General features: G+C 72.6%; 55 protein-coding genes and 1 riboswitch (2 of these 56 running past the window's edge). Of the genes, 35 read left to right on the top strand and 20 right to left on the bottom strand.

Features of this window, described 5'->3' with window-relative positions:
- Positions 1 to 258, top strand: partial view of a protein phosphatase 2C domain-containing protein gene (locus QQY24_RS10095; RefSeq protein WP_301972333.1) — the 3' portion only. The gene continues 531 nt to the left of window position 1, outside the view; 258 of the gene's 789 nt are visible here — the last part of the coding sequence; its start codon lies off the left edge, out of view; it ends in the stop codon at positions 256 to 258.
- A 22-nt stretch (positions 259 to 280) separates the two neighbouring features.
- Here the strand turns inward: QQY24_RS10095 and QQY24_RS10100 are convergent, their stop codons facing one another.
- Positions 281 to 772, bottom strand: coding sequence for a MarR family winged helix-turn-helix transcriptional regulator (locus QQY24_RS10100; protein ID WP_301976197.1), 492 nt, complete (start codon positions 770 to 772; stop codon positions 281 to 283).
- Between the two features lie 228 nt (positions 773 to 1,000).
- On the opposite strand from QQY24_RS10100, the gene QQY24_RS10105 reads away from it, so the two are divergent.
- On the top strand, positions 1,001 to 1,822 hold the full coding sequence (locus QQY24_RS10105; protein ID WP_301972334.1) for a lysozyme: 822 nt from the start codon (positions 1,001 to 1,003) through the stop codon (positions 1,820 to 1,822).
- 122 nt (positions 1,823 to 1,944) lie between these two features.
- Positions 1,945 to 2,244 (top strand): hypothetical protein, encoded by a 300-nt coding sequence (locus QQY24_RS10110; RefSeq protein WP_301972335.1) that lies wholly within the window; start codon positions 1,945 to 1,947, stop codon positions 2,242 to 2,244.
- 185 nt (positions 2,245 to 2,429) lie between these two features.
- Here QQY24_RS10110 and lon read toward each other — a convergent pair whose 3' ends face one another.
- Positions 2,430 to 4,850, bottom strand: a complete 2,421-nt coding sequence (lon, locus tag QQY24_RS10115; protein ID WP_301972336.1) for an endopeptidase La — start codon at positions 4,848 to 4,850, stop codon at positions 2,430 to 2,432.
- A 206-nt stretch (positions 4,851 to 5,056) separates the two neighbouring features.
- Here lon and QQY24_RS10120 point away from each other — a divergent pair, with 206 nt between their 5' ends.
- The 4 genes from QQY24_RS10120 (at position 5,057) to QQY24_RS10135 (ending at position 11,803) form a co-directional block, all read left to right on the top strand.
- Positions 5,057 to 5,758, top strand: coding sequence for a spermidine synthase (locus QQY24_RS10120; protein WP_301972337.1), 702 nt, complete (start codon positions 5,057 to 5,059; stop codon positions 5,756 to 5,758).
- Between the two features lie 85 nt (positions 5,759 to 5,843).
- Complete coding sequence (locus QQY24_RS10125) at positions 5,844 to 6,584, top strand: response regulator transcription factor (protein ID WP_301972338.1); 741 nt, start codon at positions 5,844 to 5,846, stop codon at positions 6,582 to 6,584.
- Positions 6,581 to 7,696 (top strand): ATP-binding protein, encoded by a 1,116-nt coding sequence (locus tag QQY24_RS10130; protein ID WP_301972339.1) that lies wholly within the window; start codon positions 6,581 to 6,583, stop codon positions 7,694 to 7,696. The genes QQY24_RS10125 and QQY24_RS10130 overlap by 4 nt, the downstream gene beginning before the upstream one ends.
- Before the next feature lie 303 nt (positions 7,697 to 7,999).
- Positions 8,000 to 11,803: a multifunctional oxoglutarate decarboxylase/oxoglutarate dehydrogenase thiamine pyrophosphate-binding subunit/dihydrolipoyllysine-residue succinyltransferase subunit gene (locus QQY24_RS10135; protein WP_301972340.1), complete on the top strand. Its 3,804-nt coding sequence runs from the start codon at positions 8,000 to 8,002 to the stop codon at positions 11,801 to 11,803.
- Between the two features lie 156 nt (positions 11,804 to 11,959).
- Here the strand turns inward: QQY24_RS10135 and QQY24_RS10140 are convergent, their stop codons facing one another.
- Positions 11,960 to 12,139 (bottom strand): DUF6104 family protein, encoded by a 180-nt coding sequence (locus QQY24_RS10140; RefSeq protein WP_153482227.1) that lies wholly within the window; start codon positions 12,137 to 12,139, stop codon positions 11,960 to 11,962.
- Between the two features lie 173 nt (positions 12,140 to 12,312).
- On the opposite strand from QQY24_RS10140, the gene QQY24_RS10145 reads away from it, so the two are divergent.
- Together QQY24_RS10145 and QQY24_RS10150 are read left to right on the top strand one after the other, a co-directional pair.
- A complete protein-coding gene (locus QQY24_RS10145; protein WP_301972341.1) occupies positions 12,313 to 13,260 on the top strand; it encodes a hypothetical protein in 948 nt (315 codons plus the stop codon).
- A 1-nt stretch (position 13,261) separates the two neighbouring features.
- Positions 13,262 to 14,332, top strand: coding sequence for a PadR family transcriptional regulator (locus QQY24_RS10150; protein WP_301972342.1), 1,071 nt, complete (start codon positions 13,262 to 13,264; stop codon positions 14,330 to 14,332).
- A 126-nt stretch (positions 14,333 to 14,458) separates the two neighbouring features.
- Here the strand turns inward: QQY24_RS10150 and QQY24_RS10155 are convergent, their stop codons facing one another.
- Positions 14,459 to 15,424, bottom strand: a complete 966-nt coding sequence (locus QQY24_RS10155; protein ID WP_301972343.1) for a zinc-binding dehydrogenase — start codon at positions 15,422 to 15,424, stop codon at positions 14,459 to 14,461.
- A 188-nt stretch (positions 15,425 to 15,612) separates the two neighbouring features.
- Positions 15,613 to 16,836, bottom strand: coding sequence for an NADP-dependent malic enzyme (locus tag QQY24_RS10160; protein ID WP_301972344.1), 1,224 nt, complete (start codon positions 16,834 to 16,836; stop codon positions 15,613 to 15,615).
- Between the two features lie 569 nt (positions 16,837 to 17,405).
- Here QQY24_RS10160 and QQY24_RS10165 point away from each other — a divergent pair.
- The 4 genes from QQY24_RS10165 to QQY24_RS10180 all read left to right on the top strand — a co-directional run bounded on the left by QQY24_RS10165 (position 17,406) and on the right by QQY24_RS10180 (position 20,980).
- Positions 17,406 to 18,365 carry an ABC transporter substrate-binding protein gene (locus QQY24_RS10165; protein ID WP_301972345.1) on the top strand — a complete coding sequence of 320 codons (960 nt, stop codon included), beginning with the start codon at positions 17,406 to 17,408 and terminating at the stop codon, positions 18,363 to 18,365.
- A 35-nt stretch (positions 18,366 to 18,400) separates the two neighbouring features.
- Positions 18,401 to 19,336, top strand: coding sequence for an amino acid ABC transporter permease (locus tag QQY24_RS10170; protein WP_301972346.1), 936 nt, complete (start codon positions 18,401 to 18,403; stop codon positions 19,334 to 19,336).
- Between the two features lie 47 nt (positions 19,337 to 19,383).
- On the top strand, positions 19,384 to 20,136 hold the full coding sequence (locus QQY24_RS10175) for an amino acid ABC transporter ATP-binding protein (RefSeq protein ID WP_301976198.1): 753 nt from the start codon (positions 19,384 to 19,386) through the stop codon (positions 20,134 to 20,136).
- Positions 20,137 to 20,350: 214 nt separating this feature from the next.
- Complete coding sequence (locus QQY24_RS10180; protein WP_301972347.1) at positions 20,351 to 20,980, top strand: CGNR zinc finger domain-containing protein; 630 nt, start codon at positions 20,351 to 20,353, stop codon at positions 20,978 to 20,980.
- Here the strand turns inward: QQY24_RS10180 and sodX are convergent.
- Complete coding sequence (gene sodX / locus QQY24_RS10185) at positions 20,884 to 21,318, bottom strand: nickel-type superoxide dismutase maturation protease (protein ID WP_301976199.1); 435 nt, start codon at positions 21,316 to 21,318, stop codon at positions 20,884 to 20,886. The genes QQY24_RS10180 and sodX overlap by 97 nt on opposite strands.
- 145 nt (positions 21,319 to 21,463) lie before the next feature.
- Between sodX and sodN the strand changes: the two genes are divergently transcribed.
- The 3 genes from sodN (at position 21,464) to QQY24_RS10200 (ending at position 22,854) form a co-directional block, all read left to right on the top strand.
- Positions 21,464 to 21,859, top strand: a complete 396-nt coding sequence (gene sodN / locus QQY24_RS10190; protein ID WP_171152914.1) for a superoxide dismutase, Ni — start codon at positions 21,464 to 21,466, stop codon at positions 21,857 to 21,859.
- A 134-nt stretch (positions 21,860 to 21,993) separates the two neighbouring features.
- Positions 21,994 to 22,392, top strand: a complete 399-nt coding sequence (locus QQY24_RS10195) for a helix-turn-helix transcriptional regulator (protein ID WP_301972348.1) — start codon at positions 21,994 to 21,996, stop codon at positions 22,390 to 22,392.
- A gap of 45 nt (positions 22,393 to 22,437) precedes the next feature.
- On the top strand, positions 22,438 to 22,854 hold the full coding sequence (locus QQY24_RS10200) for a VOC family protein (protein ID WP_301972349.1): 417 nt from the start codon (positions 22,438 to 22,440) through the stop codon (positions 22,852 to 22,854).
- Positions 22,855 to 23,025: 171 nt separating this feature from the next.
- Here the strand turns inward: QQY24_RS10200 and QQY24_RS10205 are convergent, their stop codons facing one another.
- From QQY24_RS10205 to QQY24_RS10215, 4 genes are all read right to left on the bottom strand, one after another.
- Positions 23,026 to 23,358, bottom strand: coding sequence for a DUF952 domain-containing protein (locus QQY24_RS10205; RefSeq protein WP_301972350.1), 333 nt, complete (start codon positions 23,356 to 23,358; stop codon positions 23,026 to 23,028).
- A 28-nt stretch (positions 23,359 to 23,386) separates the two neighbouring features.
- Positions 23,387 to 23,569 carry a hypothetical protein gene (locus QQY24_RS34735; protein ID WP_367658045.1) on the bottom strand — a complete coding sequence of 61 codons (183 nt, stop codon included), beginning with the start codon at positions 23,567 to 23,569 and terminating at the stop codon, positions 23,387 to 23,389.
- Positions 23,570 to 23,834: 265 nt separating this feature from the next.
- On the bottom strand, positions 23,835 to 25,001 hold the full coding sequence (locus tag QQY24_RS10210; protein ID WP_301972351.1) for a family 2 encapsulin nanocompartment cargo protein polyprenyl transferase: 1,167 nt from the start codon (positions 24,999 to 25,001) through the stop codon (positions 23,835 to 23,837).
- A 73-nt stretch (positions 25,002 to 25,074) separates the two neighbouring features.
- Positions 25,075 to 26,481 carry a family 2B encapsulin nanocompartment shell protein gene (locus QQY24_RS10215; RefSeq protein WP_301972352.1) on the bottom strand — a complete coding sequence of 469 codons (1,407 nt, stop codon included), beginning with the start codon at positions 26,479 to 26,481 and terminating at the stop codon, positions 25,075 to 25,077.
- Positions 26,482 to 26,776: 295 nt separating this feature from the next.
- On the opposite strand from QQY24_RS10215, the gene QQY24_RS10220 reads away from it, so the two are divergent.
- Positions 26,777 to 27,370, top strand: a complete 594-nt coding sequence (locus QQY24_RS10220) for an N-acetylmuramoyl-L-alanine amidase (protein ID WP_301972353.1) — start codon at positions 26,777 to 26,779, stop codon at positions 27,368 to 27,370.
- 31 nt (positions 27,371 to 27,401) lie between these two features.
- Positions 27,402 to 28,337: a 1-aminocyclopropane-1-carboxylate deaminase/D-cysteine desulfhydrase gene (locus QQY24_RS10225; protein ID WP_301972355.1), complete on the top strand. Its 936-nt coding sequence runs from the start codon at positions 27,402 to 27,404 to the stop codon at positions 28,335 to 28,337.
- On the opposite strand, the gene QQY24_RS10230 is transcribed toward QQY24_RS10225, so the two are convergent.
- Positions 28,319 to 29,914 (bottom strand): Na+/H+ antiporter, encoded by a 1,596-nt coding sequence (locus QQY24_RS10230; protein ID WP_301972356.1) that lies wholly within the window; start codon positions 29,912 to 29,914, stop codon positions 28,319 to 28,321. The genes QQY24_RS10225 and QQY24_RS10230 overlap by 19 nt on opposite strands.
- A 61-nt stretch (positions 29,915 to 29,975) precedes the next feature.
- Here QQY24_RS10230 and QQY24_RS10235 point away from each other — a divergent pair, with 61 nt between their 5' ends.
- From QQY24_RS10235 to QQY24_RS10245, 3 genes are all read left to right on the top strand, one after another.
- Positions 29,976 to 30,236: a UBP-type zinc finger domain-containing protein gene (locus tag QQY24_RS10235; RefSeq protein WP_301972357.1), complete on the top strand. Its 261-nt coding sequence runs from the start codon at positions 29,976 to 29,978 to the stop codon at positions 30,234 to 30,236.
- A 283-nt stretch (positions 30,237 to 30,519) separates the two neighbouring features.
- Positions 30,520 to 30,933: an anti-sigma factor gene (locus tag QQY24_RS10240; RefSeq protein ID WP_006136266.1), complete on the top strand. Its 414-nt coding sequence runs from the start codon at positions 30,520 to 30,522 to the stop codon at positions 30,931 to 30,933.
- Positions 30,930 to 32,024, top strand: coding sequence for an RNA polymerase sigma factor SigF (locus QQY24_RS10245; protein WP_301972359.1), 1,095 nt, complete (start codon positions 30,930 to 30,932; stop codon positions 32,022 to 32,024). Before QQY24_RS10240 ends, QQY24_RS10245 begins: the two co-directional genes overlap by 4 nt.
- A 1-nt stretch (position 32,025) precedes the next feature.
- On the opposite strand, the gene QQY24_RS10250 is transcribed toward QQY24_RS10245, so the two are convergent.
- Complete coding sequence (locus tag QQY24_RS10250; RefSeq protein ID WP_301972360.1) at positions 32,026 to 32,478, bottom strand: hypothetical protein; 453 nt, start codon at positions 32,476 to 32,478, stop codon at positions 32,026 to 32,028.
- 136 nt (positions 32,479 to 32,614) lie between these two features.
- Between QQY24_RS10250 and QQY24_RS10255 the strand changes: the two genes are divergently transcribed.
- Together QQY24_RS10255 and QQY24_RS10260 are read left to right on the top strand one after the other, a co-directional pair.
- Entirely contained in the window at positions 32,615 to 33,583 is a 969-nt protein-coding gene (locus tag QQY24_RS10255; protein ID WP_301972361.1) for a diacylglycerol kinase family protein, read from the top strand.
- Between the two features lie 321 nt (positions 33,584 to 33,904).
- Positions 33,905 to 34,162, top strand: coding sequence for a WhiB family transcriptional regulator (locus QQY24_RS10260; protein WP_003992873.1), 258 nt, complete (start codon positions 33,905 to 33,907; stop codon positions 34,160 to 34,162).
- 215 nt (positions 34,163 to 34,377) lie between these two features.
- On the opposite strand, the gene QQY24_RS10265 is transcribed toward QQY24_RS10260, so the two are convergent.
- Positions 34,378 to 35,853, bottom strand: a complete 1,476-nt coding sequence (locus QQY24_RS10265; RefSeq protein ID WP_301972362.1) for a sensor histidine kinase — start codon at positions 35,851 to 35,853, stop codon at positions 34,378 to 34,380.
- Positions 35,854 to 36,350: 497 nt separating this feature from the next.
- Between QQY24_RS10265 and nagB the strand changes: the two genes are divergently transcribed.
- The 7 genes from nagB to QQY24_RS10300 all read left to right on the top strand — a co-directional run bounded on the left by nagB (position 36,351) and on the right by QQY24_RS10300 (position 45,252).
- Entirely contained in the window at positions 36,351 to 37,136 is a 786-nt protein-coding gene (nagB, locus tag QQY24_RS10270; protein ID WP_301972363.1) for a glucosamine-6-phosphate deaminase, read from the top strand.
- A 177-nt stretch (positions 37,137 to 37,313) separates the two neighbouring features.
- Positions 37,314 to 38,078, top strand: coding sequence for a GntR family transcriptional regulator (locus tag QQY24_RS10275; RefSeq protein ID WP_301972364.1), 765 nt, complete (start codon positions 37,314 to 37,316; stop codon positions 38,076 to 38,078).
- Between the two features lie 136 nt (positions 38,079 to 38,214).
- The gene (locus tag QQY24_RS10280) at positions 38,215 to 38,478 is read left to right on the top strand and encodes a DUF3311 domain-containing protein (protein WP_301972365.1); all 264 of its coding nucleotides are present in this window, start codon (positions 38,215 to 38,217) and stop codon (positions 38,476 to 38,478) included.
- The gene (mctP, locus tag QQY24_RS10285) at positions 38,475 to 40,085 is read left to right on the top strand and encodes a monocarboxylate uptake permease MctP (protein ID WP_301972366.1); all 1,611 of its coding nucleotides are present in this window, start codon (positions 38,475 to 38,477) and stop codon (positions 40,083 to 40,085) included. The genes QQY24_RS10280 and mctP overlap by 4 nt, the downstream gene beginning before the upstream one ends.
- 302 nt (positions 40,086 to 40,387) lie before the next feature.
- A riboswitch (cobalamin riboswitch) is annotated at positions 40,388 to 40,519 on the top strand.
- A 124-nt stretch (positions 40,520 to 40,643) separates the two neighbouring features.
- On the top strand, positions 40,644 to 43,016 hold the full coding sequence (locus QQY24_RS10290; RefSeq protein ID WP_301972367.1) for a ribonucleoside-diphosphate reductase subunit alpha: 2,373 nt from the start codon (positions 40,644 to 40,646) through the stop codon (positions 43,014 to 43,016).
- 56 nt (positions 43,017 to 43,072) lie between these two features.
- Complete coding sequence (locus QQY24_RS10295) at positions 43,073 to 44,029, top strand: ribonucleotide-diphosphate reductase subunit beta (RefSeq protein WP_301976200.1); 957 nt, start codon at positions 43,073 to 43,075, stop codon at positions 44,027 to 44,029.
- 260 nt (positions 44,030 to 44,289) lie between these two features.
- On the top strand, positions 44,290 to 45,252 hold the full coding sequence (locus QQY24_RS10300) for a GlxA family transcriptional regulator (protein WP_301972368.1): 963 nt from the start codon (positions 44,290 to 44,292) through the stop codon (positions 45,250 to 45,252).
- Between the two features lie 275 nt (positions 45,253 to 45,527).
- On the opposite strand, the gene def is transcribed toward QQY24_RS10300, so the two are convergent.
- The 6 genes from def to QQY24_RS10330 form a co-directional block, all read right to left on the bottom strand.
- Positions 45,528 to 46,178, bottom strand: a complete 651-nt coding sequence (def, locus tag QQY24_RS10305) for a peptide deformylase (protein ID WP_301972369.1) — start codon at positions 46,176 to 46,178, stop codon at positions 45,528 to 45,530.
- A 124-nt stretch (positions 46,179 to 46,302) separates the two neighbouring features.
- Complete coding sequence (locus QQY24_RS10310; protein WP_301976201.1) at positions 46,303 to 47,307, bottom strand: hypothetical protein; 1,005 nt, start codon at positions 47,305 to 47,307, stop codon at positions 46,303 to 46,305.
- Between the two features lie 529 nt (positions 47,308 to 47,836).
- A complete protein-coding gene (rsrA, locus tag QQY24_RS10315; RefSeq protein WP_301972370.1) occupies positions 47,837 to 48,139 on the bottom strand; it encodes a mycothiol system anti-sigma-R factor in 303 nt (100 codons plus the stop codon).
- Complete coding sequence (locus tag QQY24_RS10320) at positions 48,136 to 48,843, bottom strand: sigma-70 family RNA polymerase sigma factor (RefSeq protein ID WP_301972371.1); 708 nt, start codon at positions 48,841 to 48,843, stop codon at positions 48,136 to 48,138. Before QQY24_RS10320 ends, rsrA begins: the two co-directional genes overlap by 4 nt.
- A gap of 257 nt (positions 48,844 to 49,100) precedes the next feature.
- Positions 49,101 to 49,730: an alpha/beta family hydrolase gene (locus tag QQY24_RS10325; RefSeq protein ID WP_301972372.1), complete on the bottom strand. Its 630-nt coding sequence runs from the start codon at positions 49,728 to 49,730 to the stop codon at positions 49,101 to 49,103.
- A 1-nt stretch (position 49,731) separates the two neighbouring features.
- Positions 49,732 to 50,547: an SOS response-associated peptidase gene (locus QQY24_RS10330; protein ID WP_301972373.1), complete on the bottom strand. Its 816-nt coding sequence runs from the start codon at positions 50,545 to 50,547 to the stop codon at positions 49,732 to 49,734.
- Positions 50,548 to 50,629: 82 nt separating this feature from the next.
- Between QQY24_RS10330 and QQY24_RS10335 the strand changes: the two genes are divergently transcribed.
- The 4 genes from QQY24_RS10335 (at position 50,630) to QQY24_RS10350 (ending at position 54,131) form a co-directional block, all read left to right on the top strand.
- Complete coding sequence (locus QQY24_RS10335; RefSeq protein ID WP_301972374.1) at positions 50,630 to 51,352, top strand: M50 family metallopeptidase; 723 nt, start codon at positions 50,630 to 50,632, stop codon at positions 51,350 to 51,352.
- Positions 51,353 to 51,380: 28 nt separating this feature from the next.
- Complete coding sequence (gene aroA / locus QQY24_RS10340) at positions 51,381 to 52,697, top strand: 3-phosphoshikimate 1-carboxyvinyltransferase (protein WP_301972375.1); 1,317 nt, start codon at positions 51,381 to 51,383, stop codon at positions 52,695 to 52,697.
- A 16-nt stretch (positions 52,698 to 52,713) separates the two neighbouring features.
- Positions 52,714 to 53,724 carry a ribosome small subunit-dependent GTPase A gene (gene rsgA, locus QQY24_RS10345; protein ID WP_301972376.1) on the top strand — a complete coding sequence of 337 codons (1,011 nt, stop codon included), beginning with the start codon at positions 52,714 to 52,716 and terminating at the stop codon, positions 53,722 to 53,724.
- A gap of 83 nt (positions 53,725 to 53,807) precedes the next feature.
- On the top strand, positions 53,808 to 54,131 hold the full coding sequence (locus QQY24_RS10350; RefSeq protein ID WP_301972377.1) for a multidrug efflux SMR transporter: 324 nt from the start codon (positions 53,808 to 53,810) through the stop codon (positions 54,129 to 54,131).
- Between the two features lie 108 nt (positions 54,132 to 54,239).
- On the opposite strand, the gene QQY24_RS10355 is transcribed toward QQY24_RS10350, so the two are convergent.
- Positions 54,240 to 54,932 carry a TetR/AcrR family transcriptional regulator gene (locus QQY24_RS10355; protein WP_301972378.1) on the bottom strand — a complete coding sequence of 231 codons (693 nt, stop codon included), beginning with the start codon at positions 54,930 to 54,932 and terminating at the stop codon, positions 54,240 to 54,242.
- A gap of 207 nt (positions 54,933 to 55,139) precedes the next feature.
- Between QQY24_RS10355 and hisN the strand changes: the two genes are divergently transcribed.
- Positions 55,140 to 55,594 carry the 5' portion of a histidinol-phosphatase gene (hisN, locus tag QQY24_RS10360; RefSeq protein WP_301972379.1) on the top strand. The gene runs 346 nt beyond the window's last position, so 455 of the gene's 801 nt are visible here — the first part of the coding sequence; the start codon lies at positions 55,140 to 55,142; the stop codon falls past the right edge of the window.

The raw sequence follows: 55,594 nt of genomic DNA on the forward strand, positions 1-55,594 counted from the left end.
GCGGCCCGCGCGGTCACCGGCACCCTCGCGCGGCACGAGGTGGGCGCGCTGGTCGCGCTGACGGACGGCGCGGCCCGCTGGACGCAGACGTTCCGCGAGGGCGACTGGACGGCCCTGTTCGACGTGGTCGCCAAGGAGGGCGCCCGCTCCCTGGTCGAGCGGGTGCGCGAACGGGAGGCGGCGGACCGGCGGGAGCGGGTGTTCCTGGGCCGCGGCAAGACGCACGACGACGCGACGGTGGTGTACGTGGAGCTGTAGGGCCGCCTGCCGGCGGACGGGCTCACTTCGCCATGACAGCGTTCAGCTGGTGCAGCAGGCGTGCCAGTTCGGCGACCTCCCGGCGGTCCCAGTGGGCGAGCTGGCTGACGTAGCGGGCGCGGCGGGCCTCGCGGACCTTGCCGACCCGGCCGCGGCCCTCGTCGGTCAGGGTCACCAGCCAGGCGCGGCCGTCGGCCGGGTCGGGCTGGCGGGTGACCAGGCCCAGCTCCTCCAGGGCGCGCAGCTGACGGGACATGGTGGCCTTGCCGACGCCGACGTAGGCGGCGAGTTCGGTGGCGCGCTGGCCGCCCAGTTCGTCGAGGCGGACGAGCAGGCCGTAGGCGGAGGACTCCAGGTCGGGGTGGACCTCGCGGGCCATCTCGCCCTGGTTGGCCCGGGCCCGTCTGAGCAGTACGGTCAACTCGCGTTCCAGCGCCAGGAATTCCTGGTCCGCACCATGCGGCGCCAGCGGGCCGGTGCCGCCCCGCCCGTCGCCGTTCCCGTCCTCGCGCACGTCGGTACCCCTGATCGGTTTCGCGGTCCTGAAAGTTTTCGTCACACGCCCACGTTGCCGCAGCTCGCCCAGTATTTCGCAGGCGTAGACCAACGGCGGGCTCCGGACCCCCTTCCCAGGCCCGGGTCTACGTGCGTAGCGTCTTCGGCGGACCATGAATGGCATGCCCACGCCATTAGGTCAGCGGTCACCTCGCGGTCCCCCCACTCCCCCCCCGGAGGACACGTCATGCGCGTGCACAGACCCGGTTCCCCCCACCCCCGCACCCTCGCCGTCCTCGCCACGGCCCTGCTCACCGCGCTCTGTCTCGCCCTGCCCCTCACCCGCGCCGAGGCCGCCGCCCCCGCCCGCGGCTCGGCGTCCATGGGCGCGGGCGTCCTCGCCCACGACGGCCGGAGCGGCACCCCCAAGAGCGCCGACGCCACCCAGACCGAGGGCGTCGACGTCTCCGGCCACCAGGGCGACGTCGCCTGGTCCACGCTGTGGAACAGCGGGGTGCGCTGGGCGTACACGAAGGCCACGGAAGGCACGTACTACACCAACCCGTACTTCGCCCAGCAGTACAACGGCTCCTACAACGTCGGCATGATCCGCGGCGCCTACCACTTCGCCACCCCGGACACCACCAGCGGCGCCACCCAGGCCAACTACTTCGCCGACCACGGCGGCGGCTGGTCCCGCGACGGCAGGACGCTGCCCGGCGTGCTCGACATCGAGTGGAACCCGTACGGCGCCGCCTGCTACGGCAAGACGGCCGCCGGGATGGTCAGCTGGATCGCCGACTTCCTGAACACCTACAAGGCGCGCACCGGCCGCGACGCCGTGATCTACACGGCCACCAGCTGGTGGACCCAGTGCACCGGCAACTACGGCGGCTTCGCCGCGACCAACCCGCTGTGGATCGCCCGCTACGCCTCCGACCCGGGGACGCTGCCGGCGGGATGGGGTTACTACACGATCTGGCAGTACACCTCCTCCGGCCCCACCGTCGGCGACCACGACAAGTTCAACGGGGCCCTGGACCGCGTCCAGGCCCTGGCCAACGGCTGATCCCCCGCTGCGTGCGCGGCGGCCGTCCCCCGGGCGGCCGCCGTCCCGCGCTGCGTTGGTGCCCCACGCCGCCCCGGGCGGTGCCGGTCGGGGCCTGCCGGGCAAGGGCGGGATGAGCGGCGGTGGAGCGACAGTCGACGTACGTGGCCGTGGCCACGGCCACCATCGACGAGCGGGACGTCGTGACCGGCTGGAGCGAAGGTGTCCGGCGGCTGCTCGGCCACGAACGCCCCCGGTGGTCGTCGGCCGGCCCGCCCGCGCGCTGCTCGCCGGCGACGCGGCGGCCCGGCGGGCCCCGACCGGGCGGAACCGGTGGAACGGCACCGTCCCGCCGCGCCACCTGGACGGCACACGGCTGGAAGCGGGCCCGCTCGTCCACCGCCGGACCCCGGACACCGGCGGCGCCGAACGGCTGGTGGTGAGCGCCGCCCGGCCCGGCCCCGGCCGCCCGGGGCGTCCCGCCGGAGGAGCGGGCGTCCCCGCGGTGCCCTTTCCCGCCGGCGGTCCTCCCGCGGCCCTGCCCCGGCCGGCCGGTCCCCGTGCGCGAAGACGGCGACGGCCCGGGCCTCCCTCACGGGGCCCGGGCCACGCCTCCCCGCGGCGTCCGTCACGCCGCCACGGGAACCTCCGGCGCCGCACCGCTCGTGGCGGGCGCGAGCGCCAGCTCCAGGACCTGGCGGACGTCGGTCACGGCGTGGACGTCGAGCCCGTCCAGCACCTCGGCCGGGACGTCGTCCAGGTCGGGCTCGTTGCGCTTGGGGATGATCACGGTGGTCACCCCGGCGCGGTGCGCGGCGAGCAGCTTCTGCTTCACGCCGCCGATGGGCAGCACCCGGCCGGTCAGCGAGACCTCTCCGGTCATCGCCACGTCCGTGCGCACCAGGCGGCCGGAGAGCAGGGACGCCAGGGCCGTGGTCATCGTGATGCCCGCGCTCGGGCCGTCCTTGGGCACGGCGCCCGCCGGGAAGTGGATGTGCACGCCCCGGTCCTTCAGGTCGGCCACCGGCAGCTCCAGCTCGGCGCCGTGGCTGCGCAGGAAGCTCAGCGCGATCTGCGCGGACTCCTTCATCACGTCGCCCAGCTGGCCGGTCAGGGTCAGGCCCGCCGCGCCCGTCTCCGGGTCGGCGAGGGACGCCTCGACGAAGAGCACGTCGCCGCCGGCCCCGGTGACCGCGAGGCCGGTCGCCACGCCGGGGACGGCCGTACGGCGCTCGGCCGGGTCCTGGGCGGACTCGGGCACGTGGTGCGGACGTCCGATCAGATCGCGCAGGTCCTCGTCACGGACGGTGGACGGCAGTTCCCGCTCGCCCAGTTCGTGCTGGGCCGCGACCTTGCGCAGCAGCCGGGCGATGGACCGCTCCAGGGTGCGCACGCCCGCCTCGCGGGTGTACTCGCCGGCGAGCCTGCGCAGCGCGCCCTCGTCGATCGTGACCTCGTCCGCGGTCAGGCCGGCCCGCTCCAGCTGGCGCGGGAGCAGGTGGTCACGGGCGATGACGATCTTCTCGTCCTCGGTGTAGCCGTCCAGGCGGACGATCTCCATGCGGTCCGCGAGCGCCTCCGGGACGGCCTCCAGGACGTTGGCCGTGGCCAGGAAGACGACGTCGGACAGGTCCAGCTCGACCTCCAGGTAGTGGTCCCGGAAGGTGTGGTTCTGGGCCGGGTCCAGGACCTCCAGCAGGGCCGCCGCGGGATCGCCGCGGAAGTCCGACCCCACCTTGTCGATCTCGTCGAGCAGCACGACCGGGTTCATGGAGCCGGCCTCCTTGATGGCGCGCACGATCCGGCCGGGCAGCGCGCCGACGTAGGTGCGCCGGTGGCCGCGGATCTCGGCCTCGTCCCGCACGCCGCCGAGGGCGACCCGGACGAAGGCGCGCCCCATGGCGTGCGCGACGGACTCGCCGAGGCTGGTCTTGCCGACACCGGGCGGGCCGACGAGCGCGAGCACGGCACCGCCGCGCCGCCCGCCGATCACCCCTAGGCCGCGCTCGCCGCGCCGCTTGCGCACGGCCAGGTACTCGGTGATGCGCTCCTTCACGTCCTCCAGGCCGGCGTGCTCGGCGTCGAGCACGGCCTTGGCGCCCTGGATGTCGTAGGCGTCCTCGGTCCGCTCGTTCCACGGCATCTCCAGGACGGTGTCGAGCCAGGTGCGGATCCAGGAGCCCTCCGGGGACTGCTCGCTGGCCCGCTCCAGCTTGTCGACCTCCTTCAGCGCGGCCTCGCGGACCTTCTCCGGCAGGTCGGCGGCCTCCACGCGGGCGCGGTAGTCGTCGGACTCCTCGCCCTCCTTCTCGCCGTTCAGCTCGCGCAGCTCCTTGCGGACGGCTTCGAGCTGGCGGCGCAGCAGGAACTCCCGCTGCTGCTTGTCGACGCCCTCCTGGACGTCCTTGGCGATGGTCTCGGCCACGTCCTGCTCGGCGAGGTGGTCGCGGAGGTGCTGGGTGGCGAGCCGGAGGCGGGCCACCGGGTCGGCGGTCTCCAGCAGCTCGACCTTCTGCTCGGTGGTGAGGAAGGGCGAGTAGCCGGAGTTGTCGGCGAGCGCGGAGACGTCGTCGATGGCCTGGACGCGGTCCACGACCTGCCAGGCGCCGCGCTTCTTCAGCCAGCTGGTGGCCAGCGCCTTGTACTCCTTGACGAGCTCCGCCACCTGGCCCGGCAGCGGATCGGGCACGTCCTCCTCCAGGCGGACGCCCTCGACCCACAGCGCCGCGCCCGGCCCGGTGGTGCCCGCGCCGATCCGCACCCGGCTCCGGCCGCGGATCAGGGCCCCCGGGTCGCCGTCGGCCAGCCGGCCGACCTGCTCGACGGTGCCCAGCACACCGGTCCTGGCGTACGTGCCGTCGATGCGCGGCACCAGCAGGACCCTGGGCTTGCCGGGCTCCGACCGGGCGGCGGCCTGCGCGGCCTCCACCGCGGCGCGCACCTCGGCGTCGCTCAGGTCCAGCGGAACCACCATCCCGGGCAGCACGGCCTCGTCATCGAGCGGCAGCACGGGCAGGACGAGCGTGAACGCTGTGGACTCAGCAGCCATGATCTCCCCTTAGGCAGTCAACTTGAGCTATGCCGACTCAATGTTCACGAGCCCGGGAATGTTCCCCCAGCCCTGTTCGCTCTCAGCGATCACCCGCGGGCGGCCGTTCCGGTCCGGCCGACAGGCACCGGCCCGCCCCCTCCACAACCCCGTGCGCCCTCCGTAATTCCCGTGAACGCCGGACCCCGTTCGAGCAGGATGGGCACATGACTGCCACGCCCGACATCCCCGTGGTCCTGGACCGCCGAGAAGGCCCGTACGGCGAGGTGGTGCTGCGCAGGCACGGCACCCTGCTGCAGATCATCGCCAACGGCTGCTTCCTGATGGACACCTCCGACGGCCGCTCGGAGCGGCTGCTGGTCGACGCCGCGTACGGCGCCCTGGACGGGCGCCCGGCGCCGGACGTGCTGATCGGGGGACTCGGCGTGGGCTTCTCGCTCGCGCACGCGGCCGCCGGCCGCCGCTGGGGGCGGATCGTGGTCGTGGAGCGGGAGCCCGCCGTCATCGGCTGGCACCGGGACGGCCCCCTGTCCGGACTGTCCGCCGCCGCCCTCGCCGACCCGCGCACCGAGATCGTCGAAGCCGATCTCGTGAGGTACCTCGACGAGACGCCGGACACGTTCGACGCGCTGTGCCTCGACATCGACAACGGACCCGGCTGGACCGTCACCGAGGACAACGGCGGCCTCTACTCGCCCACCGGACTGGCCGCCTGCGCGCGGGTGTTGCGGCCCGGCGGCGTGCTCGCGGTGTGGTCGGCGCAGCCCTCACCGGAATTCGAAGGAACCTTGCGGAATGCCGGGTTCCGTCAGGTGCGTACCGAAGAGGTGCCCGTTGCCCGGGGCGTTCCGGACGCCGTGCACCTCGCCGTCCGACCTGGATGGCGACGGCGCGGCGTGTCCCCGTAATGTGCTGCCCTGACGCCGATCATTCAAGCGTCAATCGCAGTCATGGGATCACCCCACGGGTTCCGGAAAGCAACAGGGGCGGGCGATGGAGCAGACACACACCTCCCAGACCGGTGCGGCGGCGACCACCCAGGGCGCACAGCGCCGGGTACTGGTCGTCGAGGACGATCCCACGATCGTCGACGCCATCGCGGCCCGGTTGCGCGCCGAGGGGTTCCTGGTGCAGACCGCGGCCGACGGACCCGCCGCGGTCGACACGGCCGAGGCCTGGCAGCCCGACCTGCTGATCCTGGACGTCATGCTGCCCGGCTTCGACGGCCTGGAGGTCTGCCGGCGCGTGCAGGCCCAGCGCCCGGTGCCGGTGCTGATGCTCACCGCGCGCGACGACGAGACCGACATGCTGGTCGGGCTCGGGGTCGGCGCCGACGACTACATGACCAAGCCGTTCTCGATGCGCGAGCTGGCCGCGCGCGTGCACGTCCTGCTGCGCCGGGTCGAGCGCGCGGCGTTGGCCGCGGCCACGCCCCGCTCGGGCATCCTGCGCCTGGGCGAGCTGGAGATCGACCACGCGCAGCGCCGGGTGCGGGTGAGGGCGGAGGACGTCCACCTGACGCCCACCGAGTTCGACCTGCTGGTGTGCCTGGCGAACACCCCACGCGCGGTGCTCTCCCGGGAGCAGTTGCTGGCCGAGGTGTGGGACTGGGCGGACGCCTCCGGGACCCGCACGGTCGACAGCCACATCAAGGCGCTGCGCCGCAAGATCGGCGCGGAGCGCATCCGCACGGTGCACGGCGTCGGCTACGCGCTGGAGACGCCGACCCCATGAGGGACGGGCGGCAAGTCGCGCACAGGAGCCCCGGGGAGGAGGAGCCCTGGGGCGGCGTGCGCCCGTTCTCGATCAAGACCAAGCTGGGCGCGCTGGTCGTCATCTCGGTGCTGATCACCACCGGTCTGTCGATGATCGCGGTGCACACCAAGACGGAACTGCGCTTCATCACGGTCTTCTCGATGGTCGCCACGCTGCTGATCACGCAGTTCGTGGCGCACTCGCTCACCGCGCCGCTGGACGAGATGAACGCGGTGGCCCGCTCCATCTCGCGCGGCGACTACACGCGCCGGGTGAGCGAGAGCCGCCGTGACGAGCTGGGCGACCTGTCCGAGACGATCAACGTCATGGCCGACGAGCTGGAGGCCCAGGACCGGCAGCGCAAGGAACTGGTGGCGAACGTCTCGCACGAGCTGCGCACCCCGATCGCGGGTCTGCGCGCGGTGCTGGAGAACATCGTCGACGGGGTCACCGAGGCGGACCCCGAGACCATGCGCACGGCCCTGAAGCAGACCGAGCGGCTGGGCCGGCTGGTGGAGACGCTGCTGGACCTCTCCCGCCTGGACAACGGGGTCATACCGCTGAAACTGCGGCGCTTCGAGGTGTGGCCGTACCTGTCGGGGGTGCTGAAGGAGGCCAACATGGTCGCCTCGGTGCGCGCGGGCATCGCCTCCGGTTCCGGCAGCCACACCCGGACGGACGTCCACCTGCACCTCGACGTCTCGCCCCCGGAGCTGACCGCGCACGCGGACCCCGAGCGCATCCACCAGGTCGTCGCCAACCTGATCGACAACGCGGTCAAGCACAGTCCGCCGCACGGCCGGGTGACGGTGAAGGCGCGGCGCGGACCGCAGCCGGAGTCACTGGAGCTGGAGATACTGGACGAGGGGCCGGGCATCCCGAGGTCGGAGTGGCACCGGGTGTTCGAGCGGTTCAACCGGGGCGTGGTGTCCCGGCCGCACGGCCCGGGCAGCGACGGCGGCACGGGGCTCGGGCTGGCCATCGCCCGGTGGGCCGTCGACCTCCACGGCGGCCGGATCGGTGTGGCCGAATCCGACCGGGGCTGCAGGATCATCGTCACCCTTCCGGGGCTCTCCTCCGTGACGGGTTGACGTACAGTGCGAATCGGAAGCCCAAGATCCGCCAGACGTTCGCCCAGCCGGGCACGTGTGATCAGGGACGGGCCCGCGCCCCGCGGCGAGTGACGGCGGGGCGGGCCCCGGTCGGCGCGCCCTTCCGTTCGCTCCCGCCTGCGGAACTACGCTTGTTTCCCGCCATATCAAGCCCTGAAACACAGTTTCCGATGTGACTTACACGACGATGAACGGGCCCGACCTGACCTTCCCCCTCTTGGAGGCGTAGCCTTTATTTCCGCTGTCCATCACCTTGTGAAGCGGAAGAGGGCGGTTGCCGCCGTGTCGCCACAGTCCCCCAGTAACTCGAGCATCTCGACCGACGACCAAGCCGGGAAGAACCCCGCTGCCGCGTTCGGTCCCAACGAGTGGCTCGTCGACGAGATCTATCAGCAGTACCTCCAGGACCCGAATTCGGTAGACCGCGCCTGGTGGGACTTCTTCGCCGACTACAAGCCGGGAGCTCCCGCCGCGGTCGCGGGGGCCGCGGAGGCGGCCCCCGCCGCCCCGGCCCAGCCCGCGGCTCAAGCCGCCGCCCCGGCCCAGGCCGCTGCGCCGGCCCGGCCCGCGCAGGCTCCGGCGCCCGCGAAGCCCGCCGCCGCTCCCGCGGCCCCCGCCGCCCCCGCGGCGCAGGCCCCCGCCCCGGCCGGGCCGGCGCAGCCCGCGCAGGCGCCCGCCCGGCCCACGGCCGGGGCGGCCCCCGCCGCCGAGGCCCCCGAGGGGCCGGAGTACGTGACGCTGCGCGGTCCGTCGGCGGCCGTCGCGAAGAACATGAACGCCTCCCTGGAGCTGCCGACCGCCACCTCGGTCCGCGCCGTCCCGGTGAAGCTGCTGTTCGACAACCGGATCGTCATCAACAACCACCTGAAGCGCGCGCGGGGCGGGAAGATCTCCTTCACGCACCTCATCGGCTTCGCGATGGTCCAGGCCATCAAGGCCATGCCGTCGATGAACTGGTCGTACGGCGAGAAGGACGGCAAGCCGACCCTGGTCAGGCCGCCGCACGTGAACCTCGGCCTGGCCATCGACCTGGTCAAGCCCAACGGCGACCGCCAGCTCGTCGTGGCCGCCATCAAGAAGGCCGAGACGCTGAACTTCTTCGAGTTCTGGCAGGCCTACGAGGACATCGTCCGCCGCGCCCGCGACGGCAAGCTGACGATGGACGACTTCACCGGCGTCACCGTCTCCCTGACCAACCCCGGCGGCCTGGGCACCGTGCACTCCGTGCCGCGCCTGATGCCCGGCCAGTCGGTGATCATGGGCGTCGGCTCCATGGACTACCCGGCGGAGTTCCAGGGCACCAGCCAGGACACCCTGAACAAGCTCGGCGTCTCGAAGGTCATGACGCTCACGTCGACCTACGACCACCGGGTGATCCAGGGCGCCGCCTCCGGCGAGTTCCTGCGCCAGGTGGCGAACCTGCTGCTGGGCGAGAACGACTTCTACGACGACATCTTCGAGGCGCTGCGCATCCCCTACGAGCCGGTCCGCTGGCTCAAGGACATCGACGCCTCCCACGACGACGACGTCACGAAGGCCGCCCGCGTCTTCGAGCTGATCCACTCCTACCGGGTCCGCGGCCACGTCATGGCCGACACCGACCCGCTGGAGTACCAGCAGCGCAAGCACCCCGACCTGGACATCACCGAGCACGGCCTCACCCTGTGGGACCTGGAGCGCGAGTTCGCCGTCGGCGGCTTCGCCGGCAAGTCGATGATGAAGCTGCGCGACATCCTCGGCGTGCTGCGCGACTCGTACTGCCGCACCACCGGCATCGAGTTCATGCACATCCAGGACCCCAAGCAGCGCAAGTGGATCCAGGACCGGGTGGAGCGCCCGCACTCCAAGCCGGAGCGCGAGGAGCAGCTGCGCATCCTGCGCCGGCTGAACGCCGCGGAGGCCTTCGAGACCTTCCTGCAGACGAAGTACGTCGGCCAGAAGCGCTTCTCCCTGGAGGGCGGCGAGTCCGTCATCCCGCTGCTGGACGCGGTGCTGGACTCCGCCGCCGAGTCGCGCCTGGACGAGGTCGTCGTCGGCATGGCCCACCGCGGCCGGCTGAACGTCCTCGCCAACATCGTCGGCAAGTCGTACGCGCAGATCTTCCGCGAGTTCGAGGGCAACCTCGACCCGAAGTCGATGCACGGCTCCGGCGACGTGAAGTACCACCTGGGCGCCGAGGGCACCTTCACCGGCCTGGACGGCGAGCAGATCAAGGTCTCGCTCGTGGCCAACCCCTCGCACCTGGAGGCGGTCGACCCGGTCCTGGAGGGCGTCGCCCGCGCCAAGCAGGACATCATCAACAAGGGCGGCACGGACTTCACCGTCCTGCCGGTGGCGATCCACGGGGACGCGGCCTTCGCCGGCCAGGGCGTGGTGGCCGAGACCCTGAACATGTCGCAGCTGCGCGGCTACCGCACCGGTGGCACCGTCCACATCGTCATCAACAACCAGGTCGGCTTCACCGCGGCCCCCGAGTCCTCGCGTTCCTCCATGTACGCGACGGACGTGGCCCGCATGATCGAGGCCCCGATCTTCCACGTGAACGGCGACGACCCCGAGGCCGTCGTCCGCGTCGCGCGGCTCGCCTTCGAGTTCCGCCAGGCGTTCAACAAGGACGTGGTGATCGACCTCATCTGCTACCGCCGCCGCGGCCACAACGAGTCGGACAACCCGGCCTTCACCCAGCCGCTGATGTACGACCTGATCGACAAGAAGCGCTCGGTGCGCAAGCTGTACACCGAGTCCCTGATCGGTCGCGGCGACATCACCCTGGAAGAGGCCGAGCAGGCGCTGCAGGACTACCAGGGCCAGCTGGAGAAGGTCTTCACCGAGGTCCGCGAGGCCACCTCGCAGCCCGCCCCCGGTGACGCCCAGGCACCGCAGGACGGCTTCCCGGTCGCGGTCCCGACCGCGGTCTCCACGGAGGTCGTCAAGCGGATCGCCGAGTCCCAGGTCAACATCCCCGACCACATCACCGTGCACCCGCGCCTGCTGCCGCAGCTGCAGCGCCGCGCGGCGATGGTCGAGGACGGCACGATCGACTGGGGCATGGGCGAGACCCTGGCCGTCGGTTCGCTGCTGCTGGAGGGCGTCCCGGTCCGCCTGGCCGGCCAGGACTCCCAGCGCGGCACCTTCGGCCAGCGCCACGCGGTCCTCATCGACCGCAGCACCGGCGAGGAGTACACGCCGCTGCAGTACCTCTCCGAGGACCAGGCGCGCCTGAACGTCTACAACTCCCTGCTCTCCGAGTACGCGGCGATGGGCTTCGAGTACGGCTACTCGCTGGCCCGCCCCGACGCGCTGGTGATGTGGGAGGCCCAGTTCGGCGACTTCGTCAACGGTGCCCAGACGGTCGTGGACGAGTTCATCTCGTCGGCGGAGCAGAAGTGGAACCAGACCTCCGGCGTCACCCTGCTCCTCCCGCACGGTTACGAGGGCCAGGGCCCGGACCACTCCTCGGCCCGCCCGGAGCGCTTCCTGCAGCTGTGCGCGCAGAACAACATGACGGTCGCGATGCCCACGCTCCCGTCGAACTACTTCCACCTCCTGCGGTGGCAGGTGCACAACCCGCACCACAAGCCGCTGGTCGTCTTCACCCCGAAGTCGATGCTGCGCCTGAAGGCGGCGGCCTCGAAGGCGGAGGAGTTCACGAACGGGCAGTTCCGCCCGGTCATCGGCGACGCGTCGGCCGACCCGGCCGCGGTCCGCAGGGTCGTCTTCTGCGCGGGCAAGGTCTACTACGACCTGGAGGCCGAGCGGCAGAAGCGCGGCGCCACGGACACCGCGATCATCCGCATCGAGCGGCTGTACCCGCTGCCGGGCGCCGAGCTGCAGGCGGAGATCGCCAAGTACCCGAACGCCGAGAAGTACCTGTGGGCGCAGGAGGAGCCGGCGAACCAGGGTGCCTGGCCGTTCATCGCGCTCAACCTGATCGACCACCTGGACCTGGCGGTCGGCGCGGACATCCCGGCCGGCGAGCGGCTGCGGCGCATCTCGCGCCCGCACTCCTCGTCCCCGGCGGTGGGTTCGGCCAAGCGCCACCAGGCCGAGCAGGAGCAGCTGGTGCGTGAGGTGTTCGAGGTCTGAGGACCCGGGCCGGCACGGCACGGCACGCGCGAGGGCCCGGCCCCGAGTCCGCACGGACCCGGGGCCGGGCCCTCCTGCACGCGGTGGGCGGGTCCGCCCGTCCCGCTCCTCCCGGTCGTCCCCCTCGCCCTGGTCCTCCTGCCGGCCCGGCCGGCCCTACTCGTCGTCCTCGTCGTCGAGCCGGGCGAGCCAGGTGGCCAGCCGTTCGACGGGCACCTCGAAGTCCGGGTTGAGGTCCACGAACGCGCGCAGCTGCTCGGCAAGCCACTCGAAGGTGACCTCCTCCTCGCCGCGCCGCTTCTCCAGCTCCTCGATCCCGCGGTCGGTGAAGTACATGGGCTGCCTCTCGTGCGTCTGCGTCCGGGCCGGTACGGGGTTCGGGAACAGCCTATGCAGTGGGCGGCGGTGCCCACGAACGGGTGCCTTGACTTCCCGAGGGCACGATATATCGTGTTTCACAGGAGACGCGATATGGCGCGTCATGAGCGTGTCCGGCCGAGGAGGTCCCCATGTCCGAGTGGTCCGTCGCCGAACCCCGGAAGCTGGCGTTCGACACCCCCGTGCGGGACCTGCACGTCCGCATCGTCGACGGAACGGTGAACGTGGTGGGCACCGACGGGGGTTCCGCCCGCCTGGAGATCGCGGACGTCGAGGGCCCGCCCCTGAGCGTGACGCACCACGACGGCACGCTCACGGTGGCCTACGACGACCTGCCCTGGAAGGGCTTCCTGAACTGGCTCGACCGCAGGGGCCGGCGGCGCAGCGCCGTCGTCTCCCTCGCCGTCCCGGCCGGCACCCGCGTCGAGGTGGGCGTGGTCGGCGCCGGTGCGGTGGTCTCCGGCATCGGCGGCGGCTGCGTCGTCAAGGGCGTCACCGGTGACACCACGCTCGTCGGCCTCGCCGGACCGGTCCGTGCGGACACCGTGTCGGGCAGTCTGGAGGCCCAGGCCGTCACGGGCGACCTGCGGTTCCACTCGGTCTCGGGCGATCTGACCGTCGTGGCGGGCTCGGGTCCCGTCGTGCGCGCGGAGTCCGTCAGCGGCTCCATGATCCTCGACCTGGACCCGGACGGCCCGACCGACGTCCGGCTGACCAGCGTCACCGGTGAGATCGCCATCCGCCTGCCGCACCCGGCGGACGCCGAAGTGGAGGCCAACACCGCGAGCGGCACGATCTCCCACGCCTTCGACGGCCTGCGCGTGCACGGCCAGTGGGGCGCCCACAAGGTCACCGGCCGCCTCGGCGCCGGCAACGGCAGGCTCAGGGCCACCACGGTCTCCGGCTCCATCGCCCTGCTGCGCCGCCCACCGGCACCGGACGAGGAGGGCCCGGCCGGACGGTCACCCGGTCCGGCGGCCGGCCCGCGGACCGCCCCGGGGGATCAATCCGTCTCCGGCCGGGACTCCGGTGCCGCCCAGGCCCCGGCCGACGGCACGACCGACAAGAAGGTGCTCTGACATGCCTCCCGTCTTCGCCCACGGCCGCCTGCGGCTCTACCTGCTCAAGCTGCTCGACGAGGCCCCGCGCCACGGCTACGAGGTGATCCGGCTCCTGGAGGAGCGTTTCCAGGGGCTGTACGCCCCCTCGGCGGGCACGGTCTACCCGCGCCTGGCCAAGCTGGAGGCCGAGGGCCTGGTCACCCACACCACCGAGGGCGGCCGCAAGGTGTACGCCATCACCGACGCCGGCCGGGCCGAGCTGGCGGACCGCAGCGGTGAACTGGCCGACCTGGAGCTGGAGATCCGCGAGTCGGTCGCGGAACTCGCCGCCGAGATCAGGGCCGACGTGCGCGGCGCCGCCGGCGATCTGCGGCGCGAGGTCCGCGCGGCCGCCTCCGAGGCCCGGCGGGGCGGCCCGGCGGGCGGCGGGACGGGCTTGCCGGAGGACGGCGGCCCCGGTGACAAGGAGGCCTGGCGGGCCGCCAAGGAGGAGATGCGCCGGGTCAAGCAGGAGTGGAAGGAACAGGCCCGCCGCGCCAAGGACGAGAGCCGCCGGGCCCGCGAGGAGGCCCAGCGGGCCCGGCGCCAGGCCCAGGAGGCGCAGGCGCGGGCACGGGCCCAGGCGCAGGAGGAGATGCAGCGCATCGCCCACCGGGTCCAGGAGCGGGTGCAGGACCACTTCACCCGGGGCGACTGGCCGACGGGCATGCGCGAGGGTCTCAGCGAGCTGGCCAGGGAGCTGGGCGAGTTCGGCAAGGACCACGGGAAGGAGTTCGGCCGGGAGTGGGGCTTCGGCCGCACCGCCGAGGGCACCGGTACCCGCCCGCACACGTCCGCCCCCGCGGCCGGGCCCGAGTACTCCGCCACTGCGGAGGACTTCCCGGCCGGGTTCGCGCCGTCCTGGGCCCACGAGGAGAGCACCGGCGACCCGGCCCGCGACCTGGACCGCCTCCTCGACCGCTTCCGCGACGACATCCGCGACGCGGCACGCGACCACGGCGTCACCGCCGACCAGCTCCGCGACGCCCGCGGTCACCTGTCCACGGCGGCGGCCCGCATCGGCGCGATACTCCGCGGCCCGAAGGTCTGACGGACGGCGGGCCCGGCCGCCCCGCCCGCACGGCGCGCCCCCCGGACCGGCCCGGGGGGCGCGGTGCCGGGCGGGAGGCGGCCCCGCGCGCTTCCGGACGGGAGGCGGCCGCGTCGCCGCCCCGCCTCAGCCGTTCGTCAGCACGATCTTGCCGAAGTGCTCGCCGGACGCGAGGCGCTCGAAGCCCTCGCGGGCCCGGTCGAGGGGCAGCCCCTCGTCGATGACGGGGCGCACACCGGTCGCGGCGCAGAAGGCGAGCAGGTCCTCCAGCTCCTCCTTGGTGCCCATGGTGGAGCCGACGACCTTCAGCTCCAGGAAGAAGATCCGGGTCAGCTCGGCGTGCGAGGGCCGGTCACCGCTGGTGGCGCCGGAGATGACGACGGTGCCACCGGGCCGCAGGGACTTCACCGAGTGGGACCAGGTGGCGGCGCCCACGGTCTCGATGACGGCGTCCACCCGCTGGGGCAGCCGGGCCCCCGGCTCCACCGCCTCCACCGCTCCCAGCTCCAGGGCCCGCCTGCGCTTGGCCTCGTCCCGGCTGGTGGCGAAGACGCGCAGGCCGGCCGCCTTGCCGAGCACGATCGCGGCCGTGGCGACACCGCCGCCCGCGCCCTGGACGAGGACCGAGTCGCCGGGGCGCACCCCGGCGTTGGTGAACAGCATCCGGTACGCCGTCAGCCAGGCGGTCGGCAGGCAGGCGGCCTCGGCGAAGGACAGTTCCCGGGGCTTGGGCAGGATGTTCCAGGTGGGCACGGCGACCTGCTCGGCGAAGGTGCCCTGGTAGCGCTCGGTGAGGATGGAGCGGGGCTCGTCGGGGCCGACGCCGTGGCCGGTCTGCCCGATGACGGAGTGCAGGACGACCTCGTTGCCGTCCTGGTCGATTCCGGCGGCGTCGCAGCCGAGGATCATCGGCAGCCGTTCCTCCGGCAGTCCGACGCCCCGCAGGGACCAGAGATCGTGGTGGTTGAGGGAGGCGGCCCGCATGGTGACGGTGCTCCAGCCGGGTCGGGCCCCGGGAGCCGGACGTTCCCCCGACTCAAGGCCGGTGAGCGGCTGGTCGCGGTCGATTCGGGCGGCGTAGACAGCGAACATGCGCTTGACGATAGGTCCGCCGCACGGCCGACGGAACCAGGGGGGTCTGTGACACATGCCCTCTTGCGCGGGGGCGTCCGTGCGGCGCAGCCGGACACCGGAGGGCCTGGAGGACGTCATCGCCCGCGCGACGGCCGGCGGGGAGAAGAACGGCCCCGCCCGGACGGGCGGGGCCGTGCGGCGCGGCGTCAGCGCCGGGCGACGCCCTCGGCCCGGGCGGCGGCGGCGACCGCCGCGGTGACGGCCGGGGCGACCCGCTCGTCGAACGGCGACGGGATCACGTAGTCCGCGGCGAGGTCGTCACCGACCACCGCGGCCAGCGCCTCGGCGGCGGCGATCTTCATCCCCTCGGTGATCCGCGTGGCCCGCACCTGCAGCGCGCCCGCGAAGATGCCGGGGAAGGCCAGCACGTTGTTGATCTGGTTCGGGAAGTCCGAGCGCCCGGTGGCGACGACCGCCGCGTGCCTGTGGGCGACCTCCGGGTGCACCTCGGGGTTCGGGTTGGCCATCGCGAACACGAAGGCACCCTCCGCCATGGAGGCCACGGCCGCCTCGGCGACCGTACCGCCGGAGACCCCGATGAAGACGTCCGCGCCCGCGAGGGCGTCCTCCAGCGAGCCGGTGAGGCCCGCCTTGTTGGTGAAGGAGGCCAGCTGCCGCTTGACCGGGTTCAGGTCCTCCCGGCCGGCCGACACGACGCCCTTGCGGTCCGCCACCGCCACGTCCCCGATGCCGGCCTCGACCAGCATCTTGGCGATGGCGACACCGGCCGCGCCGGCGCCCGAGATGACGGCCCGCAGCTGCCCGATCTCACGCCGGCTCAGCCGGGCGGCGTTCCGGAGCGCCGCGAGCGTCACCACGGCCGTGCCGTGCTGGTCGTCGTGGAAGACCGGGATGTCGAGGCGCTCCTGCAGCCGGCGCTCGATCTCGAAGCACCGGGGCGCCGAGATGTCCTCCAGGTTCACTCCGCCGAAGGAGGGAGCGAGCCGGACCACGGTCTCCACGATGTCGTCGACGTCCGTGCAGTCGAGCGCGATCGGCACCGCGTCGACACCGCCGAACTGCTTGAAGAGGATCGCCTTGCCCTCCATCACGGGGAGGGAGGCCCGGGGACCGATGTCCCCGAGCCCGAGCACCGCCGTGCCGTCGGTGACGACGGCGACCACGGAGGACTTCCACGTGTAATCGTTGACCAGCTCGGGCTGCTCCGCGATCGCGGAGCACACGCGCGCGACGCCGGGCGTGTACGCGAGGGAAAGGTCGTCCTTGTCACGGACCGGCACGGTGGCCTGCACGGCCATCTTGCCGCCACGGTGCAGCGCGAACACCGGATCGAAGGAATCGAGGGGCTCGGCCCCGCCGTCCCGGTCCGCTTTGCTGTCGCTGCGAGGATTGACGATCTCCGCTGCCACTTTGTTTTACCCCTTAGGTGTGCATGGTTTGAGGGTCGACCACTCCTGGTGAGGGGTGGGCGGGCACCGCGCAAGACCCGATTGCTGATACGTACGGGCGCATACGCGACGGGCGCGCCGCACACGCGCCCTGAGCCCCGGATGAGGGGTGTAAAGAACCTTCTTACCGGACGGACGGTGCTCGCGACGAGTCCATTAGGTGCAAGGTCACATCTCGGTACCAGGAAGCCACAGACGGATGACGCGCGGCTGACGGGGACGGTCGCGGCCGTCCGCAAGAGGTTCGGGAGGTGGGAAAAACCACGTCGCCGCCCGCCCGCATCGTGAGACACGGCGAAGATTTTCCGGTCCGCGCCCCGACTTCCCGCAGATGATTCGGGGCGATGGACCGGGGATGTACCGACCTGATGCGGTTCAGGGGTCGCCCGTTATCCGATTTTGACATAAGCGCGCCCCTGAATGGCGTAGCCCGAATGGCAAGATGCCGTAAACCCACGAGGTCGCGACACCCGAAAGTGTGTGTTTCCGTCGACCCATCGGCAACTTTCGCATCCGCCGGAGGAACCACGATGACCGCAAGCTCCACCCGTCGTACGACCGCCGCGCACTCCCGGCTAGCAGCGGTCGGTGCGATCGCGGTCGCAGGCGCCCTGCTGCTCACCGGTTGCGGTGACCAGACCAAGGACAAGGACAGTGGCTCCGGCAGCGCCTCCAGCAGCAACGCCCCCCTGGCCGACAAGCTCCCCCGGGCGATCCGCGACAAGGGCGAGATCAGAGTCGGCTCGGACATCGCCTACGCCCCGGTGGAGTTCAAGGACTCCGCCGGCAAGGTGAGCGGCCTCGACCCCGACCTCGCGGCGGCCATGGGCAAGCAGCTCGGCGTGCGGCTCACGTTCGAGAACGGCACCTTCGACGCCCTGCTCACCGGTCTGCGCTCGGGCCGCTACGACATGGCGATGTCGGCGATGACGGACAACAAGAACCGCCAGCAGGGCATCGACCCGGACACCGGCAAGAAGGTCGGCGAGGGCGTCGACTTCGTCGACTACCTGACCGCCGGTGTCTCGATCTACACCCGCAAGGGTGACACCAAGGGCATCGCGTCCTGGGCGGACCTGTGCGGCCGGAAGCTCGCCGTCGAGCGCGGCACCGTCTCGGAGGACCTGGCCAAGCAGGAGGCCAAGAAGTGTCCGAGCGGCAAGAAGCTGGCCATCGAGGCGTTCGACGACGACCAGCAGTCCCAGACCCGGCTGCGTTCGGGCGGCGTGGACGCGGCCTCCTCCGACTTCCCGGTCGCCGCGTACGCGGTGAAGACCTCCGGCGGCGGCAAGGACTTCGAGATCGTCGGCGACCAGGTCGAGGCGGCGCCGTACGGCATCGCGGTGGCCAAGAAGGACACGCAGCTGCGCGACGCCCTGAAGGCCGCGATGGACGCCGTCATCAAGAACGGCGAGTACGAGAAGATCCTCGAGAAGTGGGGCGCCGAGGACGGCGCCGTCAAGGAGTCCACCGTCAACGGCGGCAAGTGACCCGCGCAGACAGCGGCCGCTGAGAGGCAACACCCGTGACTGACATACACAAGACGGCCGGGGAGCAGCACACTCCCCCGGCCGGCCCGGAGGCCATCAGAGCCGTCCCGGTCCGGCACTACGGACGCTACGTCTCCGCCGTCATCGCCATCGCCCTCCTCCTGGCGATCATCTACGCGTTCGGCCAGGGCAAGATCAACTGGCACGCGGTCCCGGACTACTTCTTCGACCACCGGATCATGCAGGGCGTCGGCAAGACGCTCCTGCTGACCGTGCTGTCGATGCTGATCGGCATCGTCGGCGGCGTCGTCCTCGCGGTGATGCGGCTGTCGAAGAACCCGGTGACCTCGTCGATCTCCTGGTTCTACATCTGGTTCTTCCGCGGCACCCCGGTGCTGGTGCAGCTGTTCCTGTGGTTCAACCTGGGCCTGGTCTTCGAGTACATCAACCTGGGCCCGATCTACAAGAACTACTGGTCGGACTTCATGACGCCGCTGCTGACGGCGCTGCTCGGCCTCGGGCTGAACGAGGCCGCGTACATGGCCGAGATCTGCCGGGCCGGCCTGCTCGCGGTGGACGAGGGCCAGACCGAGGCCGCGCACGCCCTGGGCATGAGCCACGGCAGGACGCTGCGCCGGGTGGTCATCCCGCAGGCGATGCGTGTGATCGTGCCGCCGACGGGCAACGAGGTGATCAACATGCTGAAGACGACCTCGCTCGTGGCGGCCGTCCAGTATCCCGAGCTGTTCCGCTACGCACAGGACATCGGCCAGAACTCCGGTGCCCCGGTGGAGATGTACTTCCTCGCCGCGGCCTGGTACCTGATCATGACCTCGGTGCTGAGCGTGGGCCAGTACTACATCGAGCGCTACTACGCACGGGGCTCCAGCCGACAGCTGCCGCCGACGCCGTGGCAGAAGGTGAAGACGAACATGCTCTCCCTGGGCCGGCCGAAGGGAGGCCTGGCATGACAGGCGGACTGGGCAAGGGCGGCACCGTCCCCGCGGGGACGGTGCCGATGGTCAAGGCCGAGGGCGTCCACAAGTCCTTCGGGCCCGTCGAGGTGCTCAGGGGCATCGACCTGGAGGTGAGGTCGGGCGAGGTGTTCTGCCTGATCGGCCCCTCCGGTTCCGGCAAGAGCACGTTCCTGCGGTGCATCAACCACCTGGAGAAGGTCAACGCCGGGCGGCTGTACGTCGACGGCGAGCTGGTCGGCTACCGCCAGAAGGGCGACAAGCTGTACGAGCTGAAGGACAGCGAGGTCGCGCTCAAGCGCCGGGACATCGGCATGGTCTTCCAGCGCTTCAACCTGTTCCCGCACATGACGGCCGTGGAGAACGTCATGGAGGCTCCCGTCCAGGTCAAGGGCGTCAGCAGGGCGGAGGCCCGGGAGCGGGCGCTGCAGCTGCTGGACCGGGTGGGCCTGGCCGACAAGTCGGGCAACTACCCCTCCCAGCTCTCCGGCGGCCAGCAGCAGCGGGTGGCCATCGCGCGGGCCCTGGCGATGGACCCGAAGCTGATGCTGTTCGACGAGCCGACCTCGGCCCTGGACCCGGAGCTGGTCGGCGACGTCCTGGACGTCATGCGCGACCTCGCCGAGTCCGGCATGACGATGGTCGTCGTCACCCATGAGATGGGCTTCGCCCGCGAGGTGGGCGACAGCCTGGTGTTCATGGACGGCGGTGTGGTGGTCGAGTCCGGCCACCCGCGGGACGTCCTGACGAACCCGCAGCACGAGCGGACGCAGTCGTTCCTGTCCAAGGTGCTCTGAGCGGTCCCCGAAGGGGCGGTACGGCCCGGCCGTACCGCCCCTTCGGGCTGCCGCACCCCGGCGGGCCCCCGCCCCGCACGCACCCGTAATACCCTGGAGGGACAACCGGCCGTTACCCGGATTCCCCCGGCCGTTGCCCGGTTCCCCTCCCCGTCCGCAGACCCGATCTCCCCGTCCGCAGACCCGACCCACGAGCGCCCCACAAGGACCCCCGGTGGAACTGGCCTATTACTCGGATTACGCCGTCCGGCTCGTCAACAGCGAGGAACCGGTCCGGGGCAGGGACCAGCTGACCTCGGTCGAGGCCGTCCGCGTCCTCTTCGGGGACAACGCGTCGGCGGCCCGCCGCGCCACCGACGCCGACGTCACCCGCTTCCGCTCGGTCCGGGCCCGGCTGCGCGCGGTCTTCGAGGCGGCCGACCAGGGCGACGAGACGCTGGCCGTGGACCTGCTGAACTCCCTGCTGCTGGAGTTCCCGGTGAGCCCGCAGATCTCCGGCCACGACTTCCGGGACGAGGACGGCCGGCCGCTGTGGCACATGCACCTGGCCGACCACCCCTCCAACGCCACCGCCGGCTACGCGGCCATCGCGACGATGGGCCTGGCCTTCCACCTCACCGAGTACGGTGTCGACCGCCTGGGCCTGTGCGAGGCGCCCCCCTGCCGCAACGCCTACCTGGACACCTCCACCAACCGCTCCCGACGCTACTGTTCCGACCGCTGCGCCACCCGCGCCAACGTGGCCGCCTACCGGGCCCGCAAGCGCCTGGCGGCCGACCGGTCGGCGAACAGGGGCCTGGCGGCCGACAGCGCCCAGCGGGCGAACGCCAGCGGCGAACGCTGACCGGCCCTGAGCGGCCGGTAGCGCAGCCGCGCCCGCCCGAGGATCAGCTCCTCGGGCACGACCCCGTAGTCCGTGCTGTCCCCGCCCGCGTACGGGTTGTCCCCGAGCACCCACCAGCCGCCCCCGCGCCGCTCCACGGCCCGCTTGACGACCAGCAGGTCCTGCTGGAACGGATGACGCAGGACGACCACGTCCCCGGGCCTGATCGCGGCCCCGTACTGCAGCAGCAGCCGGTCCCCGTGGCGCAGCGTGGGCACCATGGACGGCCCCGTCACCTCGGCCAGCCCGAAGGGCGCCCCGGCCCTGCCCCGCTCGGAGTCCTGCGACAGCTCCGGCATCCCCGCCACCTCCCCGGTCCGTTCCTCCACCAGTTTCAGTCTGACCCCGGAGTTTTGTCCCAAGCCCCAGGGGGCACCGACGAAAACACGTCCTCCAGGGAGTAATCTCGCACCTGAGAAGACGATCACGAGGAAGGAATGCTCCATGCTTTCCCGCCTGTTTGCCCCCAAGGTCAAGGTCAGCGCGCACTGCGACCTGCCCTGCGGCGTGTACGACCCGGCCCAGGCCCGCATCGAGGCGGAGTCGGTGAAGGCCGTCCAGGAGAAGATGGCCGGCAACGACGACCCGCACTTCCAGACGCGTGCCACGGTCATCAAGGAGCAGCGCGCGGAGCTGGCCAAGCACCACGTGTCCGTGCTCTGGAGCGACTACTTCAAGGCCCCGCACTTCGAGAAGTACCCGGAACTGCACCAGCTGGTCAACGACACCCTGAAGGCCCTCTCGGCCGCCAAGGCGTCCACCGACCCGGCCACGGGCCAGAAGGCCCTGGACTACATCGCCCAGATCGACAAGATCTTCTGGGAGACCAAGAAGGCCTGACGGTCTTCTCGTCGCCAGGGGCCCGCCGCGCTCGCCGGCCGGGCCCCTTCGTCGTGCCCGGGGGCCGCCACGGGGCGCCGGGGACCCTCCCGGACCACGGGGAGCGCGGGGCGGGCCCGTGCCAAGCTGGGGCGGTGACCCTGGAGGACCTGGTACGGCTGCGGCGGGTGCGCGACCGCATGGACCGCGAGTACGCCGAGCCGCTCGACATGACCGAGCTGGCCCGTGGCGCCCACATGTCGGTCGGCCACTTCCAGCGCAGCTTCCGCAAGGCGTTCGGGGAGACCCCGTACAGCTACCTGATGACCCGGCGCGTGGAGCGGGCCAAGGCGCTGCTGCGCCGCGGCGACCTCACCGTGACCGAGGTGTGCCTGGCCGTCGGCTGCACCTCCCTCGGCTCCTTCAGCTCCCGGTTCACCGAGCTGGTCGGGCAGACGCCGAGCGCCTACCGGACCGGCTCCCACGAGGCGAGCGCGGTGATCCCGTCCTGCGTGATCCGTGCCTTCACGCGCCCGCGCCGCCGGCCGTACTGAGCGGGTTCCCGCGCCGGGCGCCACGGGTGCGCCTAGCGTGCTCCCATGGACGTGAAACTAGCGCAGTGCTTCATCGCCGTGGACGACCACGACAAGGCGCTCGCCTTCTACCGTGACGTGCTCGGCCTCGAAGTCCGCAACGACGTGGGCTTCGAGGGGATGCGGTGGGTGACCGTCGGCTCGCCGCTGCAGCCGGACGTGGAGATCGTGCTGGAGCCGCCCGGCGCCAGTCCGGACGCCTCCCCGGCCGACCGGCAGGCGACGGCCGAGCTGCTCGCCAAGGGGATGCTGAGGGGGGTCATCTTCACCACCGCCGACTGCGACGCTCTGTTCGAGCGGGTGCGGGAGTCCGGCGGCGAGGTGCTCCAGGAGCCGACGGACCAGCCGTACGGGGTGCGCGACTGCGCGTTCCGGGACCCGGCCGGCAACATGCTGCGGTTCATCGAGCGGCCCGCGGTCTGACCCGCGCGGGGCGGACCCCGCCGGGTCCGCCGGTGGCCGCCCGCCTCGGTGGCCGTCCGCCGGGCGCACGCCTGCACCGACCCGGCGCCGCTGACCGCCCGGCCGGCCGGGCTGCGGGACCCGGCGGCCCCGGCGGACCGGCGGCGCGGGCGGCGCGGGCGGCCGGCCGCGTCATCCCCAGGGCTCCACGTCCACCACGGCCTCGACCGGCACGGGACCGTAGACGTGCGGGAACTCCTCGCCGTCCGGTGGCACCGCCTCGTACTTCACCGGCACACCGAGCCGGGCGGGGTCCACGACGAGCACCACCAGCTCGTCCGGACCCTCGTGGTCGCCGTACAGGAAGGCGGCCACGCGCGGGAGCTGCTCACGGGTGGAGAAGTGGACGAAGCCCACGTCCCGCAGGGTGCGGCCACGGGTCGACCTCTCGTAGGTGCCGCGCCGGCGGGCGGCTTCCCACAGGGAACGCTCGGTGATGTGGAGGATGTACGGGAGTTTCGGCATGCGGCCACGTTAGGGCTTCGCGGCGGAGTCACCGGGCCGCGGGGGCGCCTCCCGGCCGGCCGCGTCCGGTGGCTTCCGCGGGCGCGGTGGCTCCGGTGGGCCCGCCGGGCTCCGTGCCCTTGCGGTGGGCCGCGCAGTCGGGGTTGCGGCACGGACCGGGGCGCCGCACCGGCACCCGGGCGCCCAGTGTCCTGTGCCGCACGACGACCAGGTCGACGGACTGTCCGCAGACGGGACAGGCGTGTTTCTCGCTGCCCGTGTCCCCAGGGCAGGGCGGCCGGGGACGCGGCGCTCCCCGCGCCGGGACGTGCGCTCCGGGTGTCCGTGCGCACGGTGTGCGGGCCCCGCCCAGGGTGGGGTGCGCGGGGCCCGCCGGGCCGGAGCCACCGGTGGCCGTGCGGGGTCAGGAACCGCACGTCCCCGGTGGCTCCGGGGTCCTTCGCCGGCCGCCGGGCCCGGCAGCCCGCCCGGCCGCCTCAGCCGCTGCGCCGGGTCACGAACTCGGCCAGGGCCAGCAGCCCGCCCGCCGTCTCCGGGGCGGGCACGGCCCGGGCCAGCTCCTGCACCGCCCGGGCCATCCGGTCGGCCGCCTCGGCCTGAGCCCAGTCCCGGCCGCCCGCCCGCTCCACGGCCAGCGCCGTCCGTGCGATCTCCTCGCCGTCGCCGTCCTCCCCGGCCTCGTACGGCCTGCCGTACAGCGCGGCGAGTTCGGCCGCCGCCGGGGTGCCGGAGGTGAGGGCCGCCACCACCGGCAGGGACTTCTTGCGGACCGCCAGATCCGCCCCGACCGGTTTCCCGGTGAGTCGCGGATCGCCCCATATGCCGATCACGTCGTCGATCAGCTGGAAGGCGAGCCCGGCCTGGCGGCCGAAGCCGTCCAGTGCCGCCACGACCTCGTCACCTGCGCCCGCGTACATCCCCCCGACGGCGCAGGCGCAGCCCAGCAGCGCGCCCGTCTTCGCCTCGGCCATGGTGAGCACCTCGGCGAGGGCGACGTCCTCGGGAGCGCGCCGTTCCAGGGCCGTGTCGGTGTGCTGCCCGGCGCACAGCTCGATGACGCAGCCCGTGAGCCGGGCGGCGGCCGCCGCCGCGGCCGCGTGGGCGTCCTCGGCGAGCAGTCGCAGGGCCAGTGCCTGCAGGGCGTCCCCGGCGAGGATCGCGTCGGAGACGCCGAACACACTCCACGCCGTGGGCCGGTGGCGGCGGGTGGTGTCCCGGTCCATCACGTCGTCGTGCAGCAACGTGAAGTTGTGGACGAGTTCGACCGCCACCGCCGCGCGGACGGCCGCCGCCCTGGCGCGCGGGCCGCCGAGGGCACCGGCCGCGGCGAGGACGAGCGCGGGCCTGATCGCCTTGCCCGCGTTCCCCGTCGCCGGGGTGCCGTCGGCGTGCTCCCAGCCGAAGTGGTAGCGCGCGATCCGGCGCATCGGGCCGGGCAGCGACGCGACGGCCGCCCGCAGTTCCGGGTCGACCAGGGCCCGGGTCCGCTCCAGCAGGGCCGCCGCCTCCGACCCGTCGAGCGGGCCGGGCCCGGCGTCCCCCGCGAACTCGCGCGGTCCCCGCGGTGCGGGCCGCCGTCCCGGACCGGCGGACCGCGCGGCCACGGGTGGGCACCGGTCGGTCCCCGTCACGGAATCGGCCATGTCTCCCCCTCACCGGTCCCGGAGGATCTACCCGCCCCGGCGGGCGGGAACACGGCCGTCACGCGCGGAGAGGTCACTTCCACCGTCCGATCTCGACGTTCTCCAGCACACCGAGCGCGTCGGGCACCAGGACGGCCGCCGAGTAGTAGGCCGTGACCAGGTACTTGATGACGGCCTGTTCGTTGATGCCCATGAAGCGGACGGACAGGCTCGGTTCGATCTCGTCCGGGATGCCGGACTGCCGCAGGCCGATGACGCCCTGGTCCGCCTCGCCGGTACGCAGGGCGATGACGGAAGTCGTCCGGGCCTCGGTGACCGGGATCTTGTTGCACGGGTAGATCGGCACACCGCGCCAGGTGGGGATGCGGTTGCCGCCGATGTCGATGGTCTCCGGCACCAGTCCGCGCTTGTTCAGCTCGCGTCCGAACGCGGCGATCGCGCGGGGGTGGGCGAGGAAGAGCTTGGTGCCGCGCCGGCGGCTGAGCAGTTCGTCCATGTCGTCCGGGCCGGGCACGCCGTCGTGCGGCTGGATCCGCTGGTCGTACTCGCAGTTGTGCAGCAGACCGAAGTCGCGGTTGTTGACCAGCTCGTGCTCCTGGCGTTCCTTCAGCGCCTCCACGGTGAGCCGCAGTTGCTGCTCGGTCTGGTTCATCGGCTGGTTGTACAGGTCGGCCACGCGTGTGTGGATGCGCAGCACGGTCTGGGCGATGCTCAGTTCGTACTCGCGCGGCCGGGCCTCGTAGTCGACGAAGGTGTGCGGGATGTCCGGCTCGCCGGAGTGGCCGGCCGCCAGCTCGACCGCCTTCTCGCCGTACTTGTTGGTCCGCTGCTCCGGGATCGAGCGCAGCCGCTCCAGGTGTTCGCGCAGTGAGTCGGAGCGCTCGGCGACCTGCTGGAAGTCCTGGCGGCCGAGGACCAGTACCGTGCACGCGGTGTCGGCGCGGGCGGTGTACTCCCAGATGGCGTCCGGGTCCAGCAGCGCCTGGTCGCCGAAGTAGGCGCCGTCGGCGAGGACGCCGAGGACCGCGTCGTCGCCGTACGGGCCGGTGCCGACCTTCTCGACCCTGCCGTGCGCGAGGAGGTACACCTCGTCGGCCTGGCCCCCGAAGGAGGCGATCACCTCGCCGGGGGCGAAGTCCCGCTGACGGCAGCGCCGGGCCAGCTCGGCGAGCACCCCGTCGTCCTCGTACGACCGCAGCACGGGCAGTTCGCCCAGTTCGGCCGGGATGACCTCCACCTGGTCCCCGGTCTTCACGAAGGTGACCCGGCCGTCGCCGACGGCGTACGTCAGCCGCCGGTTCACCCGGTACGTGCCGCCGTGCACGTCCACCCAGGGCAGGGTGCGCAGCAGCCAGCGGGAGCTGATCTCCTGCATCTGCGGCGCCGACTTGGTCGTGGTGGCCAGGTTCCGCGCTGCCGCCGTGCCGAGGGACTGCTGCGGCTTGCCCTGATCCGTGCGGACCTCTTCGCCTAACGACATAAAAGAATGCCCTCCCATGTATGCCCGGCGCCGAAGCGCGCCGGGCACCGCTCTCGTGCACGAGCGTTCCATCACGGTGCATGTGTGCGCCATTACCCGAAAGAGGGGGGTTGGATCATCGCACGACTGGGCAGACAGAGGGACCCGCGTCCCCGGCGCCGCCGGGTGTGCGTCCTGGCCGGATCGGCTCGCACGGCGTGCGAACGAGGTAGTCCGTGACGTCCGGTTTCGGTAGAAGCAGGCCTACGGGAGGGCCGCGACCGGCGGCGCTCGGACACGGCACGAAGGAGGGGTCATGGCCCCACCCATGTCCGCGAGCGGGTTCCTGCAGGCGCTGCGTGCGGAGGGCGTCACGGTCGTCGAGGTGGGCGACTGGCGGAACCACAACCGCAACCACAAGGGGCCGTGGGGTCCCGTCCACGGCGTGATGATCCACCACACGGTGACCCGGGGCGGCGCGCGCACGGTGGAGCTGTGCCGCGACGGCCACGCGGACCTGCCGGGCCCGTTGTGCCACGGCGTGATCACCAAGGACGGCCGGGTGCACCTGGTCGGCTACGGCCGCACCAACCACGCCGGCTCCGGCGACGACGAGGTGCTGCGCGCGGTGATCGCCGAGCGGGGGCTGCCGCCGGACAACGAGGCGAACACCGACGGCAACCGGCACTTCTACGGCTTCGAGTGCGAGAACCTGGGCGACGGCGAGGACCCCTGGCCGCAGGTGCAGTTGCAGGCGGTCGAGCGGGCCGCCGCAGCCGTCTGCCGCCACCACGGCTGGACCCAGCGGTCGGTCGTCGGCCACCTCGAGTGGCAGCCGGGCAAGGTGGACCCGCGCGGGTTCTCGATGGCGTGGCTGCGCGAGCGGGTCGAGGAGCGGCTGAAGGGGTAGCCGTGCCCCGGCTCCGCGCGACAATGACCGGGTGACCAGCCCCGACCCGCTCGCCCCGCGCCTGCCGTCCCCCGTGGAGGAGGTGCGGGACGAGCGTTTCGCCCGGCACGGGCTGCGCCTGCTGCTCAAGCGGGACGACCTGATCCACCCGGAGCTGATCGGCAACAAGTGGCGCAAGCTGGTGCCCAACATCGAGGCGGCGCGGGGCCGGGCGCTGGTGACCTTCGGCGGGGCCTACTCCAACCACCTGCGGGCCACGGCCGCGGCGGGCCGCCTGCTCGGACTGGCGACCACCGGGGTGGTCCGCGGCGACGAGCTGGCCGGCCGGCCCCTGAACCCGTCCCTGGCCCGGTGCGCGGCCGACGGCATGCGGCTGCACTTCGTCGACCGGTCGGCCTACCGGCGCAAGACCGAGCCGGAGGTCCTGGCCGGGATCCTGCGGGCGGCCGGGGCCGAGGAGGCGTACGTCGTCCCCGAGGGCGGCAGCAACGCGGAGGCCGTGCGCGGGTGCCGGGCGCTCGGCGAGGAGCTGCGCGGGCGGGCCGACGTGGTCGCGGTGGCCTGCGGCACCGGCGGCACGCTCGCCGGACTCGCCGCCGGGCTGGGCGCCGGCGGGCGCGCGCTCGGGGTACCGGTGCTCAAGGGGGACTTCCTGGCCGCCGAGGTACGGGCGCTGCAGGAGCGGGCCTTCGGCGGCCGCCGCGGCACCTGGTCCCTGGACGGCCGCTTCCACTTCGGCGGGTACGCGCGCACCCCACCCGCGCTGGAAGCCTTCGCCGAGGACTTCGAGCAGCGCCACGGGCTTCCCGTGGAGCGTCTGTACGTCGCCAAGATGCTGCACGCACTCCTGACCCTGGCCGGGGAGGGCGCCTTCGCGCGCGGGACGACGCTGGCCGCGGTCGTCACCGGCCGGCCCTTCCCCCCACCGCGGCCCCCGGCCGGAAGCGGTCAGCCGGCCTCCCGGTAGGCGGCGGCCTCCTCCAGGTCGAGCCGGCGCAGCAGTGCGCGGAGCATCTCGTCGTCGATGTAGCGGTGGTCGCGGAGCATGACGAAGACCTCGCGTTCGGCGCCGATCATCTCGCGGGACAGGCGGCGGTAGGTCTCGTCCACGGACTCGCCGGTGACCGGGTTGACCTGGCCGAGGCGTTCCCACACGGCGTTGCGGCGGCGCTCCAGGACCGAGCGCAGGCGGTCGGCGAGCGGCGGGGGCAGGGTGTTGCGCTCGTCGGTGAGGAGTTCGCCCAGCCGGCTCTCGGCGGCGCGGGAGGCCTGGGCCTGGGCGTTGGCCTCGGCGAGGGTCTGGGCCTGCCGGTCGCGGCCGGGGAACCTCAGCAGGCGGATGAGCGGGGGCAGGCTCAGGCCCTGCGTGACCAGTGTGCCGATGACGGTGGTGAAGGTCAGGAAGAGGATCAGGGTGCGCTGCGGGAAGGGGCCGCCGCCGTGCACGGTGAGCGGAACGGAGAAGGCGATGGCGAGGGACACCACCCCCCGCATGCCGGCCCAGCCGGTGACCAGGGCGCCCCGCCAGGTCGGGTTCTCCTCGCGCGCGCGGATGCGCGCCGACAGCAGGCGGGGCAGGAAGGTCGCCGGGAAGACCCAGACGAACCGGGTGAGGACGACGACCAGGAAGAGCACGACGGCGTACCAGGCGGCCACGAGGCCCTCGTACTGCCCGAGCCCCTTGAGGACGACCGGCAGCTGGAGGCCGATCAGCGCGAAGACCGCGGACTCCAGGACGAAGGCGACCATCTTCCAGACCGCCTCCTCCTGGAGCCGGGTGGCGAAGTCGACCTCCCACGCGCGGTGGCCGAGGTAGAGGGCGACGACCACGACGGCGAGGACCCCGGAGGCGTGCACCTGCTCGGCGACGCCGTAGGCGACGAACGGGATGAGCAGGGAGAGGGTGTTCTGCAGCAGGGGTTCTCGCAGGTGCGTGCGCAGCCAGTGCAGGGGTGCCATGAGGACGAGGCCGATGCCGACGCCGCCGACGGCGGCGAGCAGGAACTCGCCGATGCCGCCCGCCCAGGTCGCGCCCTCGCCGACGGCCGCGGCCAGGGCGACCTTGTAGGCGGTGATCGCGGTGGCGTCGTTCAGGAGGGACTCGCCCTGCAGGATGGTGGTGATCCGGGACGGCAGGCCGACCCGGCGCGCGACCGCCGTGGCGGCCACCGCGTCCGGCGGCGCCACCACCGCGCCCAGTACGAGCGCGGCGGTCAGCGGCATGCCGGGGACGATCAGGTAGGCGGCCCAGCCGACCGCGACGGTCGCGAAGAGCACGTAGCCCACCGACAGCAGCGCCACCGGTCTGAGCTGGGCCCGCAGGTCGAGGTAGGAGCTGTCGGCGGCGGAGGTGTACAGCAGCGGCGGCAGCAGCAGCGGCAGGACGACCTCGGGGTCGAGGGTGTAGTCCGGCACTCCGGGGAGGGCGGAGACCGCGAGGCCGGCCGCGACCAGCAGCAGGGGCGCCGGCACCGGCGTGCGCCGGGCCGCCGCGGCGATGGCGGCGCTCGCCGCCACCAGCAACAGCAGCGGCATCACGTCCATGGTCCTCGCCCACCCTCGGTTTCCTCGCGGTCACCCGCGCGGCCGTCGTAACCTGGCCATCATGAAACAGTGCACGCACGCCGACGCGCTGCCGCACCCGGAGCCCGAGCCGCTGAGCACGACCTGCAGGGAGTGTCTCGCGCTCGGGACGCACCCGGTGCAGTTGCGGCTCTGCCTGACCTGTGGCCACGTCGGCTGCTGCGACTCCTCACCGGGACGGCACGCCACGGAGCACCACGAGGATTCCGGTCATCCCGTGATCCGGACCTTCGAGCCCGGCGAGGAGTGGCGCTGGTGCTTCGTCGACCACGTCCTCGTGTGACGCCGCGCGGGGGCGGCACGCTCCGGCCGGCGGGGGCGGTTCGGGCGTCTGACGCCGGGGTACGTCAACCCGGCGCGCGCTCTTCCCATTTGGGCCCGCCCACCCTCTAGACACGGAGCGTATTCAAAGCTTTACTGTGAGTGACGCCAGGGGGTTGGGGTCCCGGGGACAGGAACGTTCCGGGCGCGATAGCGTCACCGCGGAACCACGTACGCGTTACCCCGGGGGGCGACCCTCGGCCCGTGAAGCTCGTACTACCAGTTTGTACACCATGGAGGTGAGGGTGTCCCAGATCGCAGGCGAGCCCGCGACCCAGGACTTCGTGGAAGTCCGGCTGCCGGCTGCGGGTGCCTACCTGTCGGTGCTGCGGACGGCCACGGCCGGCCTGGCGGCCCGTTTGGACTTCACCCTGGACGAGATCGAGGACCTGCGCATCGCCGTGGACGAGGCCTGCGCGATCCTGCTGCAACAGGCCGTGCCCGGCTCCGTGCTCAGCTGCGTCTTCCGGCTGGTCGACGACTCGCTGGAGGTCACGGTCTCGGCGCCGACCACGGACGGCCACGCCCCCTCGCGGGACACCTTCGCCTGGACCGTGCTCTCGGCCCTCGCGGGCAAGGTCTCGTCCGCCGTCGACGAGGACAGGACCGTGTCGATCAGCCTCTACAAACAGCGCGGCGCGGGCCCCGGGCCGGCGTGAGGAACGGGGATAGGCCGGTGCGGGACGAAGAGCGTGGCACACGGGAGCTGCCGACGCAGGGCGCGGACCCTGCGGACGGTTCCCGACGCATGGCGGACGGCATCGACGGCATCCCCGAGCAGGCCAGGCCGCACCCGGAGGGAGACTCCGCGCAGGCCGGCAGCGACGGTGCCGTGCAGAGCGCGCCCGCGCGGGAGCGTGGCGGGACCGGGTCCCCCTCGCCCCCGGGGGCGAGGGCTCGGGGAAGGGCTACGGGCGGGACGATGAGCGAGCACGAGCGGTACGCCGAGGACGACGCACTGGGCGCGGAGGCCGTGCAGGCCACTCAGCACGACCCCCACGACCGCAGCGGGGCGCGTGCGCTGTTCGTCGAGCTGCGCCGGCTGAACGCGGGCAGCGCGGAGTACGCGGAACTGCGCAACCGGCTGGTCCGCATGCACCTGCCGCTGGTCGAGCACCTGGCCCGTCGCTTCCGCAACCGCGGCGAGCCGCTGGACGACCTCACCCAGGTCGCCACGATCGGTCTGATCAAGTCCGTCGACCGCTTCGACCCGGAGCGCGGCGTGGAGTTCTCCACGTACGCCACCCCGACCGTCGTCGGCGAGATCAAGCGGCACTTCCGCGACAAGGGCTGGGCGGTCCGCGTGCCGCGCCGCCTGCAGGAGCTGCGGCTGTCGCTGACCACGGCGACGGCGGAGCTGTCCCAGTTGCACGGCCGCTCCCCCACGGTGCACGAGTTGGCGGAGAAGCTGGCCATCTCCGAGGAGGAGGTCCTGGAGGGCCTGGAGTCCGCGAACGCGTACTCGACGCTGTCGCTGGACGTCCCCGACACCGACGACGAGTCGCCGGCGGTCGCCGACACCCTGGGCGCCGAGGACGAGGCGCTGGAGGGCGTGGAGTACCGCGAGTCGCTCAAGCCGCTGCTGGAGGACCTGCCGCCGCGCGAGAAGCGGATCCTGCTGCTGCGCTTCTTCGGGAACATGACCCAGTCGCAGATCGCGCAGGAGGTCGGCATCTCCCAGATGCACGTCTCCCGGCTGCTGGCCCGCACGCTGGCCCAGCTGCGCGAGAAGCTCCTCGTCGAGGAGTGAGCTACCCGGTCCGGCCCGGCCCCTTGATGCCGAGGGCCCGGGTCGTCTCCCCGTTGACGAGGAGCACCAGCGCCGCCACGGCGACGACCGCGAGGGCGATGCCGACCGGGATGGCCATGCTGTCGGCCTTGAGCAGGCTGTAGGCCACCGGAAGGGCCATGACCTGCGTGATCACCGCGGGGCCGCGGCTCCAGCCGCGGCGCAGCAGCAGCCCGCGCGCGGCGAGCAGCGGCAGCAGCGCGAGCACGACCAGGGTGACGCCCAGGGTCACGGCCTGCTGCCGGTCGTCCGGGGCCCCGGTGAGGCCGAGGACGAGCACCCACAGGCCGCCGGCCACCAGGGCGGTCCCCTCGGCCGCGGCCAGGGCGGCCGCGTACGTCAGCCGGCGCGGGCGCGGCTGCGCGGCCACGGTGTCGGCGGCGGTGTCCGGGGCGGGGTTTCGCTCACTGCTCACCCCAGAAGGGTAGCCCCGCACCCCCGGACGCCGCCTTCGCCCCGCAGCCGCGCACGTCCCGGTTCACGCTCCGCTTCCCCACCGGATCCCCTCCTCGGACTGGGCCGGGTACCTGCCAGTAGGTACGCTGCCCTGCATGCGTGCACTTCTCGTGGTCAATCCGGCGGCAACCACCACAAGCGCACGCAGGCGTGACGTGCTGATCCACGCGCTGGCCAGCGAGATGAAGCTGGAGGCCGTCACCACCGAGTACCGCGGCCACGCACGCGACCTGGGCCGGCAGGCGGCCGAGAGCGACGACATCGACATGGTGGTGGCCCTCGGCGGCGACGGCACCGTGAACGAGGTGGTCAACGGTCTGCTGCACGCCGGGCCCGCCCCGGAGCGCCTGCCCGGTCTCGCCGTGGTCCCGGGCGGCTCCACCAACGTCTTCGCCCGCGCCCTGGGCCTGCCCAACGATCCGGTCGAGGCCACCGGCGCCCTGCTGGACGCCCTGCGCGAGGGCCGGGAGCGGATCGTCGGCCTCGGGCTGACCTCGGGCACGCCCGGCACCGAGGACGAGGCGGTGCCGTCCCGCTGGTTCACCTTCAACGCGGGGCTGGGTTTCGACGCCGGCGTGGTCGGCCGGGTCGAGCAGCACCGCGAGCGCGGCAAGAAGTCGACGCACGCGCTGTACGTCCGCCAGGTGGTCCGGCAGTTCCTCGGCGAGCCCCACCGCCGGCACGGCACGATCACCCTGGAACGGCCCGGCGCCGGTCCCGTCACCGGCCTCGTTGTCGCCATAGTCTCGAACACGTCCCCTTGGACCTATCTCGGCAATCGCCCGATGTACACGTCGCCTAAGGCGTCGTTCGATAAAGGCATCGACGTGCTCGGCCTCAGCCGCCTTTCCACCGCCGCGGTTGCCCGGTATGGCACCCAGTTGCTCACTTCGTCCCCCGAGCGCGGACCCCACGGCAAGCACGCCGTCTCACTGCACGACCTGGATCACTTCACCTTGCATTCGAAGGTGCCCCTGCCCCTTCAGATGGACGGCGACCACCTCGGACTGCGTAAGAGCGTGACGTTCACAGGCGTACGCCGTGCACTGCGTGTGATTGTGTGAGCGGAACGGGCGAAAGTCCTTTCACTCGAACGTTTAGGCCAGGGTGCACCCCATGGAAGTACGGCTGTGACCTAGTCGACACCGAGGAATCAAAAAAAATCTTCCGGAAGGGGTTGTATCCGCCGCTGAGGTTTGCAAGTCTCTACGTGGCGATCGGGACGGCCCGCAACACCGGCCTCCACTGATCACCGGAAACCCTCTTCAATCCTCAGGACCACGCCGGGGAAGACTCGGCGATCGGCCCTTCACTTGTTGAGGGATTCGTGAAAGCGTTCACATTCACAAGCAATCCGCACGTAATACCAAGGAGAGGTAGCAGCCATGGACTGGCGTCACAACGCCGTTTGCCGCGAGGAAGACCCCGAGCTCTTCTTCCCCATCGGCAACACCGGTCCTGCGCTGCTGCAGATCGAGGAAGCCAAGGCCGTCTGCCGTCGCTGCCCGGTGATCGAGCAGTGTCTGCAGTGGGCGCTCGAGTCCGGCCAGGACTCCGGCGTCTGGGGTGGTCTCAGCGAGGACGAGCGCCGCGCCATGAAGCGCCGCGCCGCCCGCAACCGGGCCCGTCAGGCCTCCGCCTGACACTCCCACCCCTGCTGACAGCCTGAGCTTGGCGGCGCGCACAGCACGTACGCATCTCCCGCCCCCGAGCCGCAGCGCGCAGTATCCCCCGATGCGCAAGCTTCGAGCTTAAGCCCCGGACCACCCAGTGGTCCGGGGCTCAACGCTGTGCGCGCCCCCTCCGGTGAGCTCGCGGCAGGCCTTGGCCCGACGGCACGCGCCACTGGCGGGGCCCGCTACTTCTGCGCCTGCACCGGAACGTCGAGGATCACCCGGGTCCCCCGCTCCGGCGCCGGGACCATGTCGAAGGTGCCGCCCAGTTCGCCCTCCACCAGGGTCCGGACGATCTGCAGGCCGAGGTTGCCCGAGCGGTGCGGATCGAATCCCTCGGGCAGGCCGACGCCGTCGTCCTGGACGGTGACGAGGAGGCGGGCTTCCTTGGCGGTGCCGCCGCGTACCGCGGAGACCTCGACCGTGCCGGTGTCGCCCTCGCGGAAGCCGTGCTCCAGGGCGTTCTGCAGGATTTCGGTGAGGACCATCGACAGCGGGGTGGCGACCTCGGCGTCGAGTATGCCGAACCGTCCGCTGCGCCGGCCGGCCACCTTGCCCGGGGAGATCTCGGCGACCATCGCGAGGACGCGGTCGGCGATGTCGTCGAACTCCACGCGCTCGTCCAGGTTCTGAGACAGCGTCTCATGCACGATCGCGATGGAGCCGACCCGCCGGACGGCCTCCTCCAGGGCCTCCCGGCCGCGCTCGGAGTCGATGCGCCGGGCCTGCAGGCGCAGCAGGGCCGCGACGGTCTGCAGGTTGTTCTTCACCCGGTGGTGGATCTCCCGGATGGTGGCGTCCTTGGTGATCAGTTCGCGTTCGCGGCGGCGCAGTTCGGTGACGTCCCGGAGCAGCACCAGGGAACCGATGCGGGCACCCTTGGGCTTGAGCGGGATGGCGCGGAACTGGATCACCCCGTCGTGGGCCTCGATCTCGAACTCGCGCGGCGCCCAGCCGCTGGCCACCTTGGCGAGCGCCTCGTCCACCGGACCGCGGGTGGGGGCGAGTTCCGCGGTGGTCCGCCCCAGGTGGTGGCCGACCAGGTCGGCGGCCAGTCCCATGCGGTGGTAGGCGGACAGCGCGTTCGGGGAGGCGTACTGGACGATGCCGTCCGCGTCCAGCCGGATCAGGCCGTCGCCGACGCGCGGCGAGGCGTCCATGTCGACCTGCTGGTTCGGGAACGGGAAGGAGCCGGCCGCGATCATCTGCGCCAGGTCGGAGGCGCTCTGCAGGTAGGTCAGCTCCAGGCGGCTCGGGGTGCGGACGGTCAGCAGGTTGGTGTTGCGGGCGATGACGCCGAGGACGCGGCCCTCACGCCGCACGGGGATCGACTCGATCCGGACGGGGACCTCCTCGCGCCACTCCGGGTCGCCCTCGCGCACGATCCGGCCCTCGTCCAGCGCCGCGTCCAGCATAGGCCGCCGGCCGCGCGGGACGAGGTGGCCGACCATGTCGTCCTGGTAGGAGGTCGGGCCGGTGTTCGGGCGCATCTGGGCGACCGAGACGTACCGGGTGCCGTCGCGGGTGGGCACCCACAGGACCAGGTCGGCGAAGGAGAGGTCGGAGAGCAGTTGCCACTCGGAGACCAGCAGGTGGAGCCACTCGAGGCCGGAGTCGTCGAGGGCGGTGTGCTGGCGGACCAGTTCGTTCATGGAGGGCACGTCTGCGAGCGTACCCGGGGGCCGCGGGCGGCCGAGAAACACCCGCGGGCCGCGGCGCCTGGGAGGGACCCTCAACCCACCCGGCACCGCAGCCCGGAGCATCATCGGCCGCGGGGTGTGCGGTCCCGGTCGGCCGAAGGTCGAGGAGCCGGGGCAGTCAGGGCAGAGAGCTCCGGTTCCTCGTCCGCCTTCCTGTGCGGGGAAGGCGGAGGCTTTTCAATTTTCCCCTACGCATTGTGGACTGGACCAGAGGAGGTGTCCATGCGCCGGAAGGCACGTGTCGGGGCGGTCGGCGCGCGGTACTCCGGCACGCGGTGTCCCGAAGCCTAGCCCGCCGGGGGCGGCCGCGGCACCGGACGGCCGGGGCGGCTTCCGCCGGGGCCGGGCGCGGTGCCCCTCCTGCGCCGCGATCCGGCCCCCGGCTTCTGTTAGATTGGTCTAAACCACATGGACATGTTCCCCCGACCTCCAGCCCTCTCCAGAACGGCAGGCCCAGCGTGGAAGTAGTCATCGTTCCGGACGCGGCCGCGGGCGGCGAGCTGATCGCCGAGGCCACGGCCCAGCTGCTGCGGCGCAAGCCCGACGCCCTACTCGGCGTGGCCACCGGCTCCACCCCGCTGCCCGTCTACCGGGCGCTGGCCGCCAAGGTGCGCGCCGGTGCGGTGGACACCTCGCGGGTGCGGATCGCGCAGCTCGACGAGTACGTGGGGCTGCCCGCCGAGCATCCCGAGTCCTACCGCTCGGTGCTGCGCCGGGAGGTGCTGGAGCCGCTGGGGATCGGCATGGACGCGTTCCTGGGGCCGGACGGCACGGCCGAGGACGTGCAGGCGGCGTGCGAGGCGTACGACCGGGCGCTCGCCGAGGCCGGCGGTGTCGACCTGCAGCTGCTCGGGATCGGGACGGACGGGCACATCGGGTTCAACGAGCCGTGCTCCTCCCTCGCCTCGCGCACCCGGATCAAGACGCTGACCGAGCAGACCCGCCTCGACAACGCGCGCTTCTTCGGCGGCGACGTCGAGCAGGTGCCGCACCACGTCATCACCCAGGGCATCGGCACCATCCTGGAGGCCCGGCACCTGGTGCTGCTCGCGACCGGCGAGGGCAAGGCGGACGCGGTCGCGGCCACCGTCGAGGGCCCGGTCGCGGCCGTGTGCCCCGCCTCCGCGCTCCAGCTGCACCCGCACGCCACGGTCGTCGCCGACGAGGCCGCCGCGTCCAAGCTGAAGCTGGCCGACTACTTCCGGCACACCTACGCCAACAAGCCCCGCTGGCAGGGGATCTAGGGGCTCCGGCGCGTCCCGGCCGGGTCCGGTGGACTAGACCAACAGCGGGCGCACCGGTATATAGAGGAGATCACGGAGCGTGCGGGGTGAAGTCCTGACACGCGCAGCCGTGCCACGATGTGAGCCGTGGCCGATGCAGGTCGGTCGCTTCGGCATCCGGAGCCGGGAAGGCAGAGCATGAGCACCGACGTCAGCAGCGCGGGGACCGAGGCCGGCACGCCCGTCCGTACCGCGCGCGTGCCGAAGTACTACCGTCTGAAGAAACATCTGCTCGACATGACGGAGACGCAGGCACCGGGCACGCCGGTCCCGCCCGAGCGCACGCTGGCCGCGGAGTTCGACACCTCCCGCACGACCGTCCGCCAGGCCCTGCAGGAACTCGTGGTGGAGGGCCGGCTCGAACGGATCCAGGGCAAGGGCACCTTCGTCGCCAAGCCGAAGGTGTCCCAGTCGCTCCAGCTCACCTCCTACACCGAGGACATGCGCGCCCAGGGCCTGGAGCCCACCTCCCAGCTGCTGGACGTCGGGTACGTCACCGCCGACGACCGGCTGGCCGAGCTGCTCGACATCACGACCGGCGGGCGCGTGCTGCGCATCGAGCGGCTGCGCATGGCCAACGGGGAGCCGATGGCCATCGAGACCACCCACCTCTCGGCCAAGCGCTTCCCGGCCCTGCGCAGGTCGCTCGTGAAGTACACGTCGCTCTACACCGCGCTCGCCGAGGTCTACGACGTCCACCTCGCCGAGGCCGAGGAGATCATCGAGACCTCCTTGGCCACCCCGCGGGAGGCGGGCCTGCTCGGCACCGACGTGGGCCTGCCGATGCTGATGCTCTCCCGCCACTCCCTGGACCGCGAGGGCAAGCCGGTGGAGTGGGTGCGGTCGGTGTACCGGGGCGACCGGTACAAGTTCGTCGCGCGCCTCAAGCGCCCGGTGGAGTGAGCCGGGGCCGCCCCGCGCACGGCCGCCCCGGAAATCCGCATACCGATATGCGGACCAGGTCTTCCGCTCCCGGGACACCGTCACCTAGATTGCCTGCGCATTGCACCGCAGATCAACCAGGGGACGGAGCCGTGGGATGTCCGGAACACCAGAAGTGAGACCACCGGTGGTGACACCGGTCCGCGTGATCATCGGCCTGTGTCTCGTCGCACCCTTCGTGGCGATGCTGTGGGTCGGCTCCTACGCCAAGACCGGGCCCGGGTTCATCGGCATCCCGTTCTTCTACTGGTACCAGATGCTCTGGGTGCTGATCTCCACCGCGCTCACGATGCTCGCGTACCAGCTCTGGCAGCGCGACCAGCGCTCCCGCACCTCCGGGAAGGGGGGTGACGCGCGGTGAAGGACGGCGTCAACGGCGTCGCCCTCGGCGTCTTCGTCTTCTTCTTCCTGGCCGTGACGGTCGTGGGCTTCCTGGCCGCCCGCTGGCGCCGGGCCGAGAACGAGCACTCCCTGGACGAGTGGGGCCTGGGCGGCCGGTCGTTCGGCACCTGGATCACCTGGTTCCTGCTCGGTGGTGACCTGTACACGGCGTACACCTTCGTGGCCGTGCCGGCGGCAATCTACGCGGCCGGCGCGTCGGGCTTCTTCGCGGTGCCGTACACGATCCTGGTGTACCCGCTGATCTTCACCTTCCTGCCCCGCCTGTGGTCGGTCTCGCACCGCCACGGCTACGTGACGACCTCCGACTTCGTGCGCGGGCGGTTCGGCTCCAAGAGCCTGTCCCTGGCGGTGGCGCTGACCGGCATCCTCGCGACCATGCCGTACATCGCGCTGCAACTGGTGGGCATCCAGTCGGTGCTGGACGTCATGGGCGTGGGCGGCGGCGAGGACACCAACTGGTTCGTGAAGGACCTGCCGCTGCTGATCGCCTTCGGCGTGCTGGCGGCGTACACCTACTCCTCGGGCCTGCGCGCCCCCGCCCTGATCGCGTTCGTCAAGGACGCCCTGATCTACATCGTCATCGCGGTGGCGATCATCTACATCCCGATCAAGCTGGGCGGGTTCGACGACGTCTTCGCCAAGGCGGGCGAGAAGTTCACCACGACGGGCGTGGGCGGTGTCGTGCCGGCCCCGGCGGGCCAGTGGACGTACGCCACGCTGGCGCTCGGCTCGGCCCTGGCGCTGTTCATGTACCCGCACTCGATCACCGCGACCCTGTCGTCCAGGAGCCGTGAGGTGATCCGCCGCAACACCACGATCCTGCCGCTGTACTCCCTCATGCTGGGCCTGCTGGCGCTCCTGGGCTTCATGGCGATCGCGGCCGGGGTGAAGGTCGCCAACGGGCAGCTCGCCATCCCGCAGCTGTTCGAGAACATGTTCCCGGACTGGTTCGCGGGCGTGGCCTTCGCGGCCATCGGCATCGGCGCCCTGGTCCCCGCGGCCATCATGTCCATCGCGGCGGCCAACCTCTTCACCCGCAACATCTACAAGGACTTCATCAAGCCGGACGCGACGGCGAAGGAGGAGACCCGGGTCTCCAAGATCGTGTCCCTGCTGGTGAAGGTCGGCGCGCTGGTCTTCGTCCTCACCATGGACAAGACGGTCGCCATCAACTTCCAGTTGCTGGGCGGCATCTGGATCCTGCAGACCTTCCCGGCCCTGGTCGGAGGCCTGTTCACCCGCTGGTTCCACCGCTGGGCGCTGCTCGCCGGCTGGGCCGTCGGCATGGTGTACGGCACGGTCGCCGCCTACGGGGTGGCCTCGCCCACGCAGAAGCACTTCGGCGGCTCGGCGAAGGAGATCCCGGGCATCGGCGAGATCGGCTACATCGGCCTCACCGCCTTCGTCCTGAACGTCCTCGTCTCCGCGGTCCTCACCCTCGTCCTCCGGGCCGTCAAGGCCCCCGAGGGCGTCGACGAGACCAGCCCCGCCGACTACACGGCGGACTCCGGCGACCCGGGCGTCCGGTCGGAGCTTCCGCCGGTCACCGCGGGCAACGTGCACTGACCCCACCCGAACCACCCGCGGCGGGCCGCCGGAAAGCAGGACACCGGCGGCCCGCCGTCGTGTCCGCCCGCCCCGCGGCCCCCGCCATCCGGCGCGGGCGGCCGCCGGGCGCCGCGCCCGGGACACCCGGGGCCGCGTGCCCCGTCCCGTCGGCCCGGCGCGCCGCGCACGCCGCCGAACGCGCCCGGGACCCGCTCCCGCGGGCCGGCGGCATCCGCCCGCCCGCCCGCGAGCTGACCCTCTGAAGCCACCGTGACACACAAACAGACACAACATCTGGGGGTGACGCGGCGCCCCGGCACTAGATGTATGCTCATGCTCGCTGTCGCCGCAGGGGAATCCGGTGTGAATCCGGAACTGTCCCGCAACGGTGTACCCGCGTGTTCCCGCACGCCCGTCCAGTCCGAGGACCTGCCGGCAGCGCACCCGGCCGTCCGGTCCGGGTGCCCTGAGACGTCCGGGCCTCGTGGAGTGGGCCGGTGGACGCGGCGCCGTGCGCGCTCGTGCTCCCTCCTGCCCTCCGCCTGGCCCCGGCGCCGAGCGAGGGAGAGCCCCCACGTGACCATCGCGCCAGCCGATCCGGCTTCAGCCACCCGGGCGACCGGGGTTCCGGTGGAGACCGACGGCCCCGGTGCCGCACTGCTGCGGACCCTGACCGAACTGACCGCCGACCTCCCCGACGCCGACCCCGGCCGGGTCGCCGCCGCCGCGCTGCGCGGCCGGTCCGCGCGGGCCGACGGGGCGGAGCTGCGCGAGCTGGCCACGGAGGTGGCCGCCGGCCTGATCCCCGAGGACCCGGCCTACTCGAAGCTGGCCGCCCGCCTGCTGACCCTCGCCATCCGCGCGGAGGCCGCCTCGCAGGGCGTCACCGGCTTCGCGCGGTCCGTCGCCGTCGGGCACCGCGAAGGCCTCATCGCCGACCGCACGGCCGCGTTCGTACGACTGCACGCGGCCCGGCTGGACGCGCTGGTCGACCCGCACGCCGACGACCGCTTCGGCTACTTCGGCCTGCGCACCCTGCACAGCCGCTACCTGCTGCGGCACCCGATCACCCGCAAGGTCGTCGAGACGCCCCAGCACTTCATGCTGCGCGTCGCCGCCGGCCTCGCCGAGGACGACACCGCGCGCTCCGTCGACGAGGTCGCCGCGCTCTACACGCTCATGAGCCGCCTCGACTACCTCCCCTCCTCCCCCACGCTCTTCAACTCCGGCACCCGGCACCCCCAGATGTCGTCCTGCTACCTCCTGGACTCCCCGCTGGACCGGCTGGACTCCCTCTACGACCGGTACCACCAGGTCGCCCGGCTCTCCAAGCACGCCGGCGGCATCGGACTGTCCTACTCCCGCATCCGCTCGCGCGGTTCGCTGATCCGCGGCACCAACGGGCACTCCAACGGCATCGTCCCGTTCCTGAAGACCCTGGACGCCTCGGTGGCCGCCGTGAACCAGGGCGGCCGGCGCAAGGGCGCCGCCGCGGTGTACCTGGAGACCTGGCACTCCGACATCGAGGAGTTCCTGGAGCTGCGCGACAACACCGGTGAGGACGCCCGCCGCACGCACAACCTGAACCTCGCGCACTGGGTCCCCGACGAGTTCATGCGCCGGGTCGGCGCCGACGCGCCGTGGTCGCTGTTCTCCCCCTCGGACGTGCCGGAACTGGTGGACCTGTGGGGCGAGGAGTTCGACGCCGCCTACCGCGCCGCCGAGCGCGCGGGCCTCGCGAGGAAGACCCTCCCGGCCCGCGACCTGTACGGCCGCATGATGCGCACCCTGGCGCAGACCGGCAACGGCTGGATGACCTTCAAGGACGCCGCCAACCGCACCGCCAACCAGACCGCCGAGTCGGGCCACGTCGTCCACTCCTCCAACCTGTGCACCGAGATCCTGGAGGTCACGGACGACGGGGAGACGGCGGTCTGCAACCTGGGGTCCGTGAACCTGGGCGCCTTCGTCACCGGCGACGGCATCGACTGGGAGCGGCTGGACGAGACGGTCCGCACGGCGGTCACCTTCCTGGACCGCGTCATCGACGTCAACTTCTACCCGACCGAGCAGGCGGGCCGCTCCAACGCCAGGTGGCGCCCGGTGGGCCTGGGCGTGATGGGCCTGCAGGACGTCTTCTTCAAGCTGCGCCTGCCCTTCGACTCCCCCGGGGCCAGGGCCCTGTCGACGCGGATCGCCGAGCGGATCATGCTCGCCGCGTACGAGGCCTCCGCCGACCTCGCCGAGCGCGGCGGCCCGCTGCCGGCCTGGGAGAAGACCCGTACGGCCCGGGGCGTCCTGCACCCCGACCACTACGGCGTCGCGTTCGCCTGGCCCGAGCGCTGGGCCGCGCTGCGCGAGCGGATCGCCTCGGTCGGCCTGCGCAACTCCCTGCTCCTGGCCATCGCGCCGACCGCCACCATCGCCTCCATCGCGGGGGTCTACGAGTGCATCGAGCCGCAGGTCTCCAACCTGTTCAAGCGCGAGACGCTGTCCGGTGAGTTCCTCCAGGTCAACTCGTACCTCGTGCAGGACCTCAAGGATCTGGGCGTGTGGGACGCGCACACCCGTGAGGCGCTGCGCGACTCGGGCGGCTCGGTGCAGGACCTCGCCCGGATCCCCGAGGACGTGCGCCGGCTGTACCGCACGGCGTGGGAGATCCCGCAGCGCGGCCTGATCGACATGGCCGCGGCCCGCACGCCGTTCCTGGACCAGGCCCAGTCCCTGAACCTGTTCCTGGAGACGCCGACCATCGGCAAGCTCTCCTCGATGTACGCCTACGCCTGGAAGTCGGGCCTGAAGACGACGTACTACCTGCGCTCGCGCCCGGCGACGCGGATCGCCCGTGCGGCCCGGGCGCAGGCCGCCGCCCCCGCCCGGCCGGCGGCCGACCCCGAGGCCGTCGTCTGCTCCCTGGAAAACCCCGAGTCCTGCGAGGCCTGCCAGTGACGACCACCCGTACCGCCCGCCTGCTCGACCCGGGCTTCGAACTGACCCTGCGCCCGATGCGCTACCCGGACTTCTACGAGCGCTACCGGGACGCCATCAAGAACACCTGGACCGTCGAGGAGGTCGACCTCCACTCGGACGTCGCCGACCTCGCCCGGCTGACGCCGGCCGAGCAGCACCTGATCGGCCGCCTGGTGGCCTTCTTCGCGACGGGCGACTCGATCGTCGCGAACAACCTGGTGCTGACCCTCTACAAGCACATCAACTCCCCGGAGGCGCGCCTGTACCTGTCGCGCCAGCTGTTCGAGGAGGCCGTGCACGTCCAGTTCTACCTGACGCTGCTGGACACCTACCTGCCCGACCCGGACGACCGCGCCGCCGCCTTCGCGGCCGTCGAGAACATCCCGTCGATCCGCGAGAAGGCCGGGTTCTGCTTCCGGTGGATCAACGAGGTCGAGAAGCTGGAACGCCTGGAGACGAAGGCGGACCGGCGCCGCTTCCTGCTGAACCTGATCTGCTTCGCGGCGTGCATCGAGGGGTTGTTCTTCTACGGCGCCTTCGCGTACGTCTACTGGTTCCGCAGCCGGGGCCTGCTGCACGGTCTGGCCACGGGCACCAACTGGGTGTTCCGCGACGAGACCATGCACATGTCCTTCGCCTTCGACGTGGTCGACACTGTCCGCAAGGAGGAGCCGGACCTCTTCGACGACCGGCTCCGGCAGCAGGTCACCGACATGCTCCGGGAGGCCGTCGAGGCCGAGCTGCGGTTCGCGCGCGACCTGTGCGGTGACGGCCTGCCGGGCATGAACACCGAGTCGATGCGGCAGTACCTGGAGTGCGTCGCCGACCAGCGCCTCACGCGCCTGGGCTTCGCCCCGGTGTACGGCTCGGAGAACCCGTTCGCCTTCATGGAGCTGCAGGGCGTTCAGGAGCTGACCAACTTTTTCGAGCGGCGTCCCTCGGCGTACCAGGTGGCGGTGGAGGGCACCGTCGACCTGGACGAGGACTTCTGATCCCCACCGCCTTCGGGTGATGCCGCCCGGGCCTCCTGGGCCTCCCTTATCCGCCGGTCCACGCGCCTGTCGCGCAGGGCACCGAGCACGGACGGGAGGGCCAGGAGGACCAGGATGCCGAACGTGACGAGCATGCCGATCAGGCCTTCGATCTGGTTTCCGTTCATGGACACCACTGTCGCGCCGGACGGTCCTGTCCGGGAGTGGCAGGACTGCCGTACCACCTCGATTTACTGCCAGTGGTGCGGCACACTGGCAGCATGCTGAAGAACGTGGCCGCCGTGCTGCTGGACGGAGCGCACCCCTTCGAACTGGGCGTGGTCTGCGAGGTGTTCGGGATCGACCGCAGCGACGAGGGCCTGCCGGTGTACGACTTCGCCGTGGTCTCCGCCGAGGGCCCCGCCCTGGGCACCCACTGCGGGTTCACGGTGTCGACGCCGTACGGCCTGGAACGGCTGGAGGAGGCCGACCTGATAGCCGTGCCGGCCGGCGACGGTTACGCGGAGCGGGAGTACCCCGAGGAGCTGCTGGACGCCCTGCGGCGGGCCGTCGACCGCGGTGCCCGGGTGCTCAGCGTCTGCTCCGGGGTGTTCGTGCTGGCCGCCGCCGGGCTGCTGGACGGGCGGCGGTGCGCGGTGCACTGGCACCACGTCGAGCAGCTCGCCCGGCGCCATCCGCGGCTGACCGTCGAGCCGGACGTGCTCTACGTCGACGCGGACCCGGTGATCACCTCCGCCGGCACCGCGGCCGGCATCGACGCCTGCCTGCACCTGGTCCGCAAGGAACAGGGCCCGGAGGTCGCCAACAAGATCGCCCGGCGGATGGTGGTGCCGCCGCACCGGGACGGCGGCCAGGCGCAGTACGTCGAACGGCCGCTGCCGAGGGCGTCCTGCGACACCGTGGGAGAGGTGCTGGTGTGGATGGAGGAGCACCTGGACCAGGAGGTCACCGTCGAACAGCTCGCCGCCCGCGCCCACATGGCGCCGCGCACCTTCGCGCGCCGCTTCCAGCAGGAGACCGGAACCACGCCGTACCGCTGGATCCTGCGCCAGCGGGTGCTGCTGGCGCAGGAGCTGCTGGAGGGCACCGACGAGACCATGGACGCGATCGCCGCGCGCACCGGGTTCGGCACCGCGGCCGCGCTGCGCCACCAGTTCGTCCGCGCGCTGGGCACCACCCCGAACGGCTACCGGCGCGCGTTCCGCGGCCCCCGGGCCGCCTGAGCGCGCGCCGGTGCCGGCGGGCCCCGCCCACCGGAGCACGGGCTTCAGCACCAGCCCGTGCGGGGAAGCGTGCACGAGCGCTCCCCCCTCGGCCGCAGGGCGGCGCGCACCCCTCCGTGCCGGACGCGCGCCGTCGCGTGTCCCCGCGCCCGTCTCGTTCGGCACCACAACCGGTCGCCGTGGGAACGGAGATGAACGGCGCCCCACCGGGAGGGATCCCGGCGGGGCGCCGCGGGCCGGCACCGGAGCGCGTCGTGACCGCTCCGGCGCGGGTCTCAGTCGTTCGGGACCACGGGGTAGCGCGGCTCGTTCTCGGCCATCTGCCGCAGGGCGTCCTTGCGTTCGCGCTTGGACAGGCGGTCGATGTAGAGGTGTCCGTACAGGTGGTCCGTCTCGTGCTGCAGGCAGCGGGCGAAGTAACCGGTGCCGCGGACCCTGATCGGGTTGCCCTTCTCGTCCTGGCCGGTCACCTCGGCGTAGTCCGGGCGCGCGAGCGGTGCGTACGCCGTCGGCACGGACAGGCAGCCCTCGTTGCTGTCGTCCAGCCGGCGCCTGTCGGCGGGCAGTTCGACCAGCCTGGGGTTGCAGACCACGCCGACGTGCCGGACGCCCTCGTCGTCGGGGCAGTCGTAGACGAAGACCTTCAGGTCGACCCCGATCTGGTTGGCGGCCAGGCCCACGCCCTCGGCGGTGCGCTGGCTGGCGAACATGTCCGCGACCAGCCGGTCCAGTTCCTCGCCGAACTCGGTGACGTCCTCGCACTCCTTGTGCAGGACCGGGTTGCCGACGACCGTGATCGGCCGCGAGGTGCCGCGCTCGCGCCAGGCCTTCTCGCGCTCCTCGCAGTCCTCCGTGTCGACGACGTAGCCCTCGTCGTCGACGGGGAGCACGCCCGCGTGCTGCTGATCGGTGTCCTGCTGCGCCATGACCGACGTATGCCTTCCTCAGAACCGGGTGATGATGCTGCTACAGCCTACGGGTGCCGCGGCCCCGAGGGGGCGCGGGGAACCGCACGACCGGCCGCGCGGGAGCCACGGCGGCGAGCGGGCCTCAGCAGACCTCCTCCAGGTCCCGCCAGTCCCGGGAGTCCGGACTGTCCGCGACCCACCCGTCCAGCAGCTCCCGGACCAGCGAGGCCGGCGCCGCCACCCCGCACTCCCGCTCCGGCACCCACAGCTGCCCGTCCGTGCGGTGGCCCAGCGGCCCGGGGTGTCCCGGCTCGCTGTGGTCGTGCGGGTCCAGGTGCACGCCGTCGCCCTCGTCGGACGGCATGCGCGACTCGGAGCACATCCGGCACAGCAGCCGCACGGAAGAGGACCAGTCCTCCGCGGCGAACCCCGCGTCGGAGGCGAGCTGTTCCAGGGCGTCCCGGTCGGCCTCGGTGGCCGCCTCCAGCAGCACCACCCAGGTGGGCACGGGTGAGGGGGCCCATAGCTCGATCTCGTCGAAGACCGGGAAGGCGTGCCCGTCGGACGTCGTGCGCTCACCGTGCGGGACCCCGTCGTGCAGCACGACCTCGCCCCAGCGCCGCCCGGACGAGGGCAGCGGGATGGACAGCACCTCGATCCGCGCCGGGTCCAGCCGGCGGCCCCACACGACCTCGGCCTCCCCCTCCGGGGACAGCCGTACGGCCGCGCTGCCCAGCTCCATGCCGAGCGGCTCGCCGGAGGCGGCGCCCGTCCCGGCCCGGGGCCGGCAGGCGCCGCCGGGCACCCTCAGCCCGTAGGCCTGCCAGGCGCGGCGGGCCAGCGGCCAGTCCTGCAGGGCGGTGGCGGCGATGCCGACGTTCCACCAGTCGGGGGCGCCGGTCCCCCGGTCGAGGAGGGCCACGGCGCGCAGTCCGGCGGCGCGGGCCTGCTCCCAGTCGTGCCGGAACTTGTGCAGCAGGGCGAGGTTGAACCAGGACTCCGCCAGCCAGGGTTCCAGGTCGGCGGCGCGGGTCAGCAGTTCGCCCGCGTCCTCGTACCGGCCGTCGCCGATGAGCGTGAACGCGCGGTCCGTGGCCTGCCGCCAGGAGGCGGAGGGCCGGTGCCGTCCCTTGCCGAAGATCCTCACGATTCCCGCCTGCCAGTTCCAGTTCCGCACAGTGGGCTGGCCTGTGCCCCCGGACACCCTCTCCCTGGCATCCAACCACGTACGCCAGGACGGGCGCTCATTACCCATGGGTTACCCCGTCGGGGCGGGGTCAGACAGTCCCGTGGCGGACACCCGGGCCGGCGCCTCCACGATCCCGGGAGCGCAGTCCACGCCGGTGGCCGGGCGCAGTTCCTCCAGCGCGCGCGGCGGGCGCCGGGCCCGGTGTCCCGCGCCTTCTCCTCACGGGCGTTCCCGGGCCGCACGGCGGCTCGCCGGCCGTGACGACCGGGCGCCGGCCCCTGCCGCGGCGCAGGGTCCGGACGAACGCGGCGACCGCGGAGGGGGGCGGGGGAAGGGAGAGGGGGGGCCGAAGCGGGTGCCCGCGCGGCGCTGCGGCTCCGCGGGCGCCGCCCGGGCCCGTCGGTCCGGGTCGGCAGCCCTGGACGGCTGCCGGGGGCCGGGGCCCGTGACCGGCGGGCCGGCACGGCCGGGTGACCGTCGGAGGGGGTCAGCTCTCCCGCGTGGTGACGGTCACGTCGTGCTCGGGCACGGTGTGCCCGGAGCGGATCAGCTCGATCCGCCCCATCACCTTGGCCCGCAGGTCGGCGGGCACGTCGTCATGGCCACAGCACCGCTTGACCAGCTTCTTCACGGCCTGCTCCAGGCCGTACTTCTCCAGGCACGGCGAGCATTCCTCGAAGTGGTGCTGGAACTTGTCGCGGTCGACGTCCGGCATCTCGCTGTCGAGGAACTCGTACAGGTGGTCCAGGACCTCACTGCAGTCCGTCTCGTGCGGCTCTCCGCAGCTCATGAGCCCGAGCCTTTCGCTTCGTTCGCCTCTCCGGCGCCGGCGGGGACCAGTCCGCGCTCGCGGGCGTAGTCCTCCAGCATGCCGCGCAGCTGACGGCGGCCCCGGTGCAGCCGGGACATCACCGTACCGATGGGTGTCCCCATGATGTCCGCGATCTCCTTGTAGGCAAAGCCCTCCACGTCCGCGAGGTAGACGGCGATGCGGAACTCCTCGGGGATCGTCTGGAGCGCCGTCTTCACGTCCGAGTCGGGCAGGTGGTCGAGCGCCTGCGACTCCGCGGAGCGCAGACCGGTCGACATGTGCGACTCGGCACGGGCGAGCTGCCAGTCCTCGATCTCCTCGGCCGCGCTGCGCTGGGGTTCGCGCTGCTTCTTGCGGTACGAGTTGATGAAGGTGTTGGTGAGGATCCGGTACAGCCACGCCTTGAGGTTGGTGCCCTCGCGGAACTGGTGGAAGGACGCGTACGCCTTGGCGTACGTCTCCTGCACCAGGTCCTCGGCGTCGGCCGGGTTGCGCGTCATGCGCAGCGCGGCCGAGTACATCTGGTCGAGGAATTCGAGCGCGTCCCGCTCGAAGCGCGCGCTGCGCTCCGCGCTCGACTCGGCGGACGCCCGCGTGTCCGCCTCCGCTCCCGCGCCCTGGCCCTCGGGCAGCTCCGCCTGGCCGTCGTCGGTCCCTGCGTCGGTCCCAGTGACCGGACCCACCTCCTCAAATTTCCGGGCGGGACCGAGACCGGTCCCACTCGTTTCGGAGGATAGAACACGACCCGTGCCAGCCGCCGCTCGAACCGGAGCCGTCTTGGCCGCGTGCAGCACCGTCCAGTCCAGGTCGGCACGGCTGCTGCGGCTCGGGCATGTGGTCGGACCCATGCGGCGGACTTCCTCTCCTGCGACGTCGGTGCCGTTGCTCCCAGCACCTCTGCCCCGCACAACAGCGCCCCGCCGCGCAACATTCCCGGCCGTCACCGGAGTGAGGCGGTCCACTCCACGACGGCCGCGGTGATGATCCCCAGCGCCCGCTCCGGCGTGGTCCCCGCGCGCTTGGGCACGGCGAACCCGTGGTCGCCGTGCTCGACCTCGACCAGGTCGAAGTCCCCTTCGGGGAACTCGCCGGGCTTGCCGAAGGGGTCGTTGCCGCCCTGGACGACCAGCGTCGGCACCCCGGCCCCGAGCAGTTCGTCCGCCCGGGACCGCTCGGGCCTGCCCGGCGGGTGCAGCGGGAAGCCGAGCGCGAGCACGGCGTGCGCGCCCAGTTCGGCGGCGGTCCGGCAGGCGACCCGTGCCCCGGCGCTGCGGCCGCCGGAGACCACCGGCAGCCCCGGCGCGGTGAGCGCGGGCCACAGGCCGCGCCAGCCGGCGTCCAGGGTCTTCGGCGCCGGCGCGACCTTCCTGCCGGCGACGCGCCAGGGCTGTTCCACCAGGGCCACGGAGACCCCGTGCGCGGGCAGCTCGCGGGCGAGCGCCTGGAGGTCCGGGGCCTCGATGCCGCCGCCGGCGCCGTGGCCGACGGCCAGCACCAGCCGCGCCGGCCGCGCCGGGTACCAGGTGATGCGGGCGGTGCCCGCCGCGGTCGCGATGGTGTGTTGCGTCACGTCAGAAGAGTGTGCCCTCTTCCGGTGCCGCCAGTTCCCCCAGCAGCTCCGGACCGTTGTTGCGGACGTTGCTGACGGCCGTGGAGACCGGGTAGGCGCGCATCAGGCCGGGCGGGGGCGGGGCGAGCAGTTCCCGCAGGCCGTCCGGGTCCGTGCGGGCCGGGTCCAGCCAGGCGTCCCAGCGGTCCGGGGTGAGCATGAGCGGCATCCGGGGGTGGATCGCGGCCAGCGACTGCGGGCCCTCGGCGGGGGCGGCGGCCAGCGGGGTGGTCTCCGCCTCGGTGGTGATGACCGAGCAGGTGACCCACCAGGCCCGGGCGTGGCCGTCGGGCAGCGTGCGGTCGCGCCAGAACTCGTACAGGCCGGCCATCGCGAACACCGAGCCGTCGGCGGGGAGCACGAAGTAGGGCTGTTTGCGGGGCCGCTTCCTCCTGCCCTGCACCTCCAGCTCCCGCTCCTGCCCGCCGGTGACCCACTCGTAGTAGCCGTCGGCGGGCAGGATGCAGCGGCGGGCGGCGAAGGCGCGCCGGTAGGCCGGCTTCTCGTGCACGGTCTCCGCGCGGGCGTTGATCATGCGGGCGCCGCCCTCGGGCGTCCTGGCCCAGGACGGCACCAGGCCCCACGTGAGCCTGCGCAGCTGCCGGAGCGGACCGGACCCGCCGGCGTCCTTCGGCGGACGCTCCAGGACCGCGTGGACCTGCTTGGTCGGGGCCACGTTGTAGTCCGGTTCCAGCGTCTCCTCGGGCTCCCACGTGTCGATCTCAAAGACTTCTGCGAGATCCTCGGGCCCACGACTGGATGCAAACCGTCCGCACATGCGTGCCACACTGCCAGGCCCAGCCGCCGCCCGGCCACCGCCCGGCCACCGCCGACCCGACCAGAGGGAGCCACTCGGACACATGGACAGCCTCGCCGCCACCGCGCTGCCCGGCCTCTGGGACCGGCTCACCGGCACCCAGCCCGATCCCGGCCTGTGGGTGGTGCTCGCCACCCTCGCCGCCGCGCTCGCCGTCGTCGTCCCGCACGCCGTGTGGCGCGTGGCCCGCAACGCCGTCACGATCGCGCACGAGGGCGGTCACGGCCTGGTGGCCCTGCTCACCGGCCGGCGGCTCACCGGCATACGCCTGCACTCCGACACCAGCGGTCTCACACTCAGCCGCGGCAGGCCCCACGGCCTGGGCATGATCCTGACCGCGGCCGCCGGGTACACGGCGCCCTCGCTGCTGGGGCTCGGCGGTGCCGCGCTGCTGGCCACGGGGCGCATCACACTGCTGCTGTGGGCGGCGACCGCGCTGCTGCTCGCGATGCTGGTGATGATCCGCAACGCCTACGGGGTGCTGACCGTCGTCCTGGCGGGCGGGGCCTTCCTGCTGGTGTCGTGGCTGGCGGGGGCGCAGGTGCAGGCGGCGTTCGCGTACGCGGTGGTGTGGTTCCTGCTGTTCGGCGGGGTGCGTCCGCCGTTCGAGTTGCAGGCCAAGCGGGCGCGGGGCGGCACGGGCGACTCGGACGCGGACCAGTTGTCGCGCCTGACGCACGTACCGGCGGGCCTGTGGCTGTTCCTGTTCCACACGGTGTCGCTGTGCTCGCTGATCGGCGGAGGCCGCTGGCTGCTGGAAGGTTGACGCCGGCCCCTCCTTATAGAGTTGTCCCATGGCCCCGAACACCGCACACCCCGATCCCTGGCCCGCCCCGCACGCCGTCGCAGCCGTCGACGCGACGGTCCACGTCCCGGGGTCCAAGTCGGTCACCAACCGCGCCCTCGTGCTCGCCGCCCTCGCCTCCGAGCCGGGCTGGCTGCGCCGCCCGCTGCGCTCCCGCGACACCCTGCTGATGGCGGGCGCGCTGCGCGCGATGGGCGTCGAGATCGAGGAGGGCGTGGGCCCGGACGGCTCCGGCGAGGCCTGGCGGGTGCTGCCCACGGACCTGCGCGGTCCGGCCACCGTGGACGTCGGCAACGCCGGTACGGTGATGCGCTTCCTGCCGCCGGTGGCCGCCCTGGCCGACGGCCCGGTCCGGTTCGACGGCGACCCGCGGGCGTACGAGCGTCCGCTGCACGGGGTGATCGACGCGCTGCGGGCGCTCGGGGCCCGGATCGACGACGACGGCCGGGGCGCGCTGCCGCTGACCGTGCACGGCGGCGGGGCGCTGGACGGCGGCCCGGTGTCCGTCGACGCCTCCTCGTCCTCCCAGTTCGTCTCGGCACTGCTGCTGTCGGGTCCGCGGTTCAACCAGGGTGTCGAGGTCCGGCACACCGGTGACACCCTTCCCTCCCTGCCGCACATCCGGATGACCGTGGACATGCTGCGCGCGGTCGGCGCCCAGGTGGACACCCCGGAGTCGGGCGGCGAGCCGAACGTGTGGCGGGTGACGCCGGGCGCGCTGCTCGGCCGGGACCTGACGGTCGAGCCGGACCTGTCGAACGCGCAGCCGTTCCTGGCGGCGGCCCTGGTCACCGGCGGCAAGGTGCTGATCCCGGACTGGCCGGAGCGGACCACCCAGCCGGGTGACCGGCTGCGGGAGATCTTCACCGAGATGGGGGGCTCCTGCGAACTCACCGACCGGGGGCTCGTGTTCACCGGTTCCGGTGCCGTGCACGGCATCGACGTCGACCTCGGCGACGTCGGCGAGCTGACCCCGGGCATCGCCGCGGTCGCCGCGCTCGCCGACTCCCCCTCGACCCTGCGGGGCGTGGCCCACCTGCGGCTGCACGAGACGGACCGGCTGGCCGCGCTCACCAAGGAGATCAACGAACTGGGCGGTGACGTCACCGAGACGGCCGACGGCCTGCACATCCGTCCACGCCCGCTGCACGGCGGGGTCTTCCACACCTACGAGGACCACCGCATGGCGACCGCCGGCGCGGTCGTCGGACTGGCGGTGGAGGGCGTGCGGATCGAGAACGTGGCGACGACGGCGAAGACGCTGCCCGACTTCCCCGACCTGTGGACCGGGATGCTGGGGAACTGACGGGCGGGACCGGGACATGCGCCGCTACGGCAAGCACACCGACGAGGACGACATCCGCAGCCGCCCGAACCGCAAGGGCAACCGGCCGCGCACGCACATCCGCCCCAAGCACGAGGACGCCGCCGAGGGCATGGTCCTCACCGTCGACCGGGGCCGGCTGACCTGCCTGGTCGGGGACCGCACGGTGATGGCGATGAAGGCCCGCGAGCTGGGCCGCAAGGCGGCCGTGGTGGGCGACCGGGTGGCCCTGGTCGGCGACCTGTCCGGCGCGAAGGACACCCTCGCGCGGATCGTCAGGATCGGGGAGCGCTCCTCGGTGCTGCGGCGCACGGCCGACGACGACGATCCGTACGAGCGGGTGGTGGTCGCCAACGCCGACCAGCTGGCGATCGTCACCGCCCTGGCCGACCCCGAACCCCGCCCGCGCCTGATCGACCGCTGCCTGGTCGCGGCCTTCGACGGCGGTCTGGAGCCGCTGCTCGTCATGACCAAGTCGGACCTGGCCCCGCCCGACGAACTGCTGGAGCTGTACGGCGCCCTGGACATCCCCCACGTCGTCACCAGCCGCGAGGAGCTGGAGACCGGTGGCGCGGCCCACCGGGTGCGCGCGCACCTGCGCGGCAGGGTCACCGCGTTCGTGGGCCACTCGGGCGTCGGCAAGACGACCCTGGTCAACGCGCTCGTCCCGCAGGACCGGCGGCGCATCACGGGCCATGTGAACGCGGTGACGGGCCGGGGCCGGCACACCACGACGTCCGCGCTCGCGCTGCCGCTCGGGGACGGGGAGGGCTGGGTCGTCGACACCCCGGGCGTGCGCTCCTTCGGACTGGCGCACATCGATCCCTCGCGGGTGATCCACGCCTTCCCGGACCTGGAACCGGGTACGCGGGGCTGCCCGCGCGCGTGCAGCCACGACGAGCCGGAGTGCGCGCTGGACGCGTGGGTGGCCGAGGGGCACGCCGATGCCGCGCGGCTGTACTCGCTGCGCCGGCTGCTGTCCACGCGGGAGCGCACGGACGGCGACTGATCACCGCGTGTTTGACCGGGTGCAGGTGAGGCAAGTGCATAATCGCACCGAGCCGGGGATCCGGACCTACGGGAGGACAGCACATGGCGTGGCTGCTGGTCATAGTGGCCGGGATGTTGGAGACCGGCTTCGCCGTGTGCCTGAAGCTCTCGCACGGGTTCACCCGTCTGTGGCCGACGATCGCCTTCGCGTCCTTCGCGCTGGGCAGCTTCGGTCTGCTGACCCTCTCGCTGAGGAAGCTCGACGTCGGCCCCGCCTACGCGGTGTGGACCGGGATCGGTGCCGCGGGCACCGCGATCTACGGGATGGTCTTCCTCGGTGACCTGGTGTCGACGCTGAAGATCGTCTCGATCAGCTTCGTGATCATCGGCGTGATCGGACTGCAGCTGTCGGGGTCGGCGCACTAGGTGTGCTGTCCCGCGTCCCGCGCCGCCGGCGTGGCCGGGGCGGGCCGCCCGGCCCCTGTCGCCACGCTCCCGCCCCGCCGGCGGACGGCCGGAGTGCGGCGACAGGGGCTAACGCACCGCTCGCTGCCGCTGGAGCACCGCCCGGACCAGCACCGCCACCCCGCCCTCTCCCGCCGGCGGCGCCGTCACGCAGGACAGGGCGAGGCGGACGACGAGTTCGCAGGAGCGGGCCAGTTCGGTGGTGTCGAAGGGCGCGGCGCCGGGCCCGGTCAGCGCCTTCACCGCCCGGTCCCGCACGGTCCGCACGAAGTCCCCGGGCGACGGCGGGGCCCCGTCCACCCGGCGCTGCGCGGGCACGGTCGGGAAGGACGGCGCCGAGAAGACCGCCGGCTGGGGCAGGCGTTCGTTCCAGCAGCCGGTGAGCAGGGCCCGGACCAGCGCGTTGTCCCGGGCGGCCGAGGCGGTCCACTCGGCGGTGGCGGTGAGCCGGTCCTGCGCGTCGGCGGCGGTGGGCCGCCCCCGGGCCGGAGCGGCGGCGGGCCGGTCCCAGGCACCGGTGGCGGGCCGTCCGCGGGGTTCGGCGGGGCCGGCGAGGGCCCGGTCGACGCCGGCGAGGTACCCGTCGGCCTCCCGCCGCACCAGGGCCCGGGCGAGGCCGCCCTTGCTCCCGAACTCGTTGTAGAGCGTCTGGCGGGAGACCCCGGCCGCCGCGGCGACGTCGACCATGCGCACCGCGGACCACGGCCGGTGCACGAGCGCCGTGTAAGCGGCGTCCAGTAGGGATTCCCGGGCTGGGGGCATCCTCGCCTCCCTGGAACAAGTGGTACTGGGCTCAGAGTTGACGCGTCCGCACGCACTGTCAAGGGTTCCCGGAGGGGCGTGCGGGGGCGCCTCCCGGCGTCCGCCACCGGCCCGGATGAGCGCGTCCGCGCCTGGCACCGGGCGCGCGCCCCTGCCTTCCGGACCCCGTGTGGCCCCCCGGCGGTCCCGGCGGATACGGTTCGTCACATGCCGGACTACCTCGACGACCTGCGCCTGGCCCACGAGCTCGCGGACGCGGCCGACGCCGCCACCACGGCCCGCTTCAACGCCCTCAACCTGAAGGTGGAGACGAAGCCGGACATGACGCCGGTGAGCGAGGCGGACAGGGCGGCGGAGGAGGCGGTCCGGGAACGGCTCCAGCGCGCCCGCCCCGGGGACGCGGTCCTCGGCGAGGAGTACGGCGTGGAGGGCACCGGCCCGCGCCGCTGGGTCGTGGACCCGATCGACGGCACCAAGAACTACGTGCGCGGCGTCCCGGTCTGGGCCACCCTCGTCGCCCTGACGGAGGAGGGCGAGGGGGGTCACCGGCCGGTCGTCGGGGTCGTCTCCGCCCCCGCGCTGGGCCGCCGCTGGTGGGCCGCCGAGGGGCACGGCGCCTTCACCGGCCGCAGCCCGGCCTCCGCGTCCCGGATCCGCGTCTC

The sequence above is a fragment of the Streptomyces sp. TG1A-8 genome (assembly GCF_030499535.1).
Classification (GTDB): domain Bacteria; phylum Actinomycetota; class Actinomycetes; order Streptomycetales; family Streptomycetaceae; genus Streptomyces.

Bases quoted from the DNA above. Each gene is read 5' to 3' on its own strand.
- QQY24_RS10105 (WP_301972334.1), top strand. From the start codon at position 1,001: ATGCGCGTGCACAGACCCGGTTCCCCCCACCCCCGCACCCTCGCCGTC.
- lon (WP_301972336.1), bottom strand. From the start codon at position 4,850: ATGGCTGCTGAGTCCACAGCGTTCACGCTCGTCCTGCCCGTGCTGCCG.
- QQY24_RS10120 (WP_301972337.1), top strand. From the start codon at position 5,057: ATGACTGCCACGCCCGACATCCCCGTGGTCCTGGACCGCCGAGAAGGC.
- QQY24_RS10125 (WP_301972338.1), top strand. From the start codon at position 5,844: ATGGAGCAGACACACACCTCCCAGACCGGTGCGGCGGCGACCACCCAG.
- QQY24_RS10130 (WP_301972339.1), top strand. From the start codon at position 6,581: ATGAGGGACGGGCGGCAAGTCGCGCACAGGAGCCCCGGGGAGGAGGAG.
- QQY24_RS10140 (WP_153482227.1), bottom strand. From the start codon at position 12,139: ATGTACTTCACCGACCGCGGGATCGAGGAGCTGGAGAAGCGGCGCGGC.
- QQY24_RS10145 (WP_301972341.1), top strand. From the start codon at position 12,313: ATGTCCGAGTGGTCCGTCGCCGAACCCCGGAAGCTGGCGTTCGACACC.
- QQY24_RS10150 (WP_301972342.1), top strand. From the start codon at position 13,262: ATGCCTCCCGTCTTCGCCCACGGCCGCCTGCGGCTCTACCTGCTCAAG.
- QQY24_RS10155 (WP_301972343.1), bottom strand. From the start codon at position 15,424: ATGTTCGCTGTCTACGCCGCCCGAATCGACCGCGACCAGCCGCTCACC.
- QQY24_RS10165 (WP_301972345.1), top strand. From the start codon at position 17,406: ATGACCGCAAGCTCCACCCGTCGTACGACCGCCGCGCACTCCCGGCTA.
- QQY24_RS10175 (WP_301976198.1), top strand. From the start codon at position 19,384: ATGGTCAAGGCCGAGGGCGTCCACAAGTCCTTCGGGCCCGTCGAGGTG.
- sodX (WP_301976199.1), bottom strand. From the start codon at position 21,318: ATGCCGGAGCTGTCGCAGGACTCCGAGCGGGGCAGGGCCGGGGCGCCC.
- sodN (WP_171152914.1), top strand. From the start codon at position 21,464: ATGCTTTCCCGCCTGTTTGCCCCCAAGGTCAAGGTCAGCGCGCACTGC.
- QQY24_RS10200 (WP_301972349.1), top strand. From the start codon at position 22,438: ATGGACGTGAAACTAGCGCAGTGCTTCATCGCCGTGGACGACCACGAC.
- QQY24_RS10205 (WP_301972350.1), bottom strand. From the start codon at position 23,358: ATGCCGAAACTCCCGTACATCCTCCACATCACCGAGCGTTCCCTGTGG.
- QQY24_RS10210 (WP_301972351.1), bottom strand. From the start codon at position 25,001: ATGGCCGATTCCGTGACGGGGACCGACCGGTGCCCACCCGTGGCCGCG.
- QQY24_RS10215 (WP_301972352.1), bottom strand. From the start codon at position 26,481: ATGTCGTTAGGCGAAGAGGTCCGCACGGATCAGGGCAAGCCGCAGCAG.
- QQY24_RS10220 (WP_301972353.1), top strand. From the start codon at position 26,777: ATGGCCCCACCCATGTCCGCGAGCGGGTTCCTGCAGGCGCTGCGTGCG.
- QQY24_RS10230 (WP_301972356.1), bottom strand. From the start codon at position 29,914: ATGGACGTGATGCCGCTGCTGTTGCTGGTGGCGGCGAGCGCCGCCATC.
- QQY24_RS10235 (WP_301972357.1), top strand. From the start codon at position 29,976: ATGAAACAGTGCACGCACGCCGACGCGCTGCCGCACCCGGAGCCCGAG.
- QQY24_RS10255 (WP_301972361.1), top strand. From the start codon at position 32,615: ATGCGTGCACTTCTCGTGGTCAATCCGGCGGCAACCACCACAAGCGCA.
- QQY24_RS10260 (WP_003992873.1), top strand. From the start codon at position 33,905: ATGGACTGGCGTCACAACGCCGTTTGCCGCGAGGAAGACCCCGAGCTC.
- QQY24_RS10275 (WP_301972364.1), top strand. From the start codon at position 37,314: ATGAGCACCGACGTCAGCAGCGCGGGGACCGAGGCCGGCACGCCCGTC.
- QQY24_RS10280 (WP_301972365.1), top strand. From the start codon at position 38,215: ATGTCCGGAACACCAGAAGTGAGACCACCGGTGGTGACACCGGTCCGC.
- QQY24_RS10295 (WP_301976200.1), top strand. From the start codon at position 43,073: ATGCGCTACCCGGACTTCTACGAGCGCTACCGGGACGCCATCAAGAAC.
- QQY24_RS10300 (WP_301972368.1), top strand. From the start codon at position 44,290: ATGCTGAAGAACGTGGCCGCCGTGCTGCTGGACGGAGCGCACCCCTTC.
- def (WP_301972369.1), bottom strand. From the start codon at position 46,178: ATGGCGCAGCAGGACACCGATCAGCAGCACGCGGGCGTGCTCCCCGTC.
- rsrA (WP_301972370.1), bottom strand. From the start codon at position 48,139: ATGAGCTGCGGAGAGCCGCACGAGACGGACTGCAGTGAGGTCCTGGAC.
- QQY24_RS10330 (WP_301972373.1), bottom strand. From the start codon at position 50,547: ATGTGCGGACGGTTTGCATCCAGTCGTGGGCCCGAGGATCTCGCAGAA.
- QQY24_RS10335 (WP_301972374.1), top strand. From the start codon at position 50,630: ATGGACAGCCTCGCCGCCACCGCGCTGCCCGGCCTCTGGGACCGGCTC.
- aroA (WP_301972375.1), top strand. From the start codon at position 51,381: ATGGCCCCGAACACCGCACACCCCGATCCCTGGCCCGCCCCGCACGCC.
- rsgA (WP_301972376.1), top strand. From the start codon at position 52,714: ATGCGCCGCTACGGCAAGCACACCGACGAGGACGACATCCGCAGCCGC.
- QQY24_RS10350 (WP_301972377.1), top strand. From the start codon at position 53,808: ATGGCGTGGCTGCTGGTCATAGTGGCCGGGATGTTGGAGACCGGCTTC.
- QQY24_RS10355 (WP_301972378.1), bottom strand. From the start codon at position 54,932: ATGCCCCCAGCCCGGGAATCCCTACTGGACGCCGCTTACACGGCGCTC.